Genomic DNA, 56,796 nt, shown 5'->3' with positions numbered 1-56,796 from the left:
GCAACCGGTCCATTGATCAAGCAAAGGGTGTCAGTACATGAGGCGGACTTCGGAAGCCGGAACACCGATACCCGGCGCCACTGCCACCTTCCCGCAGTCCGACCCCTGCGAGGACTTCGTACACGCCGTTTACCACCATCACGCCACCCCCCTTCTGCGCTACGCGGCCCGCCTCCTCAACGGCGACTGGCACAAGGCCGAAGACTTTCTCCAAGAGGCCACTGCCCGCGCCTGGAGGAACTTCACCACCACCACCGACCCCGTCTCCATCCGTCCGTGGCTGTTCACCGTCGTCCGTAACCTCGCCATCGACCACCACCGCGCCCGTGCCGTCAGGCCGCCCGAATCCCCACCCGCCGACGACGTCAACCTCCCTGTCGACGATGCCATCGATGCGATCCTCACCACCCAGGTCGTCCTCGACGCGCTCGGCCGGCTCACACCTCCCCATCGCGAAGTCATCGTTCTCGTCTACTACCGCGGCTACAGCGTCGCCCAAGCCGCCCAAGCCCTCGGCGTGCCCCCGGGGACCGTCAAATCACGTAGCTACTACGCCCTGCGGGCTCTGCGCGACACCCTCCGTGCAAAGGGCATCACCCACCCCTGACGCCGTTGTGTCCGGCGGTGTCACCGGGCTCGGGCCGTGGGAGTCACGTCGGGTCTCCTCCGGTGACCGCGGTTCCGTTGAGTTCGCTTCGCCACAGCAGATCGATGAGACGCTCGATTCCGCTGGTGAGGTGCCTGCGGTAGGTGCTGAACGGCAGTCCGAGACGCTCTGCTGCGGCCTCTTGGGTCAGGGCGCCCGCGATGTACGTCGTGGTGAGGGCACGGTGGTGCTTGTCGCCCGAGCGCCCTTCCCGAAGGGCATCGATGCCGTTGATGAGCAGCGTGCGCAGAGCCGTTGCGCTCTGGGTCACCACTCGGCTGTGGTTGAGGGGGTTGCGGGCGAGCGCGTCCGGGCGCCGGATCGCACGGAGGGCGTCGCGCACTGCAGTGTCGAACTCCGGCCTGGACAGCACCACAAGTTCCGCGTGTTCCCCGGACGAGGACGATGCGCCGCGCCTGAGCTTGTGGGCCAGGATCGTGTTCGACCTCTCCTCCAGCCAGGGCCCTACGGGCTGCGCCCGCCAGTCGTGGCCGAACAGGACGTAGGGGTGCGGACCGACGCGGGGTCGGCGGCCGACGGACGGCATCGCGAAGTGGTGCATGTACGCGTCCCAGTGTCCGTCGTCGCGCTTGACGACGAACGTCCAGGCCTGCCGGTCGGCCCGGAAGATCTCGCCCAGTCCGCGCCAGTGCATCAGATCCATGGGTGGCGAGGTGCGTTGGTACACCGGTGGGTGGACGTGGAATCGGGCCAGAGCGATGTACTCGCCGGGCCTGAGCGGTGCGGCCGACCGGGCGTGTGCCCAGGCCGCGTCGACGATCGGGTCGATGTCGGCGCCCAGCGGCTCTCGCAGGCGCAGCCACGCGAAGAACGCGACGATCTCACCCGTCTGAGTGGAGCGGTAGACGCGGAACGCCTCGGGCTGATGGTCGAGCCAGAACCGGCAGATGTCCGCGGACTCCCCGCCTTCCGCGGTTTCGGCCAGCTCCAGCACACGTTCGCGGTCCTCCTCCGCGTACGGCTCGTCCTTGACGTGGTCCCCGTCACGCCACTTGTGGAAGTTGGCCGAGGCTTCCTTGCGGTAGAGATAGATGAGGGGGCTGGTGGCCTGGAGCAACTGCGCATCGGAAACCGTGCGTACCCGCTCGACGAGGTACTGGTGAACGGCTCTGTGCATGTCGGCGAAGCCGTCGGGGTCCCGCCAGCGCAGATCGGCTTCGAGCGCCTCACGCACCACGTCGTGCGGGAAGAGGCCCGCGTCTGTCGCTTCGATGAAGGGCTGCTGGCGCAACCAGGCGAACAACTCGGGCGCCTGTGCGCCTACGAGGGCTCGGAGCAGTGATTCCGACGTGACGTAGGAGTGCGCACAGATTTCCAGGGCCCTGCGGTGCGCCGGGGTGGGAATGTCACCGAGCAGCTTGGACAGCAAGGTGGCGATGACATCCTGACTGGGCTTCCAACCGGACTTGACTCCGCCCTCTTCCCTGACGGCCACGGCCGCCGCCAGCGAGAGGGCCAGGGGGTTGCCGCCGGTGAAGGACAGCACGGCCTGATGAGCCCCCGCCGGCAGGCCGCGTGCGTGCAGCAACCGGGCGGCATCGTCGGGGGGCAGGTTCCGCAGGGACGTCACGCGCAACAGTTGCGACCACCCGGGATCCGAGGTCCAGCGGGCGTCCGGCGCGCGGCGCCCGGCGAGCACCACCACGCTGCCCAGGGGGAGGCCGAGGAGGAATTCGTTGCGCAGCCAGCCCTCCAGACCCTGGCAGCGTTCGAAGGTATCGACCAGGAGCACCACTCCGGGCTCCGCGGGGATGTCCCCGACAGCCGCAGTGAATCCCTGAGGCGTGGGAGCGACCGTCCGGCCGTCCACCTCGATCACGGCGCGCCCTGCCCGGAGTCCCTCTCGAGCCAGCCGTCGCACGAGGGTCGACTTGCCGATTCCCCCGGGCCCGTGCAGGAAGTGAACGGGGCAGGCTCCGGTTTCGCCCGCCAATGCGGACCGGAACAACGCCAGCTCCATGTTCCGGCCGACGAACGCCCGGTCGCGCGCAGCCTCCAGCACATCCCCTAGCGCACCACGCTGACGCACACATTCCCCTTCGATCAACTCGCAGCTCAACCGTATGGGAGGACCCCGCAGACCGCCCAAGGTTCACAGATTACCGGTCAGTAGGTCGCCTGCTCCTGGCCTCGGACACTGCTGTGGACCGGGGTCATCCCGCGACCGCGGTGCGGAAAGCAGGTGGCTGAGGGCAGCCCGGCCCGGTTCGGCGGTCGGCTCGGCCTCGCAACGATCGCTGAACCAGGGAAGCAGCGCGGACGTAGATATCAAGAGACATGCCGGGGCGGCTGTCCGCTTACGTCCCCGGTGTCCTGCCCCGGGAGCCGGCACCACCAGTGGAGTTGCACAGTGAACCCGTTCTTTACCCCGCGCTCCTCCACCGGGGCGGGCGAGAGGCGTTCCCGCCGCGGCCCGGGCAGAGCAGGAGCCCTTCTCGCCCTCGCCGTGCTTCTCCCTGCCTGCGGGATACACACGGCAGACACGGCAGAGGAGTCCCAGGACGGCCGAGGAAGCTGGAGCGTCGGCAAATGGGCCCGCGAGGCGTCGCAGTTCACCAACCCTGTCATCGAGGGGTTGTGGAAGCCCGAGCGCATGCGCAGAGCAGACGATCCCCGCAAGAACGTGGCCGGGAGTCTCACGGAGACGCGGGGTGTGAGCGATCCCGAGCCGGCCCCTGTGGCGGCCAGGCCCGTGGCGGCGCCGTACCGCCGCAATGCGGCGCCGGTGGGCAAGGTCTTCTTCGACAGCCCGGACGGACCACAGACCTGCTCCGGCACCGTTGTGCAGGATCCCGCCCGTCCGGGCCGCTCCAACCTCGTGTGGACCGCGGGCCACTGCGTCCACGCCGGGCGTGAGGGCGGCTGGTTCCGCAACCTCGTTTTCGTGCCCTCGTTCAACGACAAGGCGCTTACGGCGGATGCGCTCGAGCGTGCCTCCGCGGGACAGATGGCGCCGTTCGGGACCTGGTGGGCCGACTGGGCCGCCCCCTCCGACCAGTGGATCGACGAGGGCACGTCCGAAGGCGGCAACGGAGCGGCGTTCGACTTCGCCGTACTGCACGTCGTACCCGCTCCCGGGTCTGGCGCCCGGTCGCTGGAGGAGACCGTGGGCGCGGCGCTTCCTGTCGCTTTCAACGGCCCGGCGGTGCAGGACGTGAACCTCGTCGGTGCCTGGGGGTACCCGGCGGCACCGCCGTTCGATGGCGCCACGATGCATTTCTGTGCGGGCAAACCGGGCCGCCTGTCGCTCAAGGACCGCGAACCGACGCTGTACCGGGTGGGCTGCACCATGACGGGCGGTTCCTCCGGCGGCGGCTGGTTCGCAGTCGGTACGGACGGACGGACCGCTCTCGTGTCGAACACTTCCGTCGGCCCCGACCCGTCGGTCTGGCTGGCGGGCCCCTACCTCGGCGATACGGCCAAGGCCGTACTCGACAAGGTCAGTCTCCGGTTCGGGTCCCGCGGGTAGTGCTGTTGGACGGAACGCCGAGGTCCCGCTGCGGCTGTTGGCGCAGGACCGAGGTCGGGCCAATTCTCCTGACCGTCGCGTACGAGGCTCATGAGCAGCGGCGGCCTTGAGCGCCACGCGCGGCTGCCTTCGGCGGATGGACGGCGGGGTTCAGGCGGTTGCCGAGTGGGGGGTTCAGCGGGGCGGGCCGACGATGGCGTTGCCGCGCAGTGCGGCGGCTTCGGCGAGCTTGTCCTTGGTGATCTCGAAGCCATCCGGGCGGGGGGTGGTGACGTCGCGTCCGGCGTGCCGGAACATCTCTTCCATGCCGCCCGGGGTGGCGATGACCAACAGGTCGGCGCGGTCGGAGGTGATGCGGTAGCTGTGGGGGATGTTGCGGGGCAGGTAGACGACGCCGCCTTCGGACAATTCGTGGCGTTCGTCGCCGACCCAGACCAGCGCTTCGCCTTCGAGGAGGAGGAAGACTTCGTCCTCGCGGGTGTGGAGATGGAACGGCGGGGCTTCGTCCTTGAGGACGTCGAATCGGCCGACGGTCAGCTGTCCTTCGGTGGCCTGGCTGTCGAGGAGGATCGTGAACAGTCCGCCGCCGATCCATTCCAGTGTCTGCTGATCGTCCCGCTGGGCGAGGTAGGGGATCGTCATGGCGGTCTCCTGGGGGTCTGGCCGCAGGCCGCCGCACCGGTGGGGCGACCTGCAGCGTTGATGAGGGCGGGCTTGGGCCTGGGCGTCCGGCGAGGGCGTCAGGAACAGCGGTGTGTGCAGTGCCTCGGCACTGCGGGTCGGGGCCCGCGCCCGGGTCGTCGGCTCACAGGGAGCCGAGCGCTCGGACGCGGTCGGATATGACGCGCCGGGCGGCGTCGGAGTTGAAGGCGATGCTTTCGAACTCGTGCGGCACGCCGGGGTGGAGGTGGAACTCGACGGGCACGCCGGCCCGGCTCAGGCGCAGGGCGTAGGTGAGGTCTTCGTCACGGAAGATGTCGAGCTGGCCGACCTCGATGTAGGCGGGAGGGAGACCGGCGGGGTCGGTGATCCGGGCGGGGGCGGCATGCGCGGGGACGTCCGCCCCGCCCGCCCGGTCGCCCAGGAGTGCTTCCCAGCCGGTGCGGTTGTCATCCCAGGACCACAGCACGAACGGCGCGAGTTGCGGGTCGGGGGTCAGGTTGCGGTCGTCGAGCATCGGCATGACCAGGATCTGCTTGGCGATCGCCGGGCCCTGCCGGTCGCGGGCAAGGATGGAAACCGCGGCGGCGATGCCGCCGCCGGCGCTGTCCCCGAACACCGCGATGCGGGCCGGGTCGACTCCCAGTTCGGTGGCGTGGTCGTGCAGCCAGACCAGGGCGGCGTAGGCGTCCTCGACGGGGGCGGGGTGCGGGTGTTCGGGGGCGAGCCGGTAGTCGACCGCGAGGATCGGGGTGCCGCTGGCGGAGACGTAGCGGGAGATCGATCCGTCGAACAGGCCGATGTGGCCCAGGATCATGCCGCCGCCGTGGAGGTAGACCGCGGCCGGGCCCGGCTCGCCGGCGGCCTTGTCCTTGCGGGTGTACCAGCGCAGATCGATCTGGGCGCCGTCGAAGGTGGTCAGGCGGTAGCCGGTGGAGGTGACGTCGTCGGGGGTGGGCTGGGCGGTGTCGGTGTGGCCGATGAGCCCTTCCAGCACGGCGCGGCGCGCGGCGACGTCGCCGACCGGCGGGGGCGTGGCGTCGGCCATCGCGTCGGCCATCGGGGCGAGCGCTTCGGCGACCTGCGGGTCGAAGGCAAAGGACAAGGTGACATCTCCTTGGAACGATTCGGAAGTACACGGCGTGGAAGGCCGGTCGGAGAGCCGTCCCGGCCTGTGGCCGGGCGACGGGGTCAGACTGTGATGACGGTCTTGCCGGGCAGCCGGCCCTCGGCGGCCGCGGCGTGGACCGCGGGCAGCTCGGCCAGCGGGCGCCGGTCGGCGATGTGGATGTGCAGGTCGCCGGAGTCGACGAGGGCGACCAGCTCGGCGAGCAGGTCCGCGTCGCTGCGGGCGAACACCCGCGCCGTGCGCACCGCCCGTGAGGGGTCCGGGTCGGCGTCGGCGGTCGTGGACACCAGCACGCCGGAATCGGCGACCAGGCCGATCAACTCTGCGGTCTCGGCCGGTGAAGTCGTCACCAGATTGAGTACTACATCGAAGGTCCCCACCCCGGCCTCGGCGAGGGTTGTGGCGGTGTGGTCGACGATCCGGGCGGCGCCGTAGCCGCGCATCCGGTCGGCGTCGGACGGTCCTGCGGTCGCGGTCACCACGGCCCCGGCCCGCGCGGCGAGCTGGACCGCGTACCCGCCGACGGCTCCGCTCGCCCCGTTCACCAGCAGGGACTGGCCCGCGGCGAGCCCGGCGTATTCGAACAACGCCTCCCAGGCGGTCAGACCGACCGACGGCAGCGCCGCCGCGTCGGCCAGATCGACCGCCTTGGGTGCCGCGGTCAGCACCTGCGCGGGGGCGACCACGTACTCGGCGGCCGCGCCGGGCGCGTTCATCGGCAGGAAGCCGACCACCGCGTCGCCCATGGCGAACCGCTCGACGCCGTCGCCGAGCCCGGCGACCGTCCCGGCCACGTCGATCCCCGGCACGTGGGGAAGGTCCAGCGGGAAGACCTCCTGCAGGTGTCCCGCCCGGATCGCCGCGTCGACCGGGTTGAACGTGGTGCCGACCACCTTCACCAGCACCTGCCCGGCGCCCGGCGTCGGACGGTCCACCCCCTCGACCCGTAGTACCTCGCTGCTGCCGTAGCGCTCGTAGCGCACTGCCTTCATGGCTGCCTCCCTGAAATTGCTTCGATGTCGAAGCGACTATGCCACTCTAGACATGCTTCGATGTCGAAGCAATACCTCCGAGCGGTGTGACGTGCGCCACTCGATTCAGGGATACGCTTCGATGTCGAAGTACTTATGATGGGCGGATGACTCCCGACAACACCCCGGACGCCGGCGCGCTCCGGCCCGAGCAGCTCGGGACGTACTTCGCGCTCATGGAGGCCGTGAGCCTGCTCCAACGTGCCGTCGAGCAGCAGCTCCAAACGGAAGGCGACCTCAGTTACGTCCAGTTCCAGCTGCTCGCGCGCCTCGCCGACGCCGGCAGACCACTGACCATGACCGAGCTCGCGGACGGTGTCGTCTACAGCCGCTCCGGGCTCACCCACCAGGCCGGACTCCTGGAGAAAGCCGGCCTGATCACCCGCAAGCCTTCCTCCCACGATCAGCGCGCCACGATGGTCACCCTCACGGAGGAGGGCCTCGCCAGGGTCGGCCGAGTCCTGCCCGGCCACATCGACGTCACCCGGCGCCTGCTCTTCGCCTCGCTCAGCGACGACGATGTCGACGCGCTCGGCGGCATCATGACCCGGGTCCGCGACCACATGCGCCAACAACCGGACAGCACCGCCCGCGGCCGACGCACCGCGCCGAAAAACCTCCGGGGCGCGGTCCCCTCCGAGTAGCCCGCCCTCACGCCCGGGACGCCGCCTGCCGGGAAGGGGGCGGCACCGGGTCCGACTGCTCAGCCGCGGAAGACCGACGAGGCGGAGCCGCCTTGCTGATCGTCGCGCACCGTGGCAAGGATCTCCTCCCGGTCCGGACCCGGCGCGGTGTAGCGGGGGGCCGTTGCCGAGAGCGTGATGACCCGCTCCACGAGGCCACTCTTCATGAAGGCCTCGTCCGCGGATGCCAGCATCGAACCGACGTCACCCATGGCGCGCAGGATCTCAGGGTCCTTCAAGAGGACGGCGTCCACGGCTGTGCGCAGCGCCCAGCCCGGATCGTCCGTCTCGTAGTGCTCGCCGCGTACCTCGGCATCGATCTCCGCGATGCGGTGCCGGCTCCAATGGGCGTCCTCCTCCCACATGACCCCGCACTCGTCGTCGATCTCACGGCTGACGCGCAGGGCGAGTTCTACGGCATCGGACGTGCCGAGCAGGCGCAGCACGTCACGCAGCAGCGCCGCGTGGCGCAGCCCGGTCGTCATGCCCATACCGAACTGCGGGTTGGTCGTCATCCGGGCGTCCCCGATCGCCACGATGCCCGTGGCGATCGGCTGCCCGTCGACGACCAGGCCACGTCGGGTGTTGTGGGTCCCGCCCATGACATGGACGTCGGTCAACGGGATGCCGTGGTTCCAATGGGCGGCCTGGGGGTAGAGCGCAAGCACGCGGTTCCACACCTCCACGCGACTCAACGGACGGAGCTCTTGGTCCCGGTCCGAGGTGACGAGCGTCGTCGACCAGGTGTCGCCGTCTCCCGGCGCGGTGACGACGGAAATGCTGTTGTGGTGGGAGAGGGGCCAGGGCCGGGGGGCCGGCACTCCCCGCTCATCGGCGCGGAAGTAGCGCGTGTAGTAGCGGAAGCCCGCTTCCTCGCGGACGACTTCGGGCTCGACACCCACCTGCGCGAGCAGGTCGGGCACCTCCGTCCGCCGCCCGGAGGCATCGACGACGAGGTCTGCCTCGATGCGCACTCCGGATTCGGTCATGACGCCGACGATGTGCGGGCGGCCGGACGTCCGGGACTCTCCGACGAGCAAGGACACCACCCGGGTCCCGCCGAGGATGCGCACTCCAGGCGTATCGGTGGCGGTGGCGAGGAGCGCGGCCTCAAGGACCGGGCGCCGGGCAGTGACGGTCTCGAAGCGCTCGTCCCCCGCCTGCCGCGGGCCGGCACCTGCCACGCTCCAGGCACCGGAGATCATGTTGTACGTGTTGCCGCCGGCCTCGCGGATGCGGTCGACGGCGGCCGGCAGCTCCTTTTCCAGGAGGAGGAGGCCGGCCGGCATGAGGATGTGCGTGTGCCCGAACTGCTTGACGCCGGGCCGCCGCCAGTCGCCGCCAACCGTTGCCTCGACCGTTCGCGCGGCCGTGGGGTCGCGGTCGAGCACGGTGGCGACGTGTCCGTCTGCGGCGAGAAGCATCGAGGCGGTGAGGCCGACGGGGCCTGAGCCGATGATTACCACGTGGGCCACTGGAACTCCTTGCGTTGGGGAAGATGCCCCACCATCCGCCGGAGAACTGCTCACCTACCAGCCCGCTTTACTGCTCACTTGGCGGGGTGGGCCGACGCAGGTCATCACGTCTTCTGGAGCGCGGCGGCGAGCTCGCTGAGGTACCCCGCGACGGGGCCGCTGGTGAGCAGACCGCTGCCGGCGCCGGCGAGCTCCGCTCCGGCCGGCGAGAGCGCGGTGTGAGCGCGTTCCATCGTGGCCCGGTCCGACACGGCGAGCGCGGCTCGCGCCACCACGGACCACAGAGCCTCGAACAGCAGGCCGGGGGGAGGATCCGGGAGTCTCCGCAGAACCGCTGCGGCCTCGTCCTCGAGGCCTTGGGCGACCAGGAGCAGGGGAGCCACCCACGGCTCGTGCGGCCCCCAGTCAGCCTGTGCGCAGATCTGCGCGTACTGCGCGTCCGGCGCGCTCTGCCCGTGCCGCATCCGCAAGCACAGCAGGGCCAGTGGCAGAAGCCCGTGTTCCAGGCCGGGCATACCGACGCCGTGGAGCCGGGCCGCAGCCTCCCGACAGGCGGCTTCCGCCTCTGGCGCCGGCCCGGTCGCCGCGCGTCGCAGCGCCCGGTACCACTGGGTGAACACTCCCGCCAGCGGCAGCTCGTTCCGCTCGGCCAGGCGGTCCACCGCAGTCGCGTGCCGGTCCGCTCCCGGGAAGTCGGCCAGGGCGCTGCGCGCCTGGAGGCGGATGAGGTGCCCGAGCACCTCGTACGTGACCATCCCGTGCCTCGCGGCCAGGGTGATCAGCTCGGCGCCGATCCTGTCGCGGCGCGGAGACAGGCCCGCCCGGTAGAAGGTCTGCATGAAAACGCCGTTGAGCGCGAACGCCAGGAGGGCGGGGTCGTCCAGGTCGCGGGCGATCTGCTCGGCCTGCCGGGCCGCCTGCAGCCCGCGCGCCGAAACACTCGCACGTGACTCCAGGGCGATCGTGGCCAGCAGCCGGGCACGTGCCACGTCGTGACCGCCCGGTCGAAGGGTCTTCAAGGTGCGCTCCGCCGCTGCCACGACGTCCGCCGCATGCCGGGGGTCGTCCACCCGCGTCCAGATCGCCGGAACGTCGTAGGCGCCGATCACGCGCGCCGTCAGGTCCGGGTCCCCCAGCTCTTCGGTCGCCGCGATCACGGCCGAGCGGTGCCGACGGGCCACCTCCAGGCCGCCGCCACCCGTCACCGCGAGATTGCGCAGCAGGCCGACGGTCGATTCCAGGCGTGCCCGGGCCCCGGATGCCAGCGTGCGGTCGTAGGCGGCCGATGCCTCCGCCCACACGGTGTCCGCCGAAGAAATCGGCCCGGGAGCCCGGTCGAGGTGGCGTTCCTGGGCAAGGATGTCCGCCTCCAGGCGGCGCAGTCCCGGGCCGGGATCCACCCCCAGTTGCTCGACCAGCAGCTTGCGTGCACGGCGTAGCACCGCGAGCGCGTCGCCCTGGCGGCCCGTGCGGTACAGCGCGAGGGCCAGGAGCCGCCACGCGTCCTCGCGCCAGGGGTGCTCGGCCACGTGCGCATCCAGATCCGGAATCGCGTCCGCTCCACGACCGAGGGTCAGGCGGACTTCCGCCTGGCACTCCAGGGCGTGGAGCCTCAGCTCACCGAGGCGCGAACGCTCGGTGCGGGCCCAGGCCTCTTCTGGGAAGTCCGCGAGGGCCGGACCCCGCCAATGGCCCAGAGCCTCCGCGAGCCGGTCGAGGGCCTGCTGCGGCGGCAGGGTGCGGGCGGCGGTGACCGCCTGCTCGAAACACCAGCTGTCGACGGAGCCGCGCTCGACGCGCAGTGCATAGCCAGGACCCTCGGTGACCAGGAGGCGAGCCGGAGTGCGGGGCCGACGCTGTGGTTCCAGGGCTCTCCGCAGCGCGGAGACGAACGTACGGACAGCACCGACCGCGTCCGCGGGAGGTACCTCCCACAGATCCGCCACCAGGCGGGTGACGGGGACGACCCGGCCCCTGGCGACGATCAGCCGGGCCAGTACGGCGCGGTGCCGAGGGCCTTTCAAGGCGATCGGTCCCCCTTCGTCGTCCCAGGCCGTCACCGGCCCGAGTATTCCGAATGTGACGTTCACAGCTGACCGCCTTCCCGCTCGCCCTCTGGCGCCAAGTTATAGGTCGCTCATTCGATGCTCATCCGCGGCCTCCAGGGTGGAGACACCAGCCCGCCCACGGAAAGAAGCCGAGTCATGGCCCCTCCCACCAGCACGTTCGACTACCAGCGGATCGAGGTCGCCGACGGGGTGTCCCTGAACGCGGCCGTCGTCGGCTCGGGGACCCCGATCGTGCTGCTGCACGGTTTCCCGCAGACCCATCTGATGTGGCGGCACGTGGCCGCCGATCTCGCGCACGACCACACCGTGATCTGCCCCGATCTGCGGGGCTACGGCGACAGCGACAAGCCCGTCGAGACCGACGGCACCGTCTACGCCAAGCGCACCATGGCGGCCGACGTCGTGGCCCTGGCCGGTGCCCTCGGACACGACCGGTTCGCGTTGGCCGGGCACGACCGCGGCGCCCTGGTGGCCTTCCGCGCCGGACTCGATCACCCGGGAAGGATCACTCACCTCGCCAGCCTGGACGTGCTGCCCACCCTGGACATGTGGGAGGTGCTGCACGGTGTCAGCGCGGCGGTCGGCTTCCACCTCTACCTGATGGCCCAGCCGCCCGGCCTGCCCGAGCAGATGATCGCGGCGAGCCCGGACGCCTTCTTCGGCCACTTCCTCGACATCTGGACCAACGACCCGCAGGCGATTCCCCCTGAGGTCCGCACCTCATATCTGGATGCCTGCCGGGGGGCGGTGCCCTCGATCGTCGCCGACTACCGTGCTTCCGCCGGCATCGACATCGAGCACGACAAGGCGGACCGCGCTGCCGGGAACCAGTTGAAGATGCCGGTCACCGTGCTCCAGCAGGACTGGGGCGCGTTCCTCGGCTTCGACGCGGCCGCCCTGTGGGGCTCCTGGGCGTCCGACCTGGAGCACAGGACTGTCACCTCTGGTCACTTCATGGCCGAGGAGAAGCCCTCCGAGATCGCCGAGGCGCTCCGGAGTCTCCTCAGCCGCTGAACGACCGGGTGCGCTGAGCACACTCCGTCGGCCTTGGCCCAGGTCCTCTTCCGGGCCGGCGGGCGATCGGGAGGTTGCCGGCGAATCCGGCTTCCGGGCCTTGAACCGATCTGCGCGGTGCCCGTTGTCCATGAACGGAGGCAGGCACGCGAGTTCTTGCCGCCCAGGTAAATCAAGCACGAGCACTGGAGAGTTCATGACTGATGTGCACGCGGACCGGACGGGGCCTCAGCCGCCCCGACGTGCGAAGCGGTGGGTCATTCTCGGCACGGCGGCGGCAGTGATCGCGGGGATGGCGATCGCCGTTCCCGCTCTCGCGGACTCCAAGCCCGACAGCGAGAAGGAGGAGACGCTGCTGCGGACCACGGCCCAGAAGGTGGGGGTCACGAGGAGTTACGCGAACCCGAAATCCAACCTTTCGCTCACCGCAGGAGGAGTGGGTCCCAGCGGCAAGGGCGAGGTCTTCGCAAGAATTGGAGGCGTGCACGAGAACGTCCAGTCGTGGAACTTCCTCCGCGACAAGATCATTTCCAGGGGCGCAAGTTCCGGAGACAACCTGCGCTGCCTCGAGAGCGACAGCGGCGGGAATGTCTTCATCGCGAAGTGTGTCACCGGAAAAGATTCGCAGAAGTGGGCGCACAAGCTCGCCCAGAAGGCCCCCGGTGCTTTCCGTGACCAGGTCCGGATTCAGAACTTCCAGAGCAAGAAATGCCTGACCATCGGCAGTGCCACGGGCCGAGGCACCGCTGAGGTCGCGGCCAAGGACTGCAAGGACGAGGCAACGTCGCAGCGTTGGGTGGTCGCGTCGTTCACGAACGAGTAGTCGGCACCTGAAGGGGTCTGACAGCCGGGCGGCTGTCAGACCCCGCAAGCCGCCCTCTCCCGGGCGTAGGGACTACGAGAGGGCGACGAAGTGGCTCTGCGGAGGAGTGGGAATGAAGGAACCTGAACGCAACCGTCCGACATGGGGCCGGCGTGATGTGCTGCGCGGAGGGGTCGCGCTGAGCGCAGTGGCGGTCGCGGGCGGCGCCGCTACCGCACTCGCGCCCCCGGCTCGCGCTGCAGGCCCGGCGGGAATGCCGACGTACCGATATCTGCGCGATGCACTGGCCATGCCCTTGAACTACAACCGTACCGGCGAGTTCATCTTCCCGACCATCCGGGGAGTGTCCGACAAGATCAGTGATGCACGCTCCAAGTACTACCTCTACTACGCCCCCCACGAGAATCCCGGCGGGATCTGCGTAGCCTTCAGCGACTCACTGGAGGGGCCTTTCAGTGACTACCGCGAGAACCCCGTGATCGACAGACACCTGAACGGCACGACGGTCAGTCACGTGTCGTCCCCGCACGTCGTCTGGGATGCAGCCACCCGGCAGTTCTTCTGCTACTTCCACGGCGAGAACACCGTGACCCGCGTTGCCCGCTCGCGCGACGGCATCAACTTCGTAGACGAGACGCCAATCCTGAGCACGCGCCTGGTGCCGGGCACATCGGAGACTTCCTACGCCCGGGTCTTCGAGCATGCCCTGCCCGGACGCAACAACAAGTACGTCATGGTCTTCATGGGAGTAAAGGGCGGGCGGCGGATCTTCTACGGCTGGTCCCCCAACGGATGGGACAGCTGGAAGTTCAGCGCGACCCCTTTGGTGAACCCCGAAAGGGACGGTCTCACCGACATCTCCGGTCCGACCGTGGTCAAGCGCAACGGGAGCACGTACATCGCCTATCACGGTAATGACGGCCGGATGCGACTCACCGAAGTCGGTGATGACTTCCGGCAGGAGAACCACCTGGGCGTCTTTCACTCGCCCATCGCTTCCGACCGGGGCCGCGTCGCGGCCCCGTCCTTCGGCTCCGAGAACGGCACGGAGTACATGTTCTACGAAGCGGGAGCGCGACTCAGTGCCCGCATCTGCATTGCGCGTGCCGTCCCGGGCGGTGCGCCGGCGCCCACCGCGGCTGCGAGAGGTCTGGGCGTGCCACCCTCGCTCACACCGTAGCCCTCAAGGCCTCACACGATCCGTGTGACCAATCGGAACAACCACGGCCCACTTGAGCGGCTCGCGACGGAACTGAACAAGAAAACGGCCTGGAGAAGGAGCAGTTGCCGATCCTACGTTCACGGTCGGCAGCATGCTCCTACAGCTACAGCTACAGCTACAGCTACAGGAGGTCAGGGCCGATTGGCCGCCGCACCATCCCTGCGAACACCACTTCCTGCACGCTTCACCACACGCAAGACATCTGGAGTCTTCATGAACATGCCCCGAAGGAACACAACAACGCGCGCCACGCTCGTCGGACTGGGTGCCACCCTGGCGGCGTTCTCCCAGGTCGCTCTCGCCTCGACGGCCCACGCGACGGGGACCTGGGACGAGAGCCGGGTCCGCATTCAGTCCGCCCGAGGGGACTGCCTCACCGCTGTTCCGCGTTCCACCAACCAACTGGACACGGAGAGGTGCGACACGGACAACCTCCGCGGGAACTGGCGCATGGTCGACAACCTCGACGCGAATTTCCTGCTCAAGAACTGGTCCACCGGCGAGTGCCTGGATTCCGAACGAAACGTCCTGGGCGGGAAGGTCTACATGTCGGCCTGTGACCAGAACGACGGCGGCCAGGTGTGGAGGTACGACTGCTTCGAGGGAAGGCTGATGAACCTGGCCTCGACGACCTTCCTGACCCGGTTCACCTCAGGTGTGGTCGGCCATCAGCAACGATCGACCTCGGACATCGGCAAGCAGGTCTGGAACATCGTCCCCCGACCGCACGCCTGCTGAAGTAGCTGTGGCCCCTCTCTCCGACGGGTAGGCGGTCGTGCCCCGCGTACTGACGCGCGAGGTTCACCACCAGGACCCCGCAGTGCGGCGCGACGGCGTTGCTGGGAGGACGGACGGTTGTCGGGGACACCCCTGGGAATTCATCCGGCAACGCGGCTCTGATGCGGGAAACGGTGTCCGGCCGCCCTCCAGCCCTCTGGCTGACAGCCCGGTCCCCGCTCCGCCCGGAGCGGGGACCGGGCCCGCTGCGTTTCTGCACGCATCGCTCAGCGCTGGGCCCGAAGGGCATGGTCACCAATGCGGCTGCCGCCCGGGAAGGCCGCCGTGGTCCGCGCGACGTGGTCGCCGCAGTCGCCGTCGGCGCTCCCACAGGGACAGACGGTCGAGAGTCGCCCCTGTTGTACGCGAGCGCGGAGGCAGGTGAGTGTCTTCTGGCTCGACGCAGGGGCGGGGAAGTGCAGGAGCAGGGTGTCGCGCGGAGACCGGTCCGCGAAGAGGTGCGGCGCGGCGAGAAGAGCTCGTTCACCGTGGAGGCGAGCAACCAGAATACCTGGGGGCAGTCCCGGTCGCGGGCCGGGAAGGGGGCGTGGCGGTAGTCGGTGGGTTTGCGGTGCTTGAGGCGGCCGTAAGTCTTGGTGGTCTGTTTCACCTGTTGGGTGACGCGGTAGACGTCGCTCGCGACGAGGTTGTTGAGGTTGACGGCGAAGGCTTCGCCGTTGCGTTCCATGGTGCGGATGGAGTTGTCGACGACCTTGTGGTCGAAGGTGCTCATCCGGCGGCTGCCGAGGGTGGGCAGGATGTGGTGCTCGAGTAGGGATTCCAGGGTGCGGAGGGAGGACTCGGCGAGGTCGCGCTGGCCGGCCTTCCATTCCGCGGTGTACTCGCGGAACTGCATCGCGCCGTACTTCTGGATGCGCTCGGCCTTGCTTTGGTTCCTGGGAGCCGCCTTCTTCTCCTGGTAGACCCTCGTGAGGCGGGCGATCGCCTTCTCCTGGGTGGAGAAGCCGGCCTCCTCGGTCTGCTTACCGGCCGCACTGCGGTAGCGGATCCTGTACTCGTGCGGGCACTTCGACCAGCGGGACTGGGCGTGCTCGCAGTCCTTGTAGAAGGTGCCCATGCCGTGGGCGAGCAACTTCGTTGCCATGCGGTGCGGGACCCCTCCGGCGCCAACGCTGACCTTTTGCTGACGCCGGAGGGTCCACCACGTTCCTGACCTGCACGAAGACGGATATCTCGTGTTACGTTCTGGAACTGGATCGGCCGGAGCAACGAGGAGATCGTACAAGCCCGCAAGGACTGGATGGGAGGCTCCCGCTACGGCGAAGTGAAGGGCTACGACGGCCCCCCGATCCCTGCTCCAGCACTCCCGCCGGGTCCCCCTGAAAGCGCGCGGACGAGTGCGCTGACCTGCACCTTTACGGAGGAGGTCGATCAGTCGAGATCAGTCGAGAAGAGGCCGCATCCCGCGCGGAGATCGTTCCCGCGGGGCGGCCGACGGGAGGCTCCGGAAGGCCCACGCAGTGCCCTCGACGTTTCCCCGGTATGACCAGCTGGGTCAGCTTTGCCAGGACCAATGCTGACCCAATGCTGACTTTGGTGACGGTTCGTCAGCTCGCCTCATCGTTTCCGGGGGTCGTGAAGGAGTCCTGGGCGGGGGCCTCGGACGCGGTGCGACGGGTTGTACGGAGCGTAGTCGTCAGAGGTTTCGTCGCATGGCCTGGATGCAGCGGCTGCCTGCGGCGTTCGCCTGGTCACTCGGGTAGGCCGCTCCGACATTCATGCCGCTGTCGGTGTCTATCGAGTGCTGCCGCCAAGCCTCACTCATGTGGTCGACGGCCTCGGATCGCGCGGACGAGACGATGAGCGCGTGCAGCATGCCGAGCGCCATGCGAAGGCGGTGGGGCGGTCGGATCCGTGGTCGTGTCGGAGGATCAGCAGGAGGCTGTGCGTGTCCGAGCTTGCTTCCTCTGGCGGGTGAGTAGACGTCTTTGTGGAGGGAGTCGATCTCGGCGGCCTCTGCGCGCAGCGCAGAGACTGCGTTGGGGGCGAACAGGGCGGTGGGCAGTTCGTCGTAGCCGATCCGTTCGGCGAGGTCGAGGGTGGGCTGGACGCCGATGGTGTCGTGACGCAGTCGGAAATGTTCCTCAGTGCTGATCAAGGCGCCGTGGCGGCGGTTGGCGGCTTCCTGCGTCACGCCGGTGGGGCCGTTCACGTCCGCACGCGGCTGTTGGGTCCATTCGAATGGAGCCAACGACCCGGACGCTCGTATGAGCGGGGCCCCGGTGACGGCGCCTGTCGCGCGGTTCCCGGCGCGATCAGGTAATCAGGAACGGTGAACGAGGACGCGATCGACCCCTTCGTGCATGTCCGGGGTGCCAGTGAGAACAACCTGCGGAACGTCGACGTCGACGTTCCGCGGGACGCGATGGTCGCCTTCACCGGCGTCTCCGGTTCGGGCAAGTCCTCGCTCGCGTTCGGCACCCTCTACGCGGAGGCCCAGCGGCGCTATTTCGAGTCCGTGGCACCGTACGCCCGAAGGCTGTTGCAGCAGGTCGGTGCACCGCACGTGCAGGAGATCGCCGGACTGCCACCGGCCGTGGCCCTGCAGCAGTGGCGCGGTTCGCCCAGCTCGCGCTCGACGGTCGGGACCCTCACCACGCTGTCCAACCTGCTGCGCATGCTGTACTCCCGCGCCGGCACCTATCCGCCGCGCGCCGCCCGGCTGGAAGCCGAGTCGTTCTCACCCAACACCACGGCCGGCGCCTGCCCCGAATGCCACGGACTGGGCGTCGTGCACGACGTCGCCGAGGACCTGCTCGTCCCGGACCCCTCGCTGAGCATCCGCGAGGGGGCGATCGCCGCCTGGCCGGGCGCCTGGCAGGGAGCCAACCTACGCAGTGTCGTGAGCGGCCTGGGGATCGACATCGATCGGCCGTGGTGCAGGCTCAGGAAGAGGGACCGGGACTGGCTGCTGTTCACCGACGAGCAGCCCTCCGTGTACATCGAGCCGGAGGAGGACCGCGTCGACTACGGCTACCAAGGCAAGTTCTGGAGCGCCCGCAAGCACGTCATGCACGTCCTCGCCGACTCCAAGAGCGAGAAGATGCGCGAACGCGCGCTCCGGTTCGTCAGGAGCGTGCCCTGCCCCGAGTGCCACGGCAGCGGACTGCGGCCCGAGGCGCTCGCCGTGACCTTCGCCGGACGTTCCATCGCCGAGATCAACGCGATGCCGCTCACCGAGGTCGTGGCGCTGCTGCGGCCCGTCGCGCAGCGGTCCGAGGCCGACGCCACCACCTCGACCGCCCGATCCGGGGAGACGACCGAGGTCGCCGTCCGGATCTGCGGCGACCTGGTCGCGCGGGTCGACGTCCTGCTCGACCTGGGCCTCGGATATCTCGGCCTCGGGCGCCGCTCGACGACCCTGTCGCCCGGAGAGGCGCAGCGCCTGCGGATCGCCACCCAGCTGCGTTCGGGGCTGTTCGGCGTCGTCTACGTCCTCGACGAACCCTCCGCGGGCCTGCACCCGGCTGACGCGGAACCGCTGCTGGACGTGCTGGACCGTCTCAAGGCGGCGGGCAACTCGCTGTTCGTCGTGGAGCACGACATGGACGTCGTACGGCGGGCGGACTGGGTGGTCGACATCGGCCCCGGCGCGGGCGAGGGGGGCGGCCGCGTGCTGTACAGCGGCCCGGTCGCGGGTCTGGAGCGGGTTGCGGAGTCGGCCACGAGCCAGTACCTGTTCGGGCGCGCCGAGCCGCTCGCTCACCGCCCGCGCCCCCCGCAGGGCTGGCTGCATCTGAGCGGCGTCTCCCGCCACAATCTGCACGACGTGTCCGTCGACGTACCGCTGTGCGTACTGACGGCGGTGACGGGCGTGTCCGGTTCCGGAAAGTCGACCCTGGTGACGCAGGTGCTCGCCGAGGTCGTCCGCGGCCACCTCGGACTCGTACCCGAGGAGCCCGACGAGGCGCAGCTGGTCGTTGACGTCCGGGGCGCGTCGGGGGTCGAGTCGTTCGACCGGCTGGTCCGGGTCGACCAACGGCCCATTGGCCGGACTCCCCGTTCCAACCTGGCCACGTACACGGGGATGTTCGACGCGGTGCGCAAGCTGTACGCGGCGACGGACGAGGCCAAGGCACGTGGCTACTCGGCCGGGCGGTTCTCCTTCAATGTGCCCGAAGGCCGGTGCGAGACCTGCCAGGGCGAAGGATTCGTCACGGTGGAACTGCTCTTCCTGCCCGGCACCTACGCACCGTGCCCGACCTGCCGGGGCGCCCGGTACAACGCCGAAACGCTGGAGGTCACCTACCGCGGCAAGAACATCGCGGAGGTGCTGGGGCTCTCCGTCGATGCCGCCGCCACGTTCCTGTCCGCCGTCCCGGCCGCCTCCCGCAGTCTGGAGACGTTGCGCGAGGTGGGACTGGGGTACCTGCGGCTGGGGCAGCCCGCGACGGAGCTCAGCGGTGGTGAGGCGCAACGCATCAAGCTGGCCACCGAGCTGCAGCGGGCCCGCCGCGGCCACGCGCTCTACCTGCTCGACGAGCCGACGGCGGGGCTGCACCCCTCGGACGTCGCGCTGCTGCTGCGACAGCTGCACCGGCTCGTCGACGCCGGCAATACGGTCGTCCTCGTCGAGCACGACCTGGACACGATCACCACCGCCGACTGGGTCATCGACCTCGGGCCGGGCGGCGGCGACGCGGGCGGGCGGGTGGTCGCGGCGGGCCCGCCGGCCAAGGTGGCGAAATCCCGCCGCAGCATCACCGCGCCCTACCTCGCGGCCCGGCTCGCGCGCGGGTGATCGATCTGCCGCATCGCGTTCAACGACGCCGTTCTCCTGCTTGTTCGCCCAGCACGATCTTCCACACTCGGGTCGCCACCTGGAGGTTGAGCCGGTCCTCGACGTCCGCGAGGTCGTTGCCGCTGATGTCGCGGATGCGCTGGAGCCGATAGCGCAGCGTGCTGCGGTGGATCGCGAGGGATTCGGCGGTCTCGTCGTAGTTGCCGCCGCAGTCGAAGTACTGCGACAGCGTCTCCACCATGGCCGTGTGGTGCCGGGAGTCGTAGTCGATCAGCTGCCCGAGCCACTCGTGGACGAACGTCTCCAGTTCCCGGTAGTCGTTGCCGGGTCCCAGGATGCGGTAGAGGCCCAGTTCGTCGAAGAACGTCGTGCCGTAGTGCTCGCCGCGGGAGTGGCGGCGCACTTCCAGGGCGCGCTGCGCCTCCTGGTAGCGGTGGGGGATGTCGGCCAGGGAGTCGCAAGGGGCGCTCACCCCGATGGTCCCGGACCGTGTCCCGGTCTCCCGGGCGAGCGCCTCGTACAGCGCGCGGGCGTGCGGCCTGTCGTCGGTGACCAGGACCACGTGATCGGAACGCCGGGTCAGCAGCGAGTGCATGCCCACGGCAGAGGCCGCCCGGCCCACCGTCTGCGCGAAGGGACCGTCCGCGGTCCGGTTTGACCACTGCACCACGACGACGTAGTGGCGGCGGTGCAGGTCGTGTCCGACTGCCTCGGAACGGGCGTAGGCGCTCGCCTCGTCCGTCCCTGTCAGGAGGTCGTCGGCCAGCTCGCGGTGCAGCTTCGACTCCACTTCGGCCAGATTGCGCGAGTGCGCCAGCTCCGGGGCGAGTGACGCGGCGCCGTCCTCCAGCGCGCGCAGGGTGTGATCGTCGGCCTCGCGCCGGACGTCGACCAGGGCCAGCACGCCCAGGATCTCGCCGTGCGGGCGGACCAGGGTGACCAGCCGGTCCTTCACGCGCACCGGCCCGGCCTGACGGCCGACGGCGTACAGCATTGCGTCCTGGCGCACGGGGTCCGGTTCGGGATAGGGGTCGGGGCGATCGGGACCGGTCCAGGACCGCAGCCGACCGAAGCGGTCCTCGACCAGTGCCGGGAGTCCGGTGAGCCTGTGCAGTGCGCGCGTGATGGCTTCCTCGCCGCCGCCCGAGGCGCCTGGAGGGCTGTCCGCTCCTTCCTGAGCCGGTACAGCTCCAGTGCGTCCTCGCGTCGGCGCCGGTGTGCGAAGGCGACCGAGAGTGCGGCGGCGGTGTGCCGGACCAGCGTGGCGAGCAGGGACCGCTCGGCCTCGGTGGGCCGGGAGCGGACGTCACCACGAGGTAGCCGTGGAGCCTCTCGTGCCCGCGCAGCCCCAGGGCCCGGGCCCTGGGCAGGCCGGGTACGGTCACGGGGCCGTCCTCCCCGGCCAGCTCCCGCACCCTCCGGTCCACGGCCAGGGCGTGGACCTGCCCGTTCCTCCGGCTGGGGACCAGGGCGCCGTCCACCGTGAGGTATCCGGCCTCGGCGCCGTACGGCCCTGCGGCGGCTACGTGGTCCATGGCCAGGCCCAGGATCTCGCCTTCGTCCAGGGTGTCGAACAGCGCGCTGGAGAGCGTCATCAGTGCGTGGGGGACACGGTCGGCCTGGGTGGGAGCAGGTGGGCGGGGCCCTCGCCCCGCTGCGGTGGGGCGCCACCCGCTGCCGCGGGGTGGGACGGACCCTCTCCGCGCGGCCATGGCGAGCTGCCCGCCGCTGTCCCGCGGAAGGCTTCTCTCCCGGTCGCAGCGGCGGCGGTACAGATGGTGCGGCCGGCTGCTGGCCATGGGATCACTCCGTTCTCTTCGAGCCTACCGCCGAGCGGCGGTGCTGGTCGGGTCGGCTCATACGAGAGGATCGGATTCTGCCTCTCGTACTCGCGGGGCGACCGGACCCGTGCTTTTCCGACTTGCCAGGCGCAGGCGCGGAGCCACTGGGCACGCCACCCTGGGGAGTGTTCGAAACCGTCCGCGCACCGGTAGGTAGCGCCGGGCGGTGACCGAGTAGCTCCGCAGGCCGGCTGCCTCGTACACGACGTACGGGGAAGCCGCACACGCCGTTGAGCACCTCTTGGGCCACGGGTTTCCCGTGGAGAGGGCCCCGGTGTCCTGCTCGACGGCTGTTCGGCTCGGTGAACCGGCTCGACCCCGTCGTCTCCGCCCTGCTCCTCGTCGAGGAGGTCTCCGACGAGGCCGCAGGGCTGATCGGCGGGCTGCAGACCACTGGCAGAGGTCCCCGCCCGTACCTGAACGAACGTGATCCGGACAGTCGGCGCAGGCGCCGTACCGGGAGGAGTTCCTCATGGCCAAGGCAGTGGGCATCGACCTGGGCACCACCAACTCGGTGATCGCCGTGTGGGAGGGCGGAGAGCCATCCGTCGTGCCCAACAGCGAGGGCAACCGCACGACACCGTCCGTGGTGGGCTTCACCGATACCGGGGAACGTCTGGTGGGCCAGCTGGCCCGGCGCCAGGCGATCCTCAATCCCAAGGGCACCATCTACTCGGCCAAGCGGTTCATCGGCCGGCATTTCGACGAGATCTCCGACGAGGCCAGGGCGGTGGCGTACGACGTCGTCGAGGGCGACGGCGGGGCGGCCCGCTTCAAGGTGCGCGACAAGCTGTACGCGCCCGAGGAGATCAGCGCACAGGTGCTGCGCAAACTCACCGACGACGCCTCCAAGCAGCTCGGGGAGCGGGTCACGGAGGCGGTCATCACGGTGCCCGCCTACTTCAACGACGCCCAGCGCACCGCCACCAAGGACGCAGGCCGGATCGCGGGACTGGAAGTGCTGCGGATCATCAACGAGCCGACGGCGGCTGCCCTCGCGTACGGCGTGGACAAGAAGGAGCACGAGACCGTCCTCGTCTTCGACCTGGGCGGCGGCACCTTCGACGTGAGCATCCTCGACGTCGGCGACGGCGTGGTGGAGGTGCGCTCCACCGCAGGCGACAGCCACCTGGGCGGCGACGACTTCGACCGGCGCCTGGTGGACCACCTCGCGGACGACTTCCAGAAGGAGAACGGCATCGACCTGCGACAGGACGCGCAGGCGCTGCAACGCTTGTTCGAGGCGGCGGAGAAGGCCAAGACCGAGCTGAGTTCGGTGACGCAGACGCAGGTCAGCCTGCCGTTCATCACCGCCGACGCCGCCGGGCCCAAGCACCTCACCGACTCGATCATGCGGTCCACGTTCGAGCAGATCACCGGCGACCTGGTGGAACGCTGCCTGGGACCGGTCCAGCAGGCCATCGCCGACGCCAAGGTCGGCGAGAGCGACATCGACGAGGTCATCCTTGTCGGCGGATCCACCCGCATCCCCGCTGTCCAGACCCTGGTCCGCCGACTGACCGGCGGCAAGGAACCCAACATGAGCGTCAACCCCGATGAGGTCGTGGCCCTCGGTGCCGCGATCCAGGCAGGGGTGCTCAAGGGTGAGGTCAAGGATGTCCTGCTGCTCGACGTAACCCCCTTGTCGCTGGGCGTGGAGACACGCGGCGGAGTGATGACGAAGATCATCGAGCGGAACACCACCATCCCGGTGCGCCGCAGCGAGACTTTCTCCACCGCCGAGGACAACCAGCCGGCCGTCGACGTGGTCGTCCTCCAGGGCGAGCGCGAGCTGGCCGCCGACAACCGGGTGCTGGGCCGGTTCCAGCTCACCGACATCCGGCCGGCGCCGCGGGGCGAAGCACAGATCGAGGTCACCTTCGACATCGACGCCAACGGCATCCTCGAGGTCAAGGCCCGTGACCGGGACACCGGCAAGGAACAGGGCATCACCATCAGCGAGAGCTCCAACCTGGACCGCAGCGAGGTCGAACGCATGGTCCAGGAGGCCGAAAGCAACCAGGGCCAGGACAAGGCACTTCGCGAGGCCGTCGACGCCCGCAACGAACTCGACGCCGTCGCGTACCAGGTCGAGAAGCGTCTCGCCGAACTGGGCGACGCAGCGCCCGCGCACGAGAAGGCACGCGGCGAGATGCTCGTGTCGGACGCCCGGGCGGCGGTCAAGGAAGAGGCGGCCGTGGAACGCGTGCGCCCCCTGACCTCCGAACTCCAGCAGGTGCTCGCCGGGCTGGCGGCCCACCAGGGCGCCGCCACTACGGGCGGAGGTCCCGCCCAGGACGCCGCCACCGGCGGTCCCACGAGTGGCGGTGGCGGTGACGATGATGTCATCGACGCCGAGTTCGACAAGGGCTGAGGCGCGCCATGCCCACCTACCCCCAGGAACCCGACCGGGCCGCGCCGGATCCGGCCGAACCGGTCCCGGAAGGAGCCGGACCCCCGCCTCGAGGGGACCTGCCCCAACCGGGCCCGTCCCGGCACGGAGCGGCGAACGGCGAACCGGGACCCGATGCCGCCGGCCCCGCGTCCGCCGAGGACGAGTACACGACCGCGATCCAGGAACTGGAGGACCGTTGGCGGCGCGCACTCGCCGACCTCGACAACCTCCGCAAGCGTCACGCCAGGGAACTGGAGCGCGAACGGGCGGTGGAGCGTGCCCGCACGGCGGCCGCGTTCCTGCCCGTCCTCGACAACCTCGAACTCGCCCTGACCCACGCGGGCGCCGATCCGGGCGCGATCGTGGAGGGCATCCGGGCCGTAAGCGACCAAGCGGTGAACGTCCTCGAACTGCTCGGCTACCCGCGGCACGCGGAGACCGGGGTCCCCTTCGACCCGGCCCGGCACGAGGTGGTCGGCGTCGTCCAGGACCCGGACGCCGCACCGGGCACGGTCGTCGAGGTACTGCGCCCCGGCTACGGGAACGGCGAGCGGCAGCTCAGGCCCGCCGCCGTGACCGTCGCGAAGCGGGAGTGACCGGTCATGGCGCGGGACTACTACGAGGCGCTCGGGGTGTCGCGGTCCGCGAGCCAGGACGAGATCCAGCAGGCATATCGCAAACTCGCCCGCAGGCACCACCCCGACGTCAACAAGGACCCCGGGGCGGAAGAGCGCTTCAAGGACCTCAACGAGGCATACAGCGTCCTGTCCGATCCCAAGACCCGGGCCCGTTACGACCGCTTCGGCGAGGATTTCCGCAAGATCCCGGAGGACTACGACGAACGGGTCGCGGCGGGAGCGGGCGGCGGCTTCCGCGGCCGGACGACCGCAGGCGGGGGCGGCCCTCGGGTCCGGTACGCCGGCTTCGGAGACGACTTCGGAGCGGAGGGCATCGACATCGAGGACCTGTTCGGCTCCATGTTCGGAGCCGGCGCCGCCCGGGGGAGCGTCCCCGGAGCGGACCAGGAGGCCGAACTGTCGCTCACCGTCGAGGAGGCGTACCGAGGCGGCCGTCGCACCGTCACGCTCGCCGGTCCCACCGGGCAGCCGCGGCGGTACGAGGTCGACGTGCCGCCGGGCGTCACCGACGGGCAGCGCATCCGGCTGGCGGGCGAGGGCGGCCGGGGCAGTGGTGACGCCGCCGCGGGCGACCTGTACCTGCGCGTGCGTATCCAGCCCCACCCCCGGTTCCGGCTGGACGGCCGCGACGTGCACGTCCAGGTCCCGGTGACCCCCTGGGAGGCGGCCCTGGGCGCGACCGTGCCGGTGCCCACCCCCGGCGGCGGCACGGCCAAGGTCACGGTGCCCGCGGGCTCGTCCAGCGGCCGGCGGCTGCGGCTGCGCGGCGAGGGCATGCCGAACCCGCGCGGCGCGAACGGCGACCTGTACGCCGAACTCCGCATCGTGGTGCCACCCACCCTCGGCGACCGGGAGCGCGAACTGTTCGCGGAGCTCGCCGCCGCCTCCTCGTACGACCCCAGGAGGACGTGATGAACGAACCACCCGTGGGAGCGTCAGGCCCCGGCCGGGCCGGCGCGGGCAACCGTCCGGTACGAACGGGCGCCGACCTCACCGCCTCGACGGCCGTCCGGTACGCGCTCGTGCCCGCCCCCAGGCTCTCCCTCGACGCCGTGTCCCGTCGCTCGGGCCTCCACCCCGATCTGATCCGGCGGTTCGTCGCCCTCGGCCTGATCGACGCCGGACGCGACGCCGCGGGACACCTGGTGTTCGACCCCACGGCCCCGGCGGTCCTCGCCCGCATCCAGCGGCTGCGCACCGGACTCTGCCTCAACTACGCATCCATCGGCCTGGTGCTCGACCTGCTCGACCGCATCAGCCTGCTCGAAGCCGCCCTGCGCGGCCGCGGCACGAGGAGTGAAACACCCCCATGGACATGAACCGTCTCACCCAGAAGTCCCAGGAAGCCCTCCAGGAGGCCCAGACCGCGGCCGGCCGCATGGGGCACACCGAGGTCGACGGGGAACACCTGCTGTTCGCACTCCTCGATCAGGAGGACGGTCTGATCCCGCGGTTGCTGGAGCAGGCCGGCAAGGAGCCGAAGGGACTGCGCGAGGCCGTGCGCGAGGAACTCTCCCGCCGCCCGAAGGTCACCGGCCCCGGCGCGGCACCCGGCCAGGTCTTCGTCACCCAGCGCCTCGCCCACCTGCTCGACGCCGCCGAGCGGGAGGCCAAACGCCTCAAGGACGAGTACGTGTCCGTGGAACACCTCCTGCTCGCCCTGGCCGAGGAGAGCTCTTCGACCGCCGCCGGGCGACTGCTCAAACAGGCCGGCATCACCAGGGACTCGTTCCTGAGCGCGCTCACCCAGGTCCGCGGCAACCAGCGCGTCACCTCCGCGAACCCCGAAGTGGCCTACGAGGCCCTGGAGAAGTACGGACGCGACCTCGTCCTCGAGGCTCGGTCCGGTCGGCTGGACCCGGTCATCGGCCGTGACGCGGAGATCCGCCGCGTCACCCAGATCCTCAGCCGCAAGACCAAGAACAACCCCGTCCTCATCGGCGACCCCGGCGTCGGCAAGACCGCCATCGTCGAGGGCCTGGCCCAGCGCATCGTTCGCGGCGACGTCCCCGAGGGCCTGCGCGACAGGACGGTGTTCGCCCTGGACATGGGCTCCCTGGTCGCCGGCGCCAAGTACCGCGGCGAGTTCGAGGAACGCCTGAAGGCCGTACTGTCCGAGGTGAAGGCCGCCGAAGGGCGCATCCTGCTCTTCGTCGACGAACTCCACACCGTCGTCGGCGCAGGCGCCGCCGAAGGAGCCATGGACGCGGGCAACATGCTCAAGCCGATGCTGGCCCGCGGCGAACTCCACATGATCGGCGCCACCACCCTCGACGAGTACCGCAAGCACATCGAGAAGGACGCCGCCCTCGAACGCCGCTTCCAGCAGGTCCTGGTCGAGGAGCCCAGCGTGGAGGACACCATCTCCATCCTGCGCGGACTGCGCGAACGCCTCGAGGTCTTCCACGGCGTGAAGATCCAGGACACCGCGATGGTCTCCGCGGCCACCCTCAGCCACCGTTACATCACCGATCGGTTCCTGCCCGACAAGGCCATCGACCTCGTCGACGAGGCGTGCGCCAGGCTGCGTACCGAGATCGACTCGATGCCCGCCGAACTCGACGAGATCACCCGCCGCGTCACGCGGCTGGAGATCGAGGATGCCGCCCTGTCCAAGGAGACCGACCCCGCCAGCAAGACACGCCTGGAGGAGCTGCGCAGGGAACTGGCCGACCTGCGCGGCGAGGCCGACGCCAAACGCGCCCAGTGGGAGGCCGAACGGCAGGCGATCCGCCGCGTGCAGGAACTGCGCCAGGAACTGGAACAGGTCCGCCACGATGCCGAGGAGGCCGAACGCGCCTACGACCTCAACCGCGCCGCCGAACTGCGCTACGGCCGCCTCCAGGACCTGGAGCGCCGACTCGCCGCGGAGGAGGAGCAACTGGCCGTCAAACAAGGTCAGAACCGGCTGCTGCGCGAGGTCGTCACCGAGGAGGAGATCGCCGAGATCGTCGCGGCCTGGACCGGCGTCCCCGTCGCCCGCCTCCAGGAGGGCGAACGCGAGAAGCTGCTGCGCCTCGACGAGATCCTGCGCGAGCGCGTCATCGGCCAGGACGAGGCGGTCAAGCTCGTCACCGACGCCATCATCCGTGCCCGCTCCGGCATCCGCGACCCCCGCCGTCCCATCGGCTCGTTCATCTTCCTCGGCCCCACCGGCGTCGGGAAGACCGAGCTGGCCAAGACCCTCGCCCGGACCCTGTTCGACTCCGAGGACAACATGGTCCGCCTCGACATGAGCGAGTACCAGGAGCGGCACACCGTCAGCCGGCTCATGGGCGCACCGCCCGGATACGTCGGCTACGAGGAGGGCGGCCAGCTCACCGAGGCCGTGCGCCGCAAGCCGTACTCGGTCGTCCTGTTCGACGAGGTCGAGAAGGCGCACACCGATGTCTTCAACACGCTGCTCCAGATGCTCGACGACGGTCGCATCACCGACGCGCAGGGCCGCACCGTCGACTTCCGCAACACCGTGATCATCATGACGTCCAACATCGGCTCCGAGCACCTCCTCGACGGTGCCACCGCCGAGGGTGAGATCAAGCCCGACGCCCGCGCCCTGGTGATGGGCGAGCTGCGCGGGCACTTCCGCCCGGAGTTCCTCAACCGCGTCGACGACATCGTGCTGTTCAAGCCGCTCGGTGAGCGGCAGATCGAGCGGATCGTGGAGCTTCAGTTCGACGAGCTGCGGCGGCGGCTCGCCGAGCGCCGCATTACCGTCGAACTCACTGACGCTGCACGGGTGGTGATTGCCCATCAGGGCTACGACCCGGTGTACGGGGCCCGGCCGCTGCGGCGTTACATCTCCCACGAGGTCGAGACGCTGGTCGGACGCGCCCTCCTGCGCGGCGACGTCCAGGACGGTGCGACGGTGCGCGTCGACGCCGAGCACGGAGAGCTGGTGGTCACCTACGACCAGCAGGAGGACGACCGGGAAGCGAGGGCGGCGTGAACACCACCCGGACGACCACGGTGACCTGCCCGAACTGCGGTCGCGGCAACCGGATTCCCGTGGCCGCCGAGGGACGGCCCCGATGCGGCCACTGCAAGCAGCCACTGCCCTGGGTCGTCGACGCGGGCGACGGCGACTTCGCCGAGGTCGCCGACAACGCCACGGTGCCCGTCGTCGTCGACCTCTGGGCCACCTGGTGCGGCCCCTGCCGCATGGTCAGCCCAGCCCTCGAACAGGTCGCCCGGGACCTCGCCGGACAGATCAAGCTCGTCAAGGTCGACGTCGACCAGAACCCACGGCTCAGTCGGCGGTTCGAGGTGCAGGCGGTGCCGACCCTGCTCGTCCTGGACCGGGGCGAGACGCTCGCCCGGCAGGCCGGCGCGGCACCCGCGCCCGTCCTGCGCTCCTGGGTCGAGCAGGCGGTGGCGGGCCGGCAGACCACTGCGGGAGGGTGAAGGCGACTGTGCTGAGGAAGACCATCGCCGGCCGCGGCCGATCAGGCCCACTTCACGGAAGGAAAACCCTCATGGCCACGATTCCCGACCCGCACCTGGCGATGGTTCGCCCAGTGACGCCGCGTACCCCGCAGGGCTGCGAGGAGTGCCTCAGGGAGCAGTCCCCGTGGCTCCACCTGCGCCTGTGCCTCACCTGTGGGCACGTCGGCTGCTGCGATTCCTCCCCCCTCAAGCACGCCAGGCGGCATGCGGGGAGCGTCGGTCACCCCGTCGTGCAGTCCTTCGAGCCGGGAGAGGACTGGCGCTGGTGCTTCGTCCACGAGGCGCTGGTCTGATGAGCACGGCCGAGCACGAGAAGGGTGCGGTCCGCGAGACACCGGACCGGTACGGGGCGTTCCCGCGCCTCACGCCGGAGCAGCTCGAGGACCTCAGCGCGCACGGTGAGCGCCGCAGGACCGCCGAGGACGAGGTGCTGTACCGCGAGGGCGAGCCGTTCCGGGAGTTCCTCGTGATCCTCAGCGGGACCGTCGAAATCCTCAGCGACCAGGGCGGCCCCGACGAGCGCACGGTCGCGGTCCACGGACCCGGCAGGTTCCTGGGCGAACTCGGACTGCTGGAAGGCCAGGCAGCGTTCAACACCGCCGTGGTGCGCGAGGCCGGCGAGATCCTTGCCGTACCGGTGGAGCGGCAACGCGCCCTGGTCGGCAGCGACCCCGTCCTCGGCGACCTGATCCTCCGCGCCTACCTGGGCCGCAGGTACCTGCTCATCGGCCTCGGCGCCGGCTTCCGGATCCTGGGGTCGTGCTACTCACGGGACACGCTGCGGCTGCGCGAGTTCGCCGCCCGCAACCGGCTGCCCCACCGCTGGGTGGATCTGGAGAGGGACAAGGAGGCCGAGGCACTGCTGCGCCGGTTCGCCATCCGTCCCGAGGAGACACCGGTGGTCCTCTGGCAGGGCGAGCGGCTCCTGCGCAATCCGAGCAACGCCGAACTCGCCCGGCTCATCGGGCTGCCCGCCCCCGCCCCCTCGGCCGAGAACGAACGGTGCGAGGTCATGGTGGTCGGTGCGGGCCCCGCAGGACTCGCCGCCGCCGTGTACGGCGCCTCCGACGGCCTCACCACGGTCACCGTCGACGCCGTGGCCACGGGAGGCCAGGCCGCGACCTCGTCCCGCATCGAGAACTACCTCGGCTTCCCGTCCGGCATCTCCGGGGGCGAACTCATCGAGCGTGCGGTGCTCCAGGCGCACAAGTTCGGCGCCCGCCTGATGGTGCCGGCGGAGGTCAGCGCGCTCACCCCGCAGGACGATGAGTACATCGTCACGTTCACAGACGGCTCCCGGACCCGGGCCGGCGCCGTGGTGCTCGCCTCGGGCGTGCGGTACCGCAGACTCGAAGTGCCCGGCATCGACCGCCTGGAAGGGATCAGCGTCTACTACGCGGCGACGGTCCACGAGGCCGGCCTCTGCCGCGCCGACCCGGTCGCCGTGGTCGGCGGCGGGAACTCCGCCGGACAAGCGGCGCTGTTCCTCGCCCAGCACGCGTCCGAGGTCCACCTCCTCGTCCGGGGCAGCGACCTCAACGCGGACATGTCGCGCTACCTGGTGGACCAGGTGGAGCAGCACCCCAAGATCGAGGTGCTGCTCCACACCGAAGTACGGGGCGTCGCTGGGGAGGAGAAGCTGGAGTCGCTGACGGTGGAGGACAACGCAAGCCATGAGCGCCGTGAGCTGCAGGCCGCGGCGCTGTTCGTGTTCATCGGCGCCCGGCCGCGCACGGAATGGCTCAAGGGCGTGCTGGCTCTGGACGAGAGGGGCTTCGTGCTCACCGGCGCCGACGCCGGGGCGGTGGCCGATACGAACCGGTGGGCCTCACTGGGCCGCGATCCGATGCTGCTGGAGACCACCCTGCCCGGGGTCTTCGCCGCCGGCGACGTCAGGAGCGGCTCGGTGAAACGGGTGGCCTCGGCGACCGGTGAAGGCGCCATGGCGATCCGCCTCGTGCACGAGCACCGGGAACGGAAGGGAAACCTGGTCACCGTCGGCCCCGAGGGACGCCGGCCGGAAGCGGGCGGGCCCGTGTCCTCGCGCTGACCCGGCCCCTGACGGACCCGACACATGGCCCCACCCCGTACGGACAGCGTGTCACCACGGCTTCGCCTCCACCCCGGGGCATCCTGTGAACCCTTGCAATCGCGGAGCACAGCCGAGGAGGATGGTCCGGTCGTGCGGGAGTCGTCGCAGGGCGTCACGGTCGTAGCTCTCCTGGCCGATCCGGACGCGCCCACGGACGTCGCGCGGCGCATCGCCCGGATGCTTCCTGACCGGCTCGCCGAAAAGGCGGGCCAGGGACGTCGCTTCGACGTCAAGGTGGTCAGCGAGCCCTTCACCTCGGGGACCGAGGACCCGCACACCTTGATGCGCCGGATCATGGAGCGCGCAAGTGCGGAGAACTGGGACATCGTGGTGGCCCTCACCGACCTTCCGCTGCACTCACACGGGCGCAGGATTCTTGTGGATCTGAGTCACGAACACGGCTTGGCGCTGCTGTCCCTTCCTTCCCTGGGGGGCTTGCGGCTGCAGACGAGGGCCCGGCGGGCCGTGGAAGAAGCCGTGCTCGGCTTGGCCGGTCCGCAGGCCACCGGGGCGGAGGGGCTTCCGCGGAGTCAGCCGCTTCCGGGCCCCTTCGCCGGTCGTCTCGCGCCTGTCCACCGGGGCCAGGTCGGTGACGAGGAGGCTGCCGATCTCCGGTACATCGTCAGCGGGCCGCGCGGCTACCTGCGGGTGCTCGTCGGTATGGTCCGCGCGAACCGGCCTTGGCGCTTGGTGTCGGGCCTGTCGAAAGCCCTGGCGGCCGCACTCGCCACGGGAGCCATCGCCACCCTGGACTCCACCACCTGGAGCCTCTCCGGTGCCCTGAGCGCGCCACGCCTCGTGATCGCCATGGTCGGGTCCGTCGGACTCATGATCGGCTGGCTGATCGTGGACGGGGAGCTGTGGCACCGATCGACGGAGGGATCGCCGGAGGCGAGGCAGAGGGCGCGGCTCTACAACACCTCGACGGTCCTCACCGTCGGTATCGGGGCGCTCGTCTGCTACGTGGGATTGATGGTCATCAACTTGGTGTGGGCGCTGTTCATCCTCAACGACCGGGTGTTCGCTTCCACGACAGGAACCCCGCTGCACGCCACGGAGTACTTGACGTTGTCCTGGTTCGTCGCTTCGGTCGCCACGGTGGCCGGCGCGCTGGGATCGGGCTTGGAGAGCGACGAGGCGATCCGCGCAGCCACCTACTCCACGCGCGAAGAGCAACGTCGCCACATGCTCCAAGGCGACCACGGTGATCAGCTGGTGACCTGAGTCGGAGATGCGTCGCTGGTTGGTGATCGTCAGGGCCCGACGACATCGCCGGTCGATCGGCGGCCCCCGAGGGCCACGAAGACCCCCGCCTCACGCTCAACGTTCTCGGCGGCGTGGCCGGCACGACCCGGGAGCGGGGCCGGGCTAGGCTCCTGCCCGTGACGTGGCTGCGGGCCCTCCGGGAAGTCGTGCGATCCGGGCTCACGATCGAGGAGGCGCGACTGGAGCCCCTGCTCGCGCTGCGCACAGCTGTGGGGGTGGCGCTCGTCATCGGGCCGGCGCTGTGGCTCGCCTCCCCGGCGTACGCCGCGTCCGCCGCCCTCGGCGCCTACTCCGCGGGCGCAGCCACGTTCCAGCGCACCTGGCGTCCCCGCAAAGTCATCGCGCTCGGCGCGGGCGTAGGTCTGGCACTCGGCACCTTCCTCGGGTATCTGGCCGCGGGGCGACTCGCGACGTTCCTCCCACTGCTGGCCGTATGGGCCTTCGCCGCAGGGATGGCGTGGGCCGTCGGATCGACCGCCGGGATCGTCGCGGCGACGACGGTCGGCAGCATGCTGGTGACCGTCACCCTGCCCACGAGCATCGGGCAGGCTCTGGAGCACGCCGGGATCATCGCGCTCGGGGGCGTGGCGCAGGCCCTGCTGATCCTGCTGTTCCCGATCCGCCGTTGGGGGGCGCATCGGGACGCGCTCGCCGACGCCCTGGCCGCCGTGGCGGACTACGCCCGCCGGCTGCGGCACGACCCGACCGCCCCGTTCGACCCGGAACCGTTGATGACGGCCCGGGACGCGGCCGCCGTGACGCCGTCGCAGGCCCGCACCCGTCCCTCCGTCCTGCACGGCCCCAGGGGACTCGCCGAGCGCATTCGGCCCGTCGTCGCCGCACTCGCCGACCCGGGCGTCGGCGCCCCGCCGGAGGGGCCCGGGCGGGACCGGGCAAGGGAGTTGCTCGACGCCGCCGCCGAGGTCCTGGATGCGGCCGCCCGTTCGATCCGCCGCGGCACTCCCGCCGAGGTGTCGCCCGGAAGCACGGACGCCCTGTGCGTCGACGAGGAGCACGAGGTGCTGGAGGGCCCCGCGCGGCAGGCCGCCGAGCGGCTCGTGGAACTGCTCGGCGAGGCCTTGGAGATCGCCCGGTGCGGCACGCCCGGGAGGACGCCCGCGCCGCCCGTCCCCGAGGACGCCCAGGTTCTGGTGCGCCCGACCATGTTCCGGCTGGTCCCGGTCGTGGTCCGGGCGGTCCGACGTGAGCTCCGCCGGGACTCGCCCGTGTTCCGGCACGCCGTCCGCCTGGCGGCGGTGGCCACGCTCGGCTACCTGATCGCCGCCCGGCTTCCGGTGGGCCACGGCTATTGGGTGCCCATCACCTCGGTGATGGTGATGCGGCCGGACTTCCACCAGACGTACGCGCGGGCGGTGGCCCGTCTCGCCGGGACCCTGGCGGGGGTCGCGCTCGCCACCGGGATGGTGCGGGCCCTGGGCCCGGACGCCCAGGTGTTCGGCCTGCTGGCGGTGGTCTCGGCGGGCCTGTCGTTCATGCTGAACCGTACCGGCTACGCCTACTCCCAGTGCTTCACTGCCGCATACGTCGTCTTCCTGCTCGGCATGGGCGGCCAGGCGTGGGAGCAGACGGTCCCGGAGCGGGTGGTGCTCACCCTGCTCGGCGGGGCCCTCGCGATGCTGGCGTACATGGTGTTCCCCGCATGGGAGACACCCCGACTGCCGGGCCGGCTTGCGGACTGGCTCGCCGCCGAGGGCCGCTACGCGGCCGCGGTGCTCCGCAGCTACGCCGAACCGACCCGGGAACATCACGCCGACCTGCGCAGGGCACTGCTGGCGAGCAGGGAGGCACGCGCCGCCTGGCAGGAGGCGTACGACCGGGCAAGGCAGGAACCGGTCCGCCCCAGGGGCCTGACGTCACGCGAGGCGGAGGAGGCGCAGGAGGCGATCAAGGGCTTCGACCGGGCGGCGATGCTCATGGAGAGCCACGTCCCGCGGGCCGACAGCCGTCCCGTCCCTGAGGCGCAGCGGTTCGCCGAGGCCATGGAGGCGGACACCGCGCAGGCGGCGGTCGACGTGCGCGAGCACAGGAATCCGGACTGGGCGCGCCTGGAGGAGGCGCTCCACGCGTGGGAGGGCGCCGCCGCCGGCGACGGGAGCCCGGTGGTGCGGCGCGGGGCGGAACTGCAGAAGCGGGCCTTGGAGGACCTCGCGACGGCCGTGAGCCGTACCCCCCTGGAACGGGACGTCGGCTCCGCTCGCGAGGAGCAGCGGGTGCGGGCGGCCGCGGCGGCGGAAGGTGACGGATCAGGACCCGCCCACCGGGGTGGGTGACGGCTCCGGCGACGGAGGAGCGCGCCGCGCCTCCTGGAGCGGGAAGTAGTCTCCCGGCCGCGTCGAGCGACGCCACACGTACCTCGCTGTCGCCATCACGAGGATCAGACCTGCCAGGACGAGCAGTTCGCCCCCCTCGACATTCCACCGGAAGGACTTCTCCGCCTCGGCCGTCACGATGAGCACCTTGCGGATGCCGGCAACCAGGCCGACGACGAGGAACGGCTCCGCGTCAAGGGTCTGGTTCCTGATGGTCAGGCGGACGGTGTGGAGCAGCTCGGCCACGATGAACAGGACAAGGCTGTTGTCCAGGGCGGACAGAACGACTGCCTCCTCCTCGTACGGCCCCTGGATCGACCTGATGACGTCGTGGACGACCCCGACGGTCGGATCCCCGCGAGCAGTACGAGGAGCGCCGCGACAATGAGGTGGATGCCGTCCTCGAGGAGCTGTAGGAGGCCTTGTACCCGGCCCCCGCCCACGGTCTTCGGGAGTTTGGGTCTCACAGTCGGCATCCTAGGGGCGCCCCAGGCCAGCGGGCTGGGCTCGCTGTGCTGCCAAACGGGTGGACGAGGGATTCCTCCCTGGTGGCAGCCAGCGGGGGTGGGACGAGGCGCGACATCAGTGACCGAGTTCTACCCCGCGGCCGGAGAAGGCAGCGCCGGGGTCGGCCTCGTTCCTCGCGGCGGCCCTGCCGGCCACAGACGTCGTCCCGCGGGTGTGATTGTCGAGGAACACCAGTTTGGCCATGTTGGGGCGCTGCGCCGGCAGGCCCGGGGCGCCACGGCCCAGGTGCCCGGCGAACAGCGTGTGACCCAGGCGGACGCCAGCACGGCACTACAGCAGAAGGGCCCAGATCTCTATCGGAGATCTGGGCCCTTCTGAGCAGTAGCAGGGACAGGATTTGAACCTGCGACCTCTGGGTTATGAGCCCAGCGAGCTACCGAGCTGCTCCACCCCGCGTCGTGCCTCCACCATACGGCACCTTTGGCCTGGGCTTCTCCGGATTTCCTGGCCGACCTGCTGTCGCAAGCGCTCGCAGCTTGCAGGAGCATTCGATCTCTGCCGCCTCCGGCGATGGGGGAGTGCGGGCCGCAGCTGCCGGGGAGCGGCGGCCCGCACTGCTGTTTCCGAGGATGTCCTGACGACTGCGAAGCTATGCGGTTCGCGTGGTGCCGAGGGCCTACCGGGTGGCCTTGCTATCAGTCTGAGTCCCACGGAAAGCATCGGCGCGAGATGTCGGATGAGGGGGGCAGGATCCCGCGGGGCCAGTGTCCGAGCCAGAACGCGGCCGCCGAGGGCTGGTCTTGGGCCTCGGTGGAGCCGTCGTGCAGCAGGTGCTCGGTCGGGGCTACGTAGCCCTCGCCGGGAGCGAGGCGTATTCGGATGATGCGGATGGGGCGGCCGCTGGCGACGTAGTCGCGGTAGTCCTGGGTGTGCGGGTAGCGGTGGGCGTGGTAGTCGGGGTGGACGGCTCGGCAGACGGCCCGCACCGGAGCGGCCCCAGGTGCGCTGGGGCGGTGGTGTCCGACCGACCCGGAGCCTGACCGTCGCGTGGTCGTCAGACTCGAGCGCTCGCTTCGTGCATATGTAGGCCAGCCATTGTCATTGACCTGTGGTCCCGACACCGTTCCGTCCTGGCCTGGCGAATGATCAAGAGTCCCGACGTTTGTAACGCTCGGAGAGGTGAAGACGAGCGTTAACACCCGCTTTATTCATCGAGGTAGGAGAAGTGCATGGGCATCATTGCTTGGATCTTGATCGGCTTGCTCGCGGGCTTCATCGCCAAGGCGCTGATGCCCGGCAAGGACCCGGGCGGGATCATCGTCACCATGCTTATCGGCATCGCGGGCGGCCTGCTCGGCGGATGGCTGGGCAAGGTCATCTTCGGCGTCGACTCCATCGACGGGTTCTTCGATCTCTCCACCTGGATCGCTGCCATCATCGGCTCCGTCATTCTCCTCATCGTCTACCGACTGATCGCGGGCAACAGGCGACACCACCGGCACGCCTGAGCGGCCCGGCTTTGCGCCAGACGGAACGGCTCCCCCTCACCGAGGGCGGAGCCGTTCCGCTGCGCCGGGTTCATGTCCTATTTATGGGCATATGCGGATCATTACTCCTTCTCTGGAGGTCAGCATGGCGTCAACCCATCGCGCGCCCATCGAAGAGCACCCCGACCTGGTGGAGCTGCGTGCCAGGCACGACCGCGCGGCCGCCACGCCTCGCGCCCAGATGGTCGAGGCCCTTGCCCTGCTCACAGGTCTCTACCTCGCCGCATCCCCCTGGATAGTCGGCTTCAACGGCTTTACCACTCTGGCCGTCACCAACCTCATCGCCGGCATCGCCTACATGCTCCTGCTCGGCGGTCTCGGCAACTCCTACGAGCGCACCCACTCGATGGCCTGGGCTGCGGCCGCTATCGGCATTTGGGCCTGTGTCGCCCCCTGGGTCGTCGCGGGCGACGTCGCCCACACGCGGTCGATCACCAGCAACCTCATCACCGGCGTCATCGCCACCCTCCTCGCCCTCGCCGCAGCCTCCGCGGCCCGTGACGACAGCGCCAACCGCCGCGACCACGGAATGCGGCGTCCCATGCCCGGAACGCGCTGACAGCCCACCCGGCAGAGCCGCGAGCCCGTAGCTTGTGACAGAGGCCTGCCATCCCCCTTTGGCAGCGTGAGTCAAAGGGCGCAAGCCCGTGATCCACCCCGGCCCGGTCCCGACGCACCGAACATCGTCACCCACGAGCCACCCTGAAGCCGCAGACTCCCCAGCTGCCCGGTGGGAGCGATGGCGTGATTCAGAAGGCGTGTCTGAACGGATGCTGGCCCTGATCGAAATGGCCGCAGCCGGCGCCGATGCGAGGCGCCAGGGGAGCCGCCCGCGGCGCCCGGGTGTGATGCTGCTGATCCGCAGCTCGGTCGATGAATCATCGACCACTCTGATCTCCAGGCCGTATCGAGGACTCCGGCATCTCCCCGCCGCGGTCGCTCCCGAGAGGGTGCGGTCGCGGCGGGGGAGGAGCCTCACATGGCGGCGGGGAAGCGTTCCCAGACGCGGTGGGCTGCGAGCAGTTCCATGAGCTGGCGCATTCCCTGGGCGCCGTCGGTGACGACGACGCCCGGTTCGCCGACCGAGATTCCGGCCGCCTCGAAGAGGGCTTCCGCCCCGCCCAAGCCGATGAGGGCCTTGCCGTGCTGGTAGGCCTCGGTGAGCAGAGCGAGGACACGGGGGTCGCTGACCGGCGGCCTGGGGGCTCCGGCCTTGGCGTCGCGAGCCCCGTAGGCGTCGGCGCCCGCTCCGGGCACACCCGCGAAGACCAGCGCGTCGAATTCGACCGAGCGGGCGGTGGCGAAGGTGCGCTGGACCGTCACCGTGTCGGAGCCGGTGCCCAGTACTCCGCCGGCCGCCGCCACGACCAGCGGCACCATTCCGGCGTCGAGGATGGCCTGGCGCACCCCGTTCACGCCGACCATGTCCATGGCCTGGCCGGTGACGATGCCGATGACGCGTCCATGCAGCGGCCAGGTGCGGCCGACCTGGGACAGGGCGGGGCTCGGGCGGACGTCGGCGAGCGGCTCGGTGGCGGCCGGTGCCGGCAGGCCCAGTCCGGCCGCGACCTGGGAGCACAGCTCGGGGTCGATGTTGGCGAGTACGCCGAGGGCGCGTTCCTTGATGGCCTGCTCGTAGCACTTGGCCAGCTCGAAGGTGTAGGCGGCGATGATGTGCTCGCGCTCCACCGGGCTCATGCTGAGCCAGAACAGGCGCGCCTGGGAGAAGTGGTCGGCGAACGAGGCGGGTGCTTCGCGTACCTTGCGTCCGGCGGGAACCTCGACGGGTACCTCGATGAACGCGCCGGTGTCGGCGCCGGCGAAGAACGGGCAGCCGCCGTCGAGGCTGTTGGGCTTGTAGGGGGCTACGCCCCGGTGTACGGCCGTCTGGTGGAAGCCGTCGCGGAGCATGTCGTTGACGGGTGCGTGGGTGCGGTTGATCGGGATCTGCGGGAAGTTGGGGCCGCCGAGCCGGGTGAGCTGTGTGTCCAGGTAGGAGAACATCCGGCCGGCCAGCAGCGGGTCGTCGGTCGCGTCGATGCCCGGGACGAGGTGTCCGGTGTGGAAGGCGACCTGCTCGACCTCGGCGAAGAAGTTCGACGGGTTCGCGTTCAGCGTCAGCAGCCCGACCGGCTTCACCGGCGCGAGCTCCTCCGGAACGATCTTCGTCGGGTCGAGGAGGTCGATGCCCTCGAACATCTGGTCGTCGGTGTCGGGGAAGGTCTGGATGCCCAGCTCCCACTGCGGGAACGCGCCGGACTCGATGGCGTCGAAGAGGTCCCGGCGGTGGAAGTCGGGATCGACCCCGGCGAGGATCTGCGCCTCCTCCCACACGAGGGAGTGCACGCCCAGCTTGGGCTTCCAGTGGAACTTCACCAGCGTCGTGGTGCCCTGGGCGTTGACGAGGCGGAAGGTGTGGACGCCGAAGCCCTCCATCATCCGGTAGGAGCGGGGGATGCCCCGGTCGGACATGTTCCACAGGGTGTGGTGGGTGGCTTCGGTGTGCAGGGACACGAAGTCCCAGAACGTGTCGTGCGCGGACTGGGCCTGCGGGATCTCGCGGTCCGGGTGCGGCTTGCCGGCGTGGATGATGTCGGGGAACTTGATCGCGTCCTGGATGAAGAAGACCGGGATGTTGTTTCCGACCAGGTCGAAGACGCCTTCCTCGGTGTAGAACTTCGTCGCGAAGCCGCGGGTGTCGCGGACGGTGTCGGCGGAGCCGCGCGAGCCGAGCACGGTGGAGAACCGTACGAACACCGGCGTTTCGGTGTCCCGGGCGAGGAACGCGGCCTTGGTGACCGTTTGCGCGGTGCCGTAGGACTGGAAGACGCCGTGCGCGGCCGAGCCGCGGGCGTGGACCACACGCTCGGGGATCCGCTCGTGGTCGAAGTGCATAAGCTTTTCACGCAGGTGGTGGTCCTGCAGCAGCACCGGCCCCCGGGAGCCCGCCTTGAGCGAGTGGTCCGTGTCGGGCAGACGGACGCCCTGCGCGGTCGTCAGGTACGCGCCGCTCTGCGCGACCCTGGCCGGGTCCGCGCCGGTGGGCTGGCCGGTCGGACTGACCGTCTCCGGGCCGCTCTGATCCGCTTTCGGCGGCAGCGGCTCCACAGGCTCGGTCGGCTCCACCACCTGCGGGGAGACCGGAGCGGGCTTACCGGGGACACCGTCCTCCGGTCCGTCGCTCGGCGCGCCGTCGCCGTGCAGGGCGCCGGCGATCTTGTCAGTAACTGCCTTGACCGGGTTCTTCTCGGACATCACATCTCCAGACACAGGGGACAGGCCCTACACCTGTGACCCGAAACCATGCGTTCGGAAACGGGGGCTAGCCTGTCCGGTCCTGTGGCCGACGCCGATGACGCCGAGAACCGCTGACCGCTGTCCAACCGCAGCGAGCCAGATCGCCTGGGCGGCCGGCATGCCCGTGCGGAGACCCAGCTCTCCTGGAGATTCCCCCACGACTCAGCCGCCGCCCGCCTGGTCCCTGTCCCGCCCTGTGCAAGGAGTGCTCGGAGGTCCTGACAAGTACTGGGCCCGCATCCAGTGGCTTCTCCTGAAGGTGGGGCCGGGCGCGAACCTCCGCTTCACCGTGGTCATGGCCGCAGGCGAGATCGCCGTCGCGGTTCTGGGCGGGCTGATGCTCGGAGTGTTCCCAGACGTGGTCCTCATCCCCCGCGCTGGCCTTGATCCTGCTCGCCTCTGCGGTCAAGCTCGCACGCCCAACTGACTCCGCCACCCTCCCCCTCCCTCGCCGCGTCGGGGTGCCTCCCGTTCTCATGAACATCACTCCGGCCTGATTGGGCGCCCCCTAAAGTCCTGAAAACCGGCGCCCGAAACCGTGAAAAAAGCAGGCGCATGGACTGCGGGGCACATGAAGGAGCACGGCTGCTTTTCTCGCGTCCGTGGAAGCCCCTGAGGGTATGTCGCCGACTGCGGGCAGCCAGGGAAAGGCACCGCACAGATCGTATTGCAAGCGCCGACCAGCGTCTGAGCGCCATCGCTTCCGCTGCGCCGATCGGGGTTAGACCTCGAAAGGCGGGCAGGTGCCTCCTGAACACACGATCGCCATTCATGAGGAGGAGCCTTGAGTGACTTCCAGAATGCGCGCCGTCAGGAAGAGAGCAATACGGCGGCCGTAGCGCACACGGTGCAGGAAAAGGCCAGCGAGAGCGCATCGCTGGTCGGCAGCAAGGCCGCCGAAGTGGGCGGCACGGCCAAGGACCAGGCGGCCAATGTCGTCGGCGAGGCCACCGCGCAGGCTCGGGACCTCGTGGGGGAACTGCGCACCCAGCTGACGGACCAGGCGCAGACCCAGACGCAGAGGCTGGCGGAGAACGTACGCCGGCTGTCCCAGGAGCTGCGGGAACTCGGCGAGAACGGCAAGCCCGACTCCACCATGGCGGACGTCGCCCGTCAGATAGCCGACGGCGGGCACCAGATCGCCGCCCACGTCGAAAAGCGAGGCCCTGACGGGCTGGTTGGCGACCTGCAGAGTTTCGCCCGCCGCCGCCCGGGCGTCTTCCTGGCGGGCGCGGCCCTCGCGGGCTTCGTCGTCGCACGGGCCGGCAAGAGCGTCAGTGCGGCCGGGTCTGCCGGAACCCCCTCGGCAGCCCACGACGACAGCGCCGGCGCCCCATCCCCCACCCCGCCGCCCGCCCCTTCGGGCGATGCAGCACCGGTGGCGGGATCCCACCCCGGTCGCACCGGAGTACCCGTTGGCGTCGCGGATCCTCTCGGCACCTACGGGCAGTCCGAGCGGCCACAGGTCACCCCTGCCCCGCCGGCTTACCCGCCGACGAGCGAGCCGCCCACCAGCGGCGTGTCGCGACCCGGGGGAGGGATCTGAGCATGGCCCTCTCCTCCCATGAGCGACCGACGGCCCCGGCCCCGCCCCCGCCGTCGATGCCGCCGGATGCCTCGATAGGCGATCTGATCGGTGAGATCGGTCAGGACGTGTCCCAACTGGTCCGCACCGAGATCGAATTGGCGAAGGCCGAGATCAAGCAGGAGTCCGCCAAGGCGGGCAAGGCGGTCGGCATGCTGGGCGGAGCGGGCTACGCCGGACACGTCGTGCTCCTCTTCGCCAGCCTGACCGTCGTCTTCGCCCTCGCCAACGTGATGGACCCCGCTTGGGCGGCCCTGATCGTCACGGTGCTGTGGGCCGTCGTGGGCGGGGTCCTCTACGCGATGGGCCGCAAGCGCCTGCGCACGGTCAACCTCAAGCCCGAACAGACCGTTGAGACCTTGAAGGAGGACGCGCGATGGGCACGACACCCGACGAGCTGAGGACCGACGTGGAATACAGGCGAGCGCACCTCGCGCGCAACGTCGACCTCCTGGCGGACAGGATGACCCCGAGCAAGGTAGCCCAGCGCAAAGTCGACTCGATGCGCCATCGGGCCACTGGAGTGAAGGAGCGAGTCATGGGCACAGCACACGATGCTGCGCACGAAACCTCCGGAGGCATCCACCAGGCGGCGGACAGCGTGACGGAGACGGCCCAGCAGATCGCAGGGAGCGTGCAGGAGGGCGTTCAGCAGGCCCCGGCGCAGATCAAGCGCCAGACTCAGGGCAGCCCGCTCGCCGCAGGCCTGATGGCTTTCGGCGCCGGCATGCTCGCAGCAGCCCTCCTGCCGACCACCGAGGTCGAGGAGCGGGCGGGTCAGCAACTGCGCGAGCACTCCGATGAACTGCTGGAACCGGTCAAGCAGACCGCAATCCACGCTGCCGAGGAGGTCCGTGACGAGATGAAGGAGCCGGTCGCCGAAGCTGTCGAATCGGTGAAGGACACCGCTCAGGAGGCGGTCTCCACCACGACCGAGCACGCGCAGCACACCGGTCAGGAAACTGCCGACGAACTGCGCCACGTAGGGGAGGAGGCAGCCGGTCAGGCGCGTGGCAGCTCCACCGGTCAGCGACCCCCGATCTAGGCCACCCGAAAAGAAGGGCTTCCAGCCGGTCACCAGGCCGCAGGTCCAGCGTCTGCACCCGGTAGGTGACGGCCGGCGATCCATGGACATTGAGGCCGAACGGTAGATCGACTTCGGGAACGACCTCCTGTACCTGCCCGTCGCGCATCCGCAGCGGCCACGGATGCCCGGCGTTGACGAACTCCGCCAGGCCGTCGAGCAGACCGATGCGCAGCAGCTGACCGGTGACGTAGCCCCTGCGGCCGTGATCGCGCATGGCCTGGTCGGCCTGGTGGGCCTGTTCCCCGAGATCGGCGCCCGCCCGCCGCGCCCGCCGCAGAGCACCTACGACGAGGGTGGCCAGCAGCGCGGCGTCGACGTCGTGGCCCATGGCGTCGGTGACGGAGAGCTGGACCGTATCCCGGTCGATCACGTAGTCGAAGGTGTCGCCCCCGACGTGGTCGGCGGGTTCCAGGGCACCGGCGACCGCGAAATGTGCCGCCTCACATGCCAGCGACGCCGGGAGCAGCCGGTGCTGGATCTCCGCGGCCAGACTCAGCGGCTTGGTGCGCCGGCCCCACTGGTACACGTCGGTATGGGACCGGTTGGCGATGACGATGTACGCCAGCGCGTGCGCGGTCTCACCGATTTCCCGCATCACTTCGGCGCCCGGAGCGGCAGGCAGGAACAGCTCCAGTAGCCCGATGGCATCTCCGCGGTTGGTCACCGGGGCGACGACCCGCACCAACCCACTGTCGCCCCCGTCCTCCACCTGCGGCCGCTGGCTGCGGATCACGTCGTCGTACAGGGTTCCCCGCAGCCGAATGCGCGCGGCCGGCTCACCTGTCTCGACGCTGCCCGCATCCCCCAGCCGTACGAACCGAACTGCCGGTGAAATCAGCGATCAAGAACGATACCGAGGCAGCCCCGAGATGCTCCTTCAGCAGGCGCGCGACCACATCGAGCGACTCCACGGGCGCCGCGGCCCCTCCGCAGCCTCCAACGCCCCCGCCAACGTCATCGCCGTGCCCCGGCGGTTCCGGCTGGTGGAGCGAAGAGACTCCTGCCCATCGTCCGGCTCTCCTGCGGTCACAACGACCCCTTTGCGTGATGGCGGCCGGGACTCAGTCCCGGCGCGGGAAGACCGCGCCAAGGCGGTGTCGCAGCCACATTGCACCACGAGACCCTGGGAGGCCGGAGATCCCGCAGCCTGCGCGGCAATCAATAAAGACGTCGGCTCGGGCCGGGGTCAGCCACAGGCCAACACCCCGCTACCAGGGGAGTTCCGCACAGATGATCTTGCCGCCACCCGCTGCTGGTCTGATCCGGATGTGCGTTGCAAGGCGCTGAAGCATGAACCATCCCCACCCACCGGTTCCGTCCGTGCGAGGGGTCCTTGGCTGGGGCGGCCGGGGGCTGGGGTCGGCGACGCAGACATCGACGGCGTCATCGAGCAGTTCCAGGTGGAGGGAAGAGGGGCCGTCCGTGTGCCGGATCGCGTTGGCAACGAGCTCGGCCACCACCAGGAGGACGTCATCCATGCTCCCGTCCTTGGCAGGTGCCCGTAGGCGGGCAGCGCGCGCGAGGAAGGCGCGGGTGGCCTCACGAGCTGCTGCTCCAGGCCAGCCAGTACGAGACAGGGACTGGTCCAGGACGGTTGTGGTCACCTGTTCCTCCTCCGCGGCGTGCCTATCTGGCGGATGCCCCGCTTCGCGAACGGAAACCGCGCCACAGTCTGCCGAGTGCAGACAGGTGCGACAGCGGATTGCTGTGGCGCGGCCCCGGGCGCTTGCGCGGCCGGGCTGATAAGGGGGTCTGGTGTTCCCTGCGTCGGCGTGACACGCTCGAGGGAACCAGCCTGGTCTGGTGGGAGACCTCGTGCGCCTGAAGACCGGCGGTACGGGTGGTCTCGCTCGGCTGTGAGTGGCCTTCCGACGGCTGCACGCTTGACGGCCTCCTCCGCGTACGCCGGGAGCCGACCGTAATGGGCTTAGATCCCGAACGGCGGACCAGTGATGCTCCCCATCAGGCTTGACCTCGATGTCAGTGTGCAACCCGGCGTGACGGCCGTGACCGTGGCCGGTGAACTCGACATGACCACCTGCCCCACTGTCACCCGAGCCACCGACACCCTGGCCCTGGAGGGTCAGACCCTTGCCCTCGACCTGTCGGCCGTGACCCACATGGACTCCAGCGGCCTCAACATGCTCCTCACCCTGCGCAACCGCGCCCGCGCCGAGCACGGCGTGCTGCACCTGTGCGGCGTCCCGCGCCAGGCGCTGCGCGTCCTCGACCTCACCGGCACCCGCAGCCTCTTCACCCTGCGCCCCTGCCTCACCCCGTGAGAGCCGCGCTCGCGGCCGGGCAGGGTCCATGCTCCTCGACGTCCAGGGCAAGAAGGCCTGCTGGCGGACCCTGGAGACCCTCGCCCACACCGACGAACGCCTTTCCACCGAGCACCTGGACGCCCTGGCGGAACGCGCCGAGAAGCAACTCGTGCTCTTGGAGGAGCTGCGCATCGCGGCAGTCACTCAGGCGCTGTGCCCTCAGCCCTCCAGCACGCGGTAGTCCCGGGGAGTCGCCGCTTCGGCCGTGAGAGGGGGTGGACGCCCCTCCGCGTACGCGCGGTGACCGGCTATGCCGCTCTGGGGCCTTTGGGTCCCACCTGGGCCCGCGAGCCAAGCGAGTCAGGGCAGAGGACTCCCGATAGGGGCTGCGCTCGGTAGGGCAACCCCGTCGGCTCGGTCTGTCGGGCCGCCGACGGGTTGCCCGAGGTCGGGACCATGGCGCAGGGCTGGGAGCACGTCAATGTCGATATCCCGGGTATGCGCAGTACGAGGGAAGCGACACCCGCGCGCCGGCGGGGCCCGGCACAGGGACTTCCGCAGGTGATGTGGCCGCTCCTCCGAGACCGACCAGAAAGCGACCCCCGATCATGAATTTCTCCCAGACGGTGCGTCCTCCTCCCGTACGGGCTGATTCGGGGAGCGACTTCGCCCGACTCTCCCGGAAGATCCAGGAGGCGGGTCTCATGACCCGGCGCCCCGGGTACTACGCACTGCGCATCGCGTCGGTGACGGCCCTGTACGCCGCCGGGTGGACGGCCTTCGTCCTGATCGGCGACAGCTGGTGGACGCTGTTGGTGGCTGCCTTCCTTGCCTTCGTGTTCGGGCAGGTGGCCCTGCTGGCGCACGACCTCGCCCACCGGCAGGTCTTCCGGCTGCGCAAGGCCAGCGAGGTGTCCGGGCGTATCGCCGGCAACCTCGGCATCGGCATGGGGTACGGCTGGTGGCAGGACAAGCACACCCGCCACCACGCCAACCCCAACCACGAGGACCTCGATCCCGACCTCGACCCGGACATCCTCGTCTGGACACAGGACCAGGCCCGCACGGCCAGAGGACTGCCGCGGCTGCTCGGCCGATCGCAGGCCTATCTCTTCTTCCCGCTACTCCTGCTGGAGGGGTTCAACCTGCACGTGTCCGGGGTGCGGTCGCTGTTCGACCGCTCGCTCAAGCACCGGGTGTGGGAGGGGGCCCTGCTCGCCGCTCACATCGCCGCCTACCTCGGCGCGCTGTTCCTGGTGCTGCCGCCGGGCAAGGCCGTCGTGTTCCTCCTCGTCCACCAGTGCCTCTTCGGCGTCTACCTCGGCTCGATCTTCGCCCCGAACCACAAGGGCATGCCGGTCCTGCGGGGCTCCGAGCGGCCCGACTTCCTCAGGCGTCAGGTCCTGACCTCCCGGGACGTACGTGGCGGCCGGTTCACGGACATCGTCCTGGGCGGTCTCAACTACCAGATCGAGCACCACCTTTTCCCGAGCATGCCCAGCCCGCACCTGCGCAGGGCCCAGACCATCGTCCGCGGATACTGCCAGGAGCTTGGCGTCAGCTATCTGGAGACCAGCCTGGTCAATTCCTACCGGCAGACCCTCGCCAGCCTCCACGCGGCCGGAGCCCCACTCAGAGCGCCGCAGACCACCTGACTGCCGCCATGGGCCCCGACCGGGATGCGGGGCGCCGTTTCCACCCCGGTCTCGGGGCAGGCTGTGGCCGTCGAGTGCCCACCCCTTCGACAGCGTTTTCAGCGCAATGCTGGAGAGAGATGTCCCGGCGGCGGGTGTCCGGGCAGGGCCCCAACGCCGGGAAGCCGTCGCGCGCCGAGCGGGGGGTCGGCCGACGACGACAGACTCCTTAACGCCGCCTCTGCCGCAGGGTCACGTACGTGCCCGATTTATGTTGACGGAGCCGCGAGGTGCCCCCTGACGCATCGCGACCGGAGCAGTGGAGCGTGCCGGACGGTGACGGGGATTCAACGGTGATCGGGAGGGTAGGCGACGGCCACCTGTTGGATCTGCTGGCGAAAGGCAACCACCCATGTTGATGGCTCACCCGGCCGTGCTCCCCGGCCTCGTCGACCGTTACTGGGCGCTGTCCGTACTCGACGCTGCGGAGGGCGACTCTCCCGTGCGCGGGGAGATCGAGGACGTCGAGCGGGCGCTCTGCGTGGCCACCGGCACGGCGGACGTGCACGCCGCCCTGATCGCCGCCCGCCACCACCTGCCGGGCACGGGTACCCTCGACGACTCCGTGCTCGTCACCGGCTGATCGATCAGCCGTCAGTGGGGGGCAACCCGCCCTCACGCATACACAAGCGGGATGAGATGCGTGGGGTTCGCGGACGGGGGCCAGCCTGTAGGTGGGGATTTGGCGTGGAGCGACCGCGGACGGCGCCGGGGCGACAGCTGCCCGGTGAAGGTCACCCGTTTGGACGTGAAGGGGTGCTAATGAGCTTGGTGCGGCAGAGGCTTGGCCCATGGCCGCCAAGCTGATCATCTACCCGCCCGACCAGCAGGGCTGGCGACGTGTCCGCTACGACGGTGTTGCCATCGGAGTGGCGCATCGGCCTGCCGATGTTCGTGCCTTTCTCGCCGCGGCCGGTATGGAGAACGCCGAGGATGTCGACCTCACCGACCCTGACTTTGTGGAGTGGCGGGGGGCCGGTCCCGAGGCGTGGGAACCGTTCCCCTGACCTGCCTCCCTAGTCTGCTCGGACGTGACGTGCCGGGGGATGCGGCTCCCCGTCCTGGGCCCGGCCTCGCCCGAATGGGCTGAGCGGGGGATCGCAGGCTGACCGTGGAAGGCCGTGTGGCGACCAGAGGAGCAGAGCTGTGACGGAGACGGGCCCGATCGTCGTGTTCGCGAACTTCCTCTCGGACTTGGCGGTGGATCTCGACGAGGGGCAGATCCTCACGACGTGGGCCCAGCAGGCGCCGCGGAAGGCGTGGCTGCTTCGGCCGGGGGACGTGTTCGTCACTCCCGTGCCGCTGAGCCGGGAGTTCCTGCGTTACGTGTACGACCTGACCGGGGTGCCCCCGGAATCGGTCGCGGTCATCGAGGTACCCCCGGCCGGAGCTGTCCCGCTGGCGCGGGCGGTGCGCGAGGCCGGCCTCCTCGAGCAGGTCCGGGCTCTCGCCGGGGACCGGGGTGCGGCGCTGCTGCCGACGGCGTTGGACGCGTCGGCGATCGCGTTCGCCCGGGACATCGGCATCGACGTCCACCCGTATCCCACGGTCGAGGCCGCAGAGGCCGCCCTGAAGACGACCATGCTGCTCAACACGAAGACCGGCTTCCGCGAGACGGCCGAGCAACTGGGCATGCGGCTGCCCGAGGGGCGGATGTGCCGACGCCCGGAGGCCGAAGGTGTGGCGCGTGAGATCCTGCGGGACCACGAAGGCGTTGTGGTGAAGCCCGACCGTTCGGCCGGAGGGCACGGGATGCGCTTCGTGTCCCGCGACGACCTGAGGGGCGGGGCGGCCCTGCTGCTCGATACGGTGGGTGGGCCCGAGGGCCTTTGGGTGGTGGAGGAGTGCCTTGACGTGGCCGAGTCGGTCAGTATCCAGCTGGAGGTGACCGGCTCCGGAACACGCGCGCTCTTCAGCGGTGCGATGCGTACGGTTCAGGGTTCCTTCACGGGATATGCCTCTCCACTGCCACCGTCCTGTGCACACGTGGCCGGCGAGTTGGAGGAGTGGGGGACGGCCCTGGGACGCCACCTGTCCGACCACGGCTACGCCGGGCCGTTCGGGCTCGACGCGCTGGTGGACACCGAGGGTGTCGCGTACGCGAGTGAGAGCAACATCCGTCGTACGGCCACCACCACCCCTCACGCCATGGTCACCCGGCTGACCGCGGGATCTGCCACCGCACACCCGGCGTGGGCGGTGTCGAAGGGCTGGACACGGACTCCCATGGGCTTCGACTGGGCGCTGGCCCGGCTGCGCGCTTCCCGCCTCGCGTTCGATCCGGATCGCGGCGAGGGCGTGGTCCTGTACGCGGACGTGCCGCCCGATGGCCGTTCCTGGCGGTACGCGGTGATCGCCAGGAGTGCCGGGGACGTGGAGGAGCAGGAAACCGCGCTGGCTGAGGTCCTCGAATTCGAAGGTGGCTGACCAGTACGACGCCGGTCCCGGCACCCTTGCTGGGTGCCGGGACCGGCGTCGTACTGCGGGATCGGGATCAGGCGGGTCGGCCGCCGAAGGGGGCGCCGGTGCCGTAGTACGTGCCCAGATCCTCCCGGTAGCCCGCGTCGCCGAGGTGCTTGTCGCGGTGGAACTCGGGGGCGTCCTTGATCTGGCCCCTGGTTCGGTCGACGAAGACCTTCCGCTCCTCCGGGTCGATGCTGACCACGGTGCTCGCCGGCAGTAGGACCTCCTTGCCGAAGATCCAGACACCGGTGTCGACCACCAGGTAGGCGTCACCGACCTCGTCGGAGTGCTTGTCGACCTTGCCGATGCTGCCGTCGGTCGCTTCGACCTTGTAGCCGGTCAGATCGGTGCCGGCCAGGTGGCCCGCGGTCGGCTGGTAACTCCACACATGTTCAGTCACGCGAAAACAACTCCTCGGTCAATGGAGGACGGCGGCGACATGCGTCTCCGCCGATCCTCCTTGTTCCGTACGTCGTGCTCGGCGGATGTGCTGCGTTCCGCTTGGACTTCGTCTGCCTCGCCTCTTCGACTTCACGCACCCGGATCACAATCGAGACCGGGGCGGCCGTCGATCATTGGAGGTGGGCAGGTCCCCTGCTGCATCACGGCGACCGTCCCGGCTGCTGCCCTCCCTATGCGCTGCTATTCGTTCCGTGTCGGTGACGGCTCGTCGACAAAGACATGGCGGTGGCCGGTCACCCCGAAGAAGGGGTGACCGGCCACCGCCATGCAGTGTCAGAACTGCGCTGTCGTACGGCTACCAGCGATACCAGCGGCCGCTACTGCCCTTCGGGCGGGCAACGAACCCGATCAGCCACAGGATCAGGACTGCGATCGCGACCCACCAGAGAATCTTCACCGCGAAACCCGCGCCGAAGAGGATCAGGACCAGCAGAAGAACGAGAAGCAGGGGAACCATAGTTATCAACCTCCGAAGCACCGTCTGCCCGACCGCATCCTGGAAATGCGTTCGATTCTTATGTGTTTTTTATCCCGGCGGCTGGGCAGGAGACCTTGCCTCCATTCCACGAGCCCGCTTCGGCGGAGCCACCTCGGAGCCGATGCATCCGGGGAGACCTTCCTACGCTGATTGGCCCAATTACCCCACCGGGGAGGCGTCCTCGGGGCAGAACATCCCCATGGACAGCAAGCAGGAGATGGATCCGGCACACCGAGTTCCGGACGGCGTCGACGAGAAGACGGTGCGTGCTCTGGGTGCGCTTTCGAAGGCCCTCGAAACCACGGAGCGGGCCCGTGGCCACCTCTACGGGTTCCATCAGCTGACCGGTACGGCGGACTTCGAGCTCGGCGACGCGGCGCGGCTCTTGCGGGAGGCGGGCTACGAGGAGCAGGCCGCCCTGGTCGAGACCGAGATCGTCGGCCGCAACGTCATTCCGGGGCACTGGACGTTCCAGATCATCGAGGCCTACAACGCCACCTACTACCGGCCCTTTGCCGCGGTGGAACGCGACATCGTCGACGAGGTGGCCGGCGGGCGCGACCACCTTCTGGAAGCCCGCCTCAAAACGATTCGCCGTACCCCCCACCACCCTGACCACACCGCAACGCCCCCCTCCTGAAAGCAGACGCGGCTCGGCGAAGGCTCGTGGGGAGGCCTACCTGCGCTCAGCTCCGATCGGGGCTCCTCAGGGGGGGATGGAGCGGGCGCGCAGGGGCTCCCTCACGTTGCGGCGTGCGCTCCTACGGCCTGCCGGTAGGCCACGTGCCCGCCCAGCGCACCGCTGACGGCTACGGCAGCCATCCCGCCCAGGGCCCACAGTCGGCCCTTCGCCGAGCGGCCGCGGAGCCGTGCGGTCAGGGACGCGGTGTAGCAGGCCACCGCGGCGACGTTGGAGGCTGCGTGGGCCAGGCCGACCCGGGCCTGCTCGGGCGGCAGGTCCGCCCAGTCCGCCCAGCCGGCGACTGCTGCCGGGGCGACGCCGGCCAGTCCGACGGCGGTCAGGGTGGTTGCCGCGTGGTGTGTCCCGGGCACGAAGTCGAGTACCGAGGCCGACAGCCAGCATCCGATGGGCACCTGCACCAGTACGGGGTGCACGGGGTGGCCCAGCGGTCTCCCGCGCAGCAGATCGCGCATGCCGCCCAGAGGGAGGGAGCGGATTCCCCGCTGCAGCCCCCTGATGGCCGGATCGGCCGCCGTGGTCCGCTCGAGCCGGTCCAGGGTCTTCAGCCAGCAGGCCGAAGCAGTGTCGAGGGCCGCGGTCGGCCCGGCAGCGGGCGAGGTGTCGAGGGTGCGTGAGTCCATACACGACGCCTACCCGCTGCCACGCCGCCATCCCGGCCTGGCGCCGACTGCACCCGAACGACGGGCCCGCCGAGGAGCCGTGGTCTCTTCATTGCAGTCCTGCTGCGAAGGCCACGCAGAGCTCTTGCTCGTGGGGCGGGTGCTGGGGCCGTACGGGGTAAGCGCGGCGCAAGAAGGTCGAGCGCACTCGCGAAGAGCTCAGCCAAGGCCGACAAGCAAGGCCCGAACCAAGGAGAAGACCGCCGCCATGAAGCAGCGAACCGTCGAAAAGGCTTCCCTCATCGCCGACCAGGTCCGCGAGACGGCGGAACAAGCCGCCCGGCTGGTGCGGGACGACACCCCCGACTCGGTCCTGGACAAGACCGCCCAGGCCGCCACGCAGGTGTGGGACGGCGCGACCCGCGCCGGACAGTACGCGGCGGACATGACCCCCGACCCGCTGCTCGAGAGGGCCGACCAAGCTGCGAGGGCCACACGAGGCAACCGCACCCCGCTCCTGGTCGCCGGCGCTGCGATCATCACCCTCGTGCTGGTGCGTCGCAGCCGCGCACGTCGCCGATGAAGGCCTCCGGCGCTGCCTACAAGCCCGTCGGGCTCCTCCTCGGGGCGGCGAGCGGCATGGTCGCGGGGGCTGTGTTCGAGCAGGCTTGGAAGATCATCGAAGGTGAGGGTGATGCCCCGGACGCCACTGACGAAGACCGCACGTGGACGCAGATCCTGCTCGCCGCTGCGATTCAAGGAGCGATCTTCGCCGTGGTCAAGTCGTCTGTCGAGCGATCGGGCGCAGTGGCCCTACGTCGTGTGACTGGGGCCCGGCCTGGCTGACCCACCGGCGGTGCCGGCCTTCCCCGATCATGCCGGCGCCGCCCGGACCGTCCGTCAGTGGGCCCGGCCCGTCCAATCAGGGTCGGGGATACTCTTGGTCCTTTTGATCGCGCGCGTGCTCTTCCGGGGTCTGCCAGGAGTCCGCGCGGCGTTGCGCAACGGGGTTCTGCTCGGTCGGCGGAACTCTGCGGCGCCTGCGGCGGCTGCCATACCAGAAGGCGCCGATCAGGAGGATGACGAGGACTACTCCGGCGAAGATGAGGAAGAGTGAGGCCTGGCCTTCGGCCGCGAGTGTTTCGATAGCTGTCATGCGCGGCCCCTACCCGCGATCCGTGGACATACCAGCAGTCGAACGGGTTTATACCGACTGTGCGCCTGCCAGAACCTGGCTCGTTACCCACAGACGGCGCAGGCATGTCGCCCAATCTGGCCAATCCCTCGTTCTGGGCGAGCGCCACAAGCGTCGGCCGGGTAAACGGGCGTGGGGTGGCCGGCCGCGCCGCCTGTAGTGCGAAGTCTGGAGGCGTTGGTGGACGGAATCGTTCTGCTCAAGGAAGACCACAAGACGGTCGAGAAGTTGTTCAAGCAGTTCGAGAAGGCCGGCGACGACGCTCACGCGGAGAAGCGGAAGATCGCCGACCAGGTGATCGAGGAGCTGACCACGCACACCTGGATCGAGGAGAAGATCTTCTACCCGGCGGCCCGTGAGGCGGCACCCGACACGAAGGACCACGTCCTGGAGAGCATCGAGGAGCACCACGTTGTGCTGTGGATGCTCTCCGAGCTCAAGGAGCTGGACGCAGCCGACGAGCGGTTCGACGCCAAGATGAGCGTGCTGATGGAGAACGTCCGCCACCACGTCGAGGAAGAGGAGAAGGAATGGTTCCCCGATGTCCGCAAGGCCATGGGTCGTAACCGCCTCACTGAACTCGGCGAACAGATGGAGGAGGCGAAGAAGAAGGCCCCCGGCGAACCCCTGGCCGTTCCGAGCGCCAAGCACTGACCGAGCGTCCGATCGGATCGTTAATGCGGGCGAGCGGGGCGACCTGCGCGGGTGTGAATCCGTCGAACATTGGTCCAACCCGGGCAGGTTTCAATGCCGCGGACCGTTGAGGGGCGAGACGCTCCCGCTCGCGCGTGCTGGCGCTGCTTCTTCGGTTGAAGACCTCTGCCGCGGGCACGATGCGGGCCGCCATGTTGATCTCCATCATGGTCAGGGCGGCGTCGGCCAGGTCCGCGTGGATGTGGGCGATGGTGACGGACAGGTGCCTGATGTGGGCGTCGAGCGCGGAGTACAGCACGCACTGTTCCGTCACCTGCCCGCACAGTACGAGGTGGCCGGCGCCCAGTGTTCCCAGCAGGTAGGCGAGGGGTGTTTCGTAGAAGGCGGAGTGGCGTGCCTTGACGATGAAGTAGGAATCCTCGTCCGGCCGTACGGGTTCGACCAGGTCGGCGTGGGGGCCGGACAGGGCGGCTTCGAGGATCTCCCCGTGGTGGGAACGCCATTTCCCGAAGTTGTCGTTGACATAGATCACCGGCAGTCCGCGTCGGCGCGCCTCCTCCAGCAGGCGGGCCACGGCGGGTAGAGCCTGTTCGACGGAGGGGACCAGTTCATCGGCATCCTGATGGTCTTACGTGTTCAGCATGTCGATGATGACAACTGCGATCTTCGCCATGCTTTCCACGCTGCCAGGAACACCCGGGCGCGAGCCGATGACACGAGCGACCTTGCGGATCCTCGCCCCGATCCCGGCCGCGGAGCAGCGAGCCCGAGGCAGACACCGCACTACCGGGGTGGTTTCCTCGATGACCGCAGATGCGTAGGCGCGCGTTTGCAGCAGGCGGGCATCACCAGGGGCTCGTAGGAGCGTCACGTGGTGCGAGCTGGGGCCAGTATCGCGAAGTGGTGCAGCGTGCCCCTCATCGACGCCCCGAGTACGGATCCGCAGGCCCGTGTACGACCCAGCCTGTGGTGATCAATGCTTGAGGGCCCGCTCCAGCTGTTGCTTGTTCATGTGCGAACGGCCTTCGATGCCCCGAGCCTTGGCCTCCTGGCGCAGCTCTTCCACGGTGTGCCCGGAGGAACCAGCCGTGGCGCGGCCGCCTCGCTTGCCGGCGGACGCCCGGTGGCTGCTGCCGTTGCTGCCGTTGGGGTGGAGGACGACCTTGGTCCAGCCGTCGTCGCGGTTGTCGAAGTGTTCGTAGGCCGATGAGGCCTCGTCGAGGCTGAGTTCGTGGGAGACGAGGAAGCCGGGCTCGGCCTTGCCGCCGGCGATCAGGTCGCGCAGGGCCCGGTTGTAGCGCTTGACGGGTGCCTGGCCGGTGCCGATCCGCTGGCCCTTGAACCAGAGCATGCCGAAGTCCAGCGGCACTTTGCCCTGGGCCTCGAGCTCGCCCTGGGCCTCGGCGCCTCCCGGGTCCTCGGGCAGGAACACGCCGACCACGCCGATGCCGCCGGTGAACCGGACCGAATCGATCAGCCCGTTCATCGTCAACGTGGCGTCCTCGTGCCCCTGCGGATCGTGGGCCTGGTAGCCGACGCATTCGCAGCCGTTGTCCGCGCCCAGGCCGAGGGTGGCTTCCTTGACCACCTCGGCCGGATCCTGTTCGGCGGTGTTGATGGCGATGGCGCCGATCTCCTCGGCGATCCGGAGCCGGTCGGGCTGGTGGTCGGCGACCCAGACGCGGCCCGCGCCCTTGAGGATCGCGGAGTAGGCGGCCATGAGGCCGACCGGACCGGCGCCGTAGACGATCGTCTGGTCGCCGGGCTTGACACCGGCCATCTCCGTGGCGTGGTAGCCGGTGGGGAAGATGTCGGCCAGCATCACGTAGTCGAGCTGCCGCTCGGCGGCGTCCTCACCCAGGCGCAGGGCGTTGAAGTCGCCGTAGGGTACGCGCAGAAGTTCCGCTTGGCCGCCCTGGTACGGGCCCATCTCGGCGAAGCCGTACGCGGCGCCCGCCATGTCCGGCTTGGGCTGCATCGTGAGGCAGTAGTTCGTGAGGCCCTGCTCGCACTGCTTGCAGAAGCCGCAGGCGATGTTGAAGGGCAGCACCACCCAGTCGCCGACCCTGACCTTGCTGACGGCACCGCCCACCTCAACGACCTGGCCGAGGTTCTCGTGGCCGAGGGTCCGGCCCGTCTCGAATGAGGTCCGGCCCTCGTACATGTGGAGGTCGGAGCCGCAGATGTTGGTGGTGGTGATCTTCACCAGGATGTCGCCGGGGTGCTCGATCTTCGCGTCGGGGACGTCCTTCACCGTCACCGTCCGCGGTCCTTCGTACACTGCCGCTTTCATGTCGTTCCTTGCCGACGCCACGCTTCACCGGACGCTTCACGGCGGGTGGTGGCACCTTTGTGGGGTGTTGGCGCGGTCAGTCCTACGGGCGACTCGATCGCGGGGCGGCGTCCGGCTGCCTCGGCGACTGACGCCTCTCGTGTCGCGCCTACCCCGCCCCGCGCTCACCTCACACCACGCCGGGACCATGGGAGAGCGAAGGACCTCAGGTCCGGGCGAGGCTCTGCCGGCCCGACCGGAGATCGGCCAAGAGGCGGCCGGCATCCGTGAGGAGCGTGCCCTGCAACGCGTGCACGGCCGCAGAGGCTTTCCGAGTGGTCAGTTCCTGCTGTTGCACCTGGTCGAGTTCTGCGGCCGCCTCGTCGATCTTTGCGTCGAGGAGGTCCGGATCGGTGGGGGACACCCGGCCCATCTCCTCCATCACCGTGGCCACGGCGCGCAGGACAGCGCTGAAGCCGGGCCGGAAAACGGCGGGGAGATTCCCGAGTTCCCCGCTGTCGAGGGCGTAGTCCAGGGTCCGGGACATCGAACGGAGGTGGTCCATGCTGCGTTCGGCGACGGTGATTGCCTCCCGAGCACGGGGGAGGGCTTCACCGGACCCGCCGACGGATGGGCGCGGGTTCATGCGGCCGTTCTCGATCTCGGCTTCGATGGTGTGGCGGATGCGCTCACACTCGGCGGAAAGGCTGCGCCAGTCGCGGCGCCACTGGCGCAGGTGATCCCGGTCGGGATCGCTTGCTTCGAGGGTGTCGGCGAGGTCGTCGAGGCGCCGGGACATGGTGCTGTAGAGGTCGGTGACGGCTTGCTGGCGGTGGTGGGTGTGCCGGGCGGGAGCGAGGACGAGATGGGCGGCGAGGCCGCAGAGCGCCCCGATGCCCACGGAAGCGACCAGGTGGCCGATGTAGTCGATCCGGCCCTGGCCGGAGGAGAACGCGAAGAAGCCGACGATGGCGACCTGGAGGCCCTGCTGGCCGAAGCGCCGGATCTTGCCGACGCAGAGCGCGATCAGGGTGAGAAGGGCGAACGTCCAGCCGTGGATACCGGCCACGGCCGCCAGGGTGGCGGCGAGCGTGGCTCCCGCCGCCATGGCCACCACGTACTGGAGGCAGTCCCGGACCGACCGGTACACGGTCGCCTGAAGCGCCACCAGCGCGGTGAACGGCGCGAACGTCGAAACTGCAGGCGGAAGCAGGTACCGCGCGAGGACCCACGCCGCCA

The 56,796-nt window shown here is 69.7% G+C and carries 51 protein-coding genes, 1 tRNA gene and 4 pseudogenes (1 of these 56 cut by a window edge); 34 read left to right on the top strand and 22 right to left on the bottom strand.

Annotated features, from left to right (window positions below; translation table 11 throughout):
* Positions 1–37: 37 nt before the first annotated feature.
* Positions 38–607, top strand: a complete 570-nt coding sequence (locus OHA91_RS05195) for a sigma-70 family RNA polymerase sigma factor (RefSeq protein ID WP_328738709.1) — start codon at positions 38–40, stop codon at positions 605–607.
* A 43-nt stretch (positions 608–650) separates the two neighbouring features.
* Here the strand turns inward: OHA91_RS05195 and OHA91_RS05190 are convergent, their stop codons facing one another.
* Complete coding sequence (locus OHA91_RS05190) at positions 651–2,714, bottom strand: ATP-binding protein (RefSeq protein ID WP_328738707.1); 2,064 nt, start codon at positions 2,712–2,714, stop codon at positions 651–653.
* 606 nt (positions 2,715–3,320) lie between these two features.
* Here OHA91_RS05190 and OHA91_RS05185 point away from each other — a divergent pair.
* Entirely contained in the window at positions 3,321–4,136 is an 816-nt protein-coding gene (locus tag OHA91_RS05185; RefSeq protein ID WP_328738706.1) for a trypsin-like serine peptidase, read from the top strand.
* 174 nt (positions 4,137–4,310) lie between these two features.
* On the opposite strand, the gene OHA91_RS05180 is transcribed toward OHA91_RS05185, so the two are convergent.
* The 3 genes from OHA91_RS05180 to OHA91_RS05170 all read right to left on the bottom strand — a co-directional run bounded on the left by OHA91_RS05180 (position 4,311) and on the right by OHA91_RS05170 (position 6,917).
* Entirely contained in the window at positions 4,311–4,778 is a 468-nt protein-coding gene (locus OHA91_RS05180; protein WP_031147419.1) for a cupin domain-containing protein, read from the bottom strand.
* Positions 4,779–4,941: 163 nt separating this feature from the next.
* Positions 4,942–5,901, bottom strand: a complete 960-nt coding sequence (locus tag OHA91_RS05175) for an alpha/beta hydrolase (RefSeq protein ID WP_328738705.1) — start codon at positions 5,899–5,901, stop codon at positions 4,942–4,944.
* Positions 5,902–5,987: 86 nt separating this feature from the next.
* Positions 5,988–6,917, bottom strand: a complete 930-nt coding sequence (locus OHA91_RS05170; protein ID WP_328738704.1) for an NADP-dependent oxidoreductase — start codon at positions 6,915–6,917, stop codon at positions 5,988–5,990.
* A 146-nt stretch (positions 6,918–7,063) separates the two neighbouring features.
* Here OHA91_RS05170 and OHA91_RS05165 point away from each other — a divergent pair, with 146 nt between their 5' ends.
* Complete coding sequence (locus OHA91_RS05165) at positions 7,064–7,600, top strand: MarR family winged helix-turn-helix transcriptional regulator (RefSeq protein ID WP_328738703.1); 537 nt, start codon at positions 7,064–7,066, stop codon at positions 7,598–7,600.
* A 59-nt stretch (positions 7,601–7,659) separates the two neighbouring features.
* Here the strand turns inward: OHA91_RS05165 and OHA91_RS05160 are convergent, their stop codons facing one another.
* Together OHA91_RS05160 and OHA91_RS05155 are read right to left on the bottom strand one after the other, a co-directional pair.
* The gene (locus OHA91_RS05160) at positions 7,660–9,114 is read right to left on the bottom strand and encodes an FAD-dependent oxidoreductase (RefSeq protein ID WP_328738702.1); all 1,455 of its coding nucleotides are present in this window, start codon (positions 9,112–9,114) and stop codon (positions 7,660–7,662) included.
* 104 nt (positions 9,115–9,218) lie between these two features.
* Entirely contained in the window at positions 9,219–11,204 is a 1,986-nt protein-coding gene (locus tag OHA91_RS05155) for a BTAD domain-containing putative transcriptional regulator (protein ID WP_328738701.1), read from the bottom strand.
* Between the two features lie 114 nt (positions 11,205–11,318).
* Here OHA91_RS05155 and OHA91_RS05150 point away from each other — a divergent pair, with 114 nt between their 5' ends.
* The 4 genes from OHA91_RS05150 to OHA91_RS05135 all read left to right on the top strand — a co-directional run bounded on the left by OHA91_RS05150 (position 11,319) and on the right by OHA91_RS05135 (position 14,980).
* Entirely contained in the window at positions 11,319–12,197 is an 879-nt protein-coding gene (locus tag OHA91_RS05150) for an alpha/beta fold hydrolase (RefSeq protein WP_328738700.1), read from the top strand.
* Between the two features lie 196 nt (positions 12,198–12,393).
* Positions 12,394–13,020 carry a ricin-type beta-trefoil lectin domain protein gene (locus OHA91_RS05145; protein ID WP_328738699.1) on the top strand — a complete coding sequence of 209 codons (627 nt, stop codon included), beginning with the start codon at positions 12,394–12,396 and terminating at the stop codon, positions 13,018–13,020.
* A 112-nt stretch (positions 13,021–13,132) separates the two neighbouring features.
* Positions 13,133–14,200, top strand: a complete 1,068-nt coding sequence (locus OHA91_RS05140) for a glycoside hydrolase family protein (protein ID WP_328738698.1) — start codon at positions 13,133–13,135, stop codon at positions 14,198–14,200.
* 255 nt (positions 14,201–14,455) lie between these two features.
* A complete protein-coding gene (locus OHA91_RS05135) occupies positions 14,456–14,980 on the top strand; it encodes an RICIN domain-containing protein (protein ID WP_158714728.1) in 525 nt (174 codons plus the stop codon).
* On the opposite strand, the gene OHA91_RS05130 is transcribed toward OHA91_RS05135, so the two are convergent.
* A complete protein-coding gene (locus OHA91_RS05130; protein ID WP_328738696.1) occupies positions 14,889–16,124 on the bottom strand; it encodes a hypothetical protein in 1,236 nt (411 codons plus the stop codon). The two genes, OHA91_RS05135 and OHA91_RS05130, sit on opposite strands and share 92 nt — an antisense overlap.
* A 93-nt stretch (positions 16,125–16,217) precedes the next feature.
* Here OHA91_RS05130 and OHA91_RS05125 point away from each other — a divergent pair.
* Positions 16,218–16,386, top strand: a pseudogene (locus OHA91_RS05125) (pirin); the annotation flags it as partial.
* Positions 16,387–16,676: 290 nt separating this feature from the next.
* Here OHA91_RS05125 and OHA91_RS05120 read toward each other — a convergent pair.
* Positions 16,677–17,192: a terpene synthase family protein gene (locus OHA91_RS05120; RefSeq protein WP_266494780.1), complete on the bottom strand. Its 516-nt coding sequence runs from the start codon at positions 17,190–17,192 to the stop codon at positions 16,677–16,679.
* A gap of 120 nt (positions 17,193–17,312) precedes the next feature.
* Between OHA91_RS05120 and uvrA the strand changes: the two genes are divergently transcribed.
* Positions 17,313–19,781 (top strand): excinuclease ABC subunit UvrA, encoded by a 2,469-nt coding sequence (uvrA, locus tag OHA91_RS05115; protein WP_266494783.1) that lies wholly within the window; start codon positions 17,313–17,315, stop codon positions 19,779–19,781.
* A gap of 19 nt (positions 19,782–19,800) precedes the next feature.
* On the opposite strand, the pseudogene OHA91_RS05110 reads toward uvrA, so the two are convergent.
* Positions 19,801–21,580 (bottom strand): annotated as a pseudogene (locus OHA91_RS05110) (PucR family transcriptional regulator).
* 514 nt (positions 21,581–22,094) lie between these two features.
* Here OHA91_RS05110 and dnaK point away from each other — a divergent pair.
* From dnaK to OHA91_RS05060, 10 genes are all read left to right on the top strand, one after another.
* Entirely contained in the window at positions 22,095–23,996 is a 1,902-nt protein-coding gene (gene dnaK / locus OHA91_RS05105; protein WP_031147447.1) for a molecular chaperone DnaK, read from the top strand.
* Positions 23,997–24,004: 8 nt separating this feature from the next.
* On the top strand, positions 24,005–24,613 hold the full coding sequence (locus tag OHA91_RS05100) for a nucleotide exchange factor GrpE (RefSeq protein ID WP_328738695.1): 609 nt from the start codon (positions 24,005–24,007) through the stop codon (positions 24,611–24,613).
* Positions 24,614–24,619: 6 nt separating this feature from the next.
* Positions 24,620–25,567 carry a DnaJ C-terminal domain-containing protein gene (locus OHA91_RS05095; protein ID WP_031147452.1) on the top strand — a complete coding sequence of 316 codons (948 nt, stop codon included), beginning with the start codon at positions 24,620–24,622 and terminating at the stop codon, positions 25,565–25,567.
* Positions 25,567–25,974: a chaperone modulator CbpM gene (locus OHA91_RS05090; RefSeq protein WP_031147454.1), complete on the top strand. Its 408-nt coding sequence runs from the start codon at positions 25,567–25,569 to the stop codon at positions 25,972–25,974. Before OHA91_RS05095 ends, OHA91_RS05090 begins: the two co-directional genes overlap by 1 nt.
* On the top strand, positions 25,965–28,604 hold the full coding sequence (gene clpB / locus OHA91_RS05085) for an ATP-dependent chaperone ClpB (RefSeq protein ID WP_031147456.1): 2,640 nt from the start codon (positions 25,965–25,967) through the stop codon (positions 28,602–28,604). Before OHA91_RS05090 ends, clpB begins: the two co-directional genes overlap by 10 nt.
* A complete protein-coding gene (gene trxA / locus OHA91_RS05080; protein ID WP_031147458.1) occupies positions 28,601–29,059 on the top strand; it encodes a thioredoxin in 459 nt (152 codons plus the stop codon). Before clpB ends, trxA begins: the two co-directional genes overlap by 4 nt.
* 71 nt (positions 29,060–29,130) lie before the next feature.
* A complete protein-coding gene (locus OHA91_RS05075) occupies positions 29,131–29,394 on the top strand; it encodes a UBP-type zinc finger domain-containing protein (RefSeq protein ID WP_031147460.1) in 264 nt (87 codons plus the stop codon).
* Entirely contained in the window at positions 29,394–31,151 is a 1,758-nt protein-coding gene (locus OHA91_RS05070; protein ID WP_328738694.1) for an FAD-dependent oxidoreductase, read from the top strand. Before OHA91_RS05075 ends, OHA91_RS05070 begins: the two co-directional genes overlap by 1 nt.
* 132 nt (positions 31,152–31,283) lie before the next feature.
* The gene (locus OHA91_RS05065; protein WP_328738693.1) at positions 31,284–32,417 is read left to right on the top strand and encodes a hypothetical protein; all 1,134 of its coding nucleotides are present in this window, start codon (positions 31,284–31,286) and stop codon (positions 32,415–32,417) included.
* A gap of 158 nt (positions 32,418–32,575) precedes the next feature.
* Positions 32,576–34,750 carry an FUSC family protein gene (locus OHA91_RS05060; protein ID WP_328738692.1) on the top strand — a complete coding sequence of 725 codons (2,175 nt, stop codon included), beginning with the start codon at positions 32,576–32,578 and terminating at the stop codon, positions 34,748–34,750.
* On the opposite strand, the gene OHA91_RS05055 is transcribed toward OHA91_RS05060, so the two are convergent.
* The 3 genes from OHA91_RS05055 to OHA91_RS05045 all read right to left on the bottom strand — a co-directional run bounded on the left by OHA91_RS05055 (position 34,724) and on the right by OHA91_RS05045 (position 36,243).
* The gene (locus OHA91_RS05055; protein ID WP_328741083.1) at positions 34,724–35,038 is read right to left on the bottom strand and encodes a phosphate-starvation-inducible PsiE family protein; all 315 of its coding nucleotides are present in this window, start codon (positions 35,036–35,038) and stop codon (positions 34,724–34,726) included. The genes OHA91_RS05060 and OHA91_RS05055 overlap by 27 nt on opposite strands.
* 601 nt (positions 35,039–35,639) lie before the next feature.
* Positions 35,640–35,713: transfer RNA gene (locus tag OHA91_RS05050), tRNA-Met, on the bottom strand.
* A gap of 239 nt (positions 35,714–35,952) precedes the next feature.
* Positions 35,953–36,243, bottom strand: coding sequence for a hypothetical protein (locus OHA91_RS05045; RefSeq protein WP_031147469.1), 291 nt, complete (start codon positions 36,241–36,243; stop codon positions 35,953–35,955).
* A gap of 243 nt (positions 36,244–36,486) precedes the next feature.
* Here OHA91_RS05045 and OHA91_RS05040 point away from each other — a divergent pair, with 243 nt between their 5' ends.
* Together OHA91_RS05040 and OHA91_RS05035 are read left to right on the top strand one after the other, a co-directional pair.
* Positions 36,487–36,765, top strand: coding sequence for a GlsB/YeaQ/YmgE family stress response membrane protein (locus OHA91_RS05040; RefSeq protein ID WP_031147471.1), 279 nt, complete (start codon positions 36,487–36,489; stop codon positions 36,763–36,765).
* A 124-nt stretch (positions 36,766–36,889) separates the two neighbouring features.
* Positions 36,890–37,363, top strand: a complete 474-nt coding sequence (locus OHA91_RS05035; protein WP_031147473.1) for an SPW repeat protein — start codon at positions 36,890–36,892, stop codon at positions 37,361–37,363.
* Between the two features lie 416 nt (positions 37,364–37,779).
* Here the strand turns inward: OHA91_RS05035 and OHA91_RS05030 are convergent, their stop codons facing one another.
* Positions 37,780–40,059 (bottom strand): catalase, encoded by a 2,280-nt coding sequence (locus OHA91_RS05030; RefSeq protein WP_328738691.1) that lies wholly within the window; start codon positions 40,057–40,059, stop codon positions 37,780–37,782.
* Between the two features lie 826 nt (positions 40,060–40,885).
* Between OHA91_RS05030 and OHA91_RS05025 the strand changes: the two genes are divergently transcribed.
* From OHA91_RS05025 to OHA91_RS05015, 3 genes are read left to right on the top strand one after another with little or no spacing between them, the layout of a single operon-like run.
* A complete protein-coding gene (locus OHA91_RS05025; RefSeq protein WP_158714729.1) occupies positions 40,886–41,647 on the top strand; it encodes a hypothetical protein in 762 nt (253 codons plus the stop codon).
* 2 nt (positions 41,648–41,649) lie between these two features.
* Positions 41,650–42,087: a phage holin family protein gene (locus OHA91_RS05020; RefSeq protein WP_078959115.1), complete on the top strand. Its 438-nt coding sequence runs from the start codon at positions 41,650–41,652 to the stop codon at positions 42,085–42,087.
* Complete coding sequence (locus OHA91_RS05015) at positions 42,063–42,731, top strand: DUF3618 domain-containing protein (protein ID WP_031147481.1); 669 nt, start codon at positions 42,063–42,065, stop codon at positions 42,729–42,731. The genes OHA91_RS05020 and OHA91_RS05015 overlap by 25 nt, the downstream gene beginning before the upstream one ends.
* An 82-nt stretch (positions 42,732–42,813) precedes the next feature.
* On the opposite strand, the pseudogene OHA91_RS05010 reads toward OHA91_RS05015, so the two are convergent.
* Positions 42,814–43,101 (bottom strand): annotated as a pseudogene (locus OHA91_RS05010) (SpoIIE family protein phosphatase); the annotation flags it as partial.
* A gap of 880 nt (positions 43,102–43,981) precedes the next feature.
* Complete coding sequence (locus OHA91_RS05005; protein WP_266494828.1) at positions 43,982–44,377, bottom strand: ATP-binding protein; 396 nt, start codon at positions 44,375–44,377, stop codon at positions 43,982–43,984.
* A 348-nt stretch (positions 44,378–44,725) separates the two neighbouring features.
* Here OHA91_RS05005 and OHA91_RS05000 point away from each other — a divergent pair, with 348 nt between their 5' ends.
* The 6 genes from OHA91_RS05000 to OHA91_RS04975 all read left to right on the top strand — a co-directional run bounded on the left by OHA91_RS05000 (position 44,726) and on the right by OHA91_RS04975 (position 49,158).
* Complete coding sequence (locus OHA91_RS05000; RefSeq protein ID WP_266494830.1) at positions 44,726–45,055, top strand: STAS domain-containing protein; 330 nt, start codon at positions 44,726–44,728, stop codon at positions 45,053–45,055.
* Positions 45,056–45,083: 28 nt separating this feature from the next.
* The gene (locus tag OHA91_RS04995; protein WP_266494832.1) at positions 45,084–45,278 is read left to right on the top strand and encodes a hypothetical protein; all 195 of its coding nucleotides are present in this window, start codon (positions 45,084–45,086) and stop codon (positions 45,276–45,278) included.
* Between the two features lie 367 nt (positions 45,279–45,645).
* Positions 45,646–46,692 (top strand): fatty acid desaturase family protein, encoded by a 1,047-nt coding sequence (locus tag OHA91_RS04990; protein ID WP_266494834.1) that lies wholly within the window; start codon positions 45,646–45,648, stop codon positions 46,690–46,692.
* A 391-nt stretch (positions 46,693–47,083) separates the two neighbouring features.
* Positions 47,084–47,314: a DUF5133 domain-containing protein gene (locus tag OHA91_RS04985; RefSeq protein ID WP_266494837.1), complete on the top strand. Its 231-nt coding sequence runs from the start codon at positions 47,084–47,086 to the stop codon at positions 47,312–47,314.
* 208 nt (positions 47,315–47,522) lie between these two features.
* Positions 47,523–47,738, top strand: a complete 216-nt coding sequence (locus tag OHA91_RS04980) for a hypothetical protein (protein WP_125539589.1) — start codon at positions 47,523–47,525, stop codon at positions 47,736–47,738.
* A gap of 139 nt (positions 47,739–47,877) precedes the next feature.
* Complete coding sequence (locus tag OHA91_RS04975) at positions 47,878–49,158, top strand: preATP grasp domain-containing protein (RefSeq protein ID WP_328738690.1); 1,281 nt, start codon at positions 47,878–47,880, stop codon at positions 49,156–49,158.
* A 67-nt stretch (positions 49,159–49,225) separates the two neighbouring features.
* On the opposite strand, the gene OHA91_RS04970 is transcribed toward OHA91_RS04975, so the two are convergent.
* Positions 49,226–49,594 (bottom strand): PRC-barrel domain-containing protein, encoded by a 369-nt coding sequence (locus OHA91_RS04970; protein ID WP_328738689.1) that lies wholly within the window; start codon positions 49,592–49,594, stop codon positions 49,226–49,228.
* Positions 49,595–49,951: 357 nt separating this feature from the next.
* Complete coding sequence (locus tag OHA91_RS04965; protein WP_030832548.1) at positions 49,952–50,113, bottom strand: hypothetical protein; 162 nt, start codon at positions 50,111–50,113, stop codon at positions 49,952–49,954.
* A gap of 220 nt (positions 50,114–50,333) precedes the next feature.
* Here OHA91_RS04965 and OHA91_RS04960 point away from each other — a divergent pair, with 220 nt between their 5' ends.
* Positions 50,334–50,774 (top strand): hypothetical protein, encoded by a 441-nt coding sequence (locus OHA91_RS04960; RefSeq protein ID WP_328738688.1) that lies wholly within the window; start codon positions 50,334–50,336, stop codon positions 50,772–50,774.
* Between the two features lie 101 nt (positions 50,775–50,875).
* Here OHA91_RS04960 and OHA91_RS04955 read toward each other — a convergent pair whose 3' ends face one another.
* The gene (locus OHA91_RS04955) at positions 50,876–51,457 is read right to left on the bottom strand and encodes a DUF2231 domain-containing protein (RefSeq protein WP_328738687.1); all 582 of its coding nucleotides are present in this window, start codon (positions 51,455–51,457) and stop codon (positions 50,876–50,878) included.
* Between the two features lie 247 nt (positions 51,458–51,704).
* Between OHA91_RS04955 and OHA91_RS04950 the strand changes: the two genes are divergently transcribed.
* Positions 51,705–52,019: a hypothetical protein gene (locus tag OHA91_RS04950; RefSeq protein ID WP_328738686.1), complete on the top strand. Its 315-nt coding sequence runs from the start codon at positions 51,705–51,707 to the stop codon at positions 52,017–52,019.
* A complete protein-coding gene (locus OHA91_RS04945) occupies positions 52,016–52,282 on the top strand; it encodes a DUF4235 domain-containing protein (RefSeq protein ID WP_266494860.1) in 267 nt (88 codons plus the stop codon). The genes OHA91_RS04950 and OHA91_RS04945 overlap by 4 nt, the downstream gene beginning before the upstream one ends.
* Positions 52,283–52,358: 76 nt before the next feature.
* Here OHA91_RS04945 and OHA91_RS04940 read toward each other — a convergent pair whose 3' ends face one another.
* Positions 52,359–52,592 (bottom strand): DUF6479 family protein, encoded by a 234-nt coding sequence (locus OHA91_RS04940; protein ID WP_266494863.1) that lies wholly within the window; start codon positions 52,590–52,592, stop codon positions 52,359–52,361.
* Between the two features lie 219 nt (positions 52,593–52,811).
* Here OHA91_RS04940 and OHA91_RS04935 point away from each other — a divergent pair, with 219 nt between their 5' ends.
* Positions 52,812–53,285, top strand: coding sequence for a hemerythrin domain-containing protein (locus tag OHA91_RS04935; RefSeq protein ID WP_031155599.1), 474 nt, complete (start codon positions 52,812–52,814; stop codon positions 53,283–53,285).
* A gap of 157 nt (positions 53,286–53,442) precedes the next feature.
* Here OHA91_RS04935 and OHA91_RS04930 read toward each other — a convergent pair.
* The 3 genes and pseudogenes from OHA91_RS04930 to OHA91_RS04920 form a co-directional block, all read right to left on the bottom strand.
* A pseudogene (locus OHA91_RS04930) lies at positions 53,443–53,958 on the bottom strand (cysteine hydrolase family protein); the annotation flags it as partial.
* Positions 53,959–54,258: 300 nt separating this feature from the next.
* The gene (locus OHA91_RS04925) at positions 54,259–55,578 is read right to left on the bottom strand and encodes an alcohol dehydrogenase catalytic domain-containing protein (protein ID WP_266494871.1); all 1,320 of its coding nucleotides are present in this window, start codon (positions 55,576–55,578) and stop codon (positions 54,259–54,261) included.
* A 205-nt stretch (positions 55,579–55,783) separates the two neighbouring features.
* On the bottom strand, positions 55,784–56,796 hold the 3' portion of the coding sequence (locus tag OHA91_RS04920; RefSeq protein ID WP_328738685.1) for an FUSC family protein. Its footprint extends 139 nt past the window's final position; only the last 1,013 of its 1,152 coding nucleotides appear in the window; its start codon lies off the right edge, out of view — the gene reads right to left on this strand; it ends in the stop codon at positions 55,784–55,786.

Source organism: Streptomyces erythrochromogenes (assembly GCF_036170895.1).
GTDB classification, from domain to species: domain Bacteria; phylum Actinomycetota; class Actinomycetes; order Streptomycetales; family Streptomycetaceae; genus Streptomyces; species Streptomyces erythrochromogenes.
This window is presented reverse-complemented; position numbering and strand designations above follow the sequence as displayed.

Coding starts and splice junctions, on each gene's coding strand:
- OHA91_RS04985 (WP_266494837.1), top strand. CDS start 47,084: ATGTTGATGGCTCACCCGGCCGTGCTCCCCGGCCTCGTCGACCGTTAC.
- OHA91_RS04995 (WP_266494832.1), top strand. CDS start 45,084: ATGCTCCTCGACGTCCAGGGCAAGAAGGCCTGCTGGCGGACCCTGGAG.
- OHA91_RS05150 (WP_328738700.1), top strand. CDS start 11,319: ATGGCCCCTCCCACCAGCACGTTCGACTACCAGCGGATCGAGGTCGCC.
- OHA91_RS05100 (WP_328738695.1), top strand. CDS start 24,005: ATGCCCACCTACCCCCAGGAACCCGACCGGGCCGCGCCGGATCCGGCC.
- OHA91_RS05195 (WP_328738709.1), top strand. CDS start 38: ATGAGGCGGACTTCGGAAGCCGGAACACCGATACCCGGCGCCACTGCC.
- OHA91_RS05145 (WP_328738699.1), top strand. CDS start 12,394: ATGACTGATGTGCACGCGGACCGGACGGGGCCTCAGCCGCCCCGACGT.
- OHA91_RS05015 (WP_031147481.1), top strand. CDS start 42,063: ATGGGCACGACACCCGACGAGCTGAGGACCGACGTGGAATACAGGCGA.
- OHA91_RS04940 (WP_266494863.1), bottom strand. CDS start 52,592: ATGACAGCTATCGAAACACTCGCGGCCGAAGGCCAGGCCTCACTCTTC.
- OHA91_RS05090 (WP_031147454.1), top strand. CDS start 25,567: ATGAACGAACCACCCGTGGGAGCGTCAGGCCCCGGCCGGGCCGGCGCG.
- OHA91_RS04925 (WP_266494871.1), bottom strand. CDS start 55,578: ATGAAAGCGGCAGTGTACGAAGGACCGCGGACGGTGACGGTGAAGGAC.
- OHA91_RS05140 (WP_328738698.1), top strand. CDS start 13,133: ATGAAGGAACCTGAACGCAACCGTCCGACATGGGGCCGGCGTGATGTG.
- OHA91_RS05035 (WP_031147473.1), top strand. CDS start 36,890: ATGGCGTCAACCCATCGCGCGCCCATCGAAGAGCACCCCGACCTGGTG.
- dnaK (WP_031147447.1), top strand. CDS start 22,095: ATGGCCAAGGCAGTGGGCATCGACCTGGGCACCACCAACTCGGTGATC.
- OHA91_RS04945 (WP_266494860.1), top strand. CDS start 52,016: ATGAAGGCCTCCGGCGCTGCCTACAAGCCCGTCGGGCTCCTCCTCGGG.
- OHA91_RS05030 (WP_328738691.1), bottom strand. CDS start 40,059: ATGTCCGAGAAGAACCCGGTCAAGGCAGTTACTGACAAGATCGCCGGC.
- OHA91_RS04955 (WP_328738687.1), bottom strand. CDS start 51,457: ATGGACTCACGCACCCTCGACACCTCGCCCGCTGCCGGGCCGACCGCG.
- OHA91_RS05070 (WP_328738694.1), top strand. CDS start 29,394: ATGAGCACGGCCGAGCACGAGAAGGGTGCGGTCCGCGAGACACCGGAC.
- clpB (WP_031147456.1), top strand. CDS start 25,965: ATGGACATGAACCGTCTCACCCAGAAGTCCCAGGAAGCCCTCCAGGAG.
- OHA91_RS05020 (WP_078959115.1), top strand. CDS start 41,650: ATGGCCCTCTCCTCCCATGAGCGACCGACGGCCCCGGCCCCGCCCCCG.
- OHA91_RS05180 (WP_031147419.1), bottom strand. CDS start 4,778: ATGACGATCCCCTACCTCGCCCAGCGGGACGATCAGCAGACACTGGAA.
- OHA91_RS04960 (WP_328738688.1), top strand. CDS start 50,334: ATGGACAGCAAGCAGGAGATGGATCCGGCACACCGAGTTCCGGACGGC.
- OHA91_RS05095 (WP_031147452.1), top strand. CDS start 24,620: ATGGCGCGGGACTACTACGAGGCGCTCGGGGTGTCGCGGTCCGCGAGC.
- OHA91_RS05040 (WP_031147471.1), top strand. CDS start 36,487: ATGGGCATCATTGCTTGGATCTTGATCGGCTTGCTCGCGGGCTTCATC.
- OHA91_RS05165 (WP_328738703.1), top strand. CDS start 7,064: ATGACTCCCGACAACACCCCGGACGCCGGCGCGCTCCGGCCCGAGCAG.
- OHA91_RS05075 (WP_031147460.1), top strand. CDS start 29,131: ATGGCCACGATTCCCGACCCGCACCTGGCGATGGTTCGCCCAGTGACG.
- OHA91_RS05135 (WP_158714728.1), top strand. CDS start 14,456: ATGAACATGCCCCGAAGGAACACAACAACGCGCGCCACGCTCGTCGGA.
- OHA91_RS04950 (WP_328738686.1), top strand. CDS start 51,705: ATGAAGCAGCGAACCGTCGAAAAGGCTTCCCTCATCGCCGACCAGGTC.
- OHA91_RS05000 (WP_266494830.1), top strand. CDS start 44,726: ATGCTCCCCATCAGGCTTGACCTCGATGTCAGTGTGCAACCCGGCGTG.
- OHA91_RS04965 (WP_030832548.1), bottom strand. CDS start 50,113: ATGGTTCCCCTGCTTCTCGTTCTTCTGCTGGTCCTGATCCTCTTCGGC.
- OHA91_RS04980 (WP_125539589.1), top strand. CDS start 47,523: ATGGCCGCCAAGCTGATCATCTACCCGCCCGACCAGCAGGGCTGGCGA.
- OHA91_RS05170 (WP_328738704.1), bottom strand. CDS start 6,917: ATGAAGGCAGTGCGCTACGAGCGCTACGGCAGCAGCGAGGTACTACGG.
- OHA91_RS04990 (WP_266494834.1), top strand. CDS start 45,646: ATGAATTTCTCCCAGACGGTGCGTCCTCCTCCCGTACGGGCTGATTCG.
- OHA91_RS05130 (WP_328738696.1), bottom strand. CDS start 16,124: ATGGCAACGAAGTTGCTCGCCCACGGCATGGGCACCTTCTACAAGGAC.